The 57,671-nt window shown below is 35.6% G+C and carries 45 protein-coding genes, 4 pseudogenes and 1 riboswitch (1 of these 50 running past the window's edge); of the genes and pseudogenes, 22 read left to right on the top strand and 27 right to left on the bottom strand.

Annotation, left to right across the window (positions count from 1 at the left end; all coding sequences use genetic code 11):
* On the top strand, nucleotides 1-246 hold the end of the coding sequence (locus tag CN326_RS19220) for a CapA family protein (protein WP_098310575.1). It extends 888 nt beyond the left edge of the window; 246 of the gene's 1,134 nt are visible here — the last part of the coding sequence; its start codon lies off the left edge, out of view; the stop codon is at nucleotides 244-246.
* 111 nt (nucleotides 247-357) lie between these two features.
* Complete coding sequence (msrA, locus tag CN326_RS19215; protein ID WP_098310574.1) at nucleotides 358-894, top strand: peptide-methionine (S)-S-oxide reductase MsrA; 537 nt, start codon at nucleotides 358-360, stop codon at nucleotides 892-894.
* A gap of 76 nt (nucleotides 895-970) precedes the next feature.
* On the opposite strand, the gene speB is transcribed toward msrA, so the two are convergent.
* From speB to CN326_RS19195, 3 genes are all read right to left on the bottom strand, one after another.
* Nucleotides 971-1,915 (bottom strand): agmatinase, encoded by a 945-nt coding sequence (gene speB / locus CN326_RS19210; RefSeq protein ID WP_098310573.1) that lies wholly within the window; start codon nucleotides 1,913-1,915, stop codon nucleotides 971-973.
* A 342-nt stretch (nucleotides 1,916-2,257) separates the two neighbouring features.
* Entirely contained in the window at nucleotides 2,258-2,896 is a 639-nt protein-coding gene (locus tag CN326_RS19200) for a FusB/FusC family EF-G-binding protein (RefSeq protein ID WP_098310572.1), read from the bottom strand.
* A 140-nt stretch (nucleotides 2,897-3,036) separates the two neighbouring features.
* Nucleotides 3,037-3,303 carry a CD3324 family protein gene (locus CN326_RS19195; protein WP_098310571.1) on the bottom strand — a complete coding sequence of 89 codons (267 nt, stop codon included), beginning with the start codon at nucleotides 3,301-3,303 and terminating at the stop codon, nucleotides 3,037-3,039.
* 496 nt (nucleotides 3,304-3,799) lie between these two features.
* Here CN326_RS19195 and CN326_RS19190 point away from each other — a divergent pair, with 496 nt between their 5' ends.
* Both CN326_RS19190 and CN326_RS19185 read left to right on the top strand, forming a co-directional pair.
* Complete coding sequence (locus CN326_RS19190) at nucleotides 3,800-5,434, top strand: putative polysaccharide biosynthesis protein (RefSeq protein WP_098310570.1); 1,635 nt, start codon at nucleotides 3,800-3,802, stop codon at nucleotides 5,432-5,434.
* Nucleotides 5,435-5,871: 437 nt separating this feature from the next.
* Nucleotides 5,872-6,720: pseudogene (locus CN326_RS19185) on the top strand (pentapeptide repeat-containing protein).
* Between the two features lie 73 nt (nucleotides 6,721-6,793).
* On the opposite strand, the gene cysK reads toward CN326_RS19185, so the two are convergent.
* Nucleotides 6,794-7,711: a cysteine synthase A gene (cysK, locus tag CN326_RS19180; RefSeq protein ID WP_098310569.1), complete on the bottom strand. Its 918-nt coding sequence runs from the start codon at nucleotides 7,709-7,711 to the stop codon at nucleotides 6,794-6,796.
* Nucleotides 7,712-7,737: 26 nt separating this feature from the next.
* Entirely contained in the window at nucleotides 7,738-8,946 is a 1,209-nt protein-coding gene (locus CN326_RS19175; RefSeq protein WP_098310568.1) for an MFS transporter, read from the bottom strand.
* Nucleotides 8,947-9,213: 267 nt separating this feature from the next.
* Here CN326_RS19175 and CN326_RS19170 point away from each other — a divergent pair, with 267 nt between their 5' ends.
* Complete coding sequence (locus tag CN326_RS19170) at nucleotides 9,214-9,774, top strand: GNAT family N-acetyltransferase (RefSeq protein WP_098310567.1); 561 nt, start codon at nucleotides 9,214-9,216, stop codon at nucleotides 9,772-9,774.
* Nucleotides 9,775-9,829: 55 nt separating this feature from the next.
* Here CN326_RS19170 and hflX read toward each other — a convergent pair whose 3' ends face one another.
* Both hflX and CN326_RS19160 read right to left on the bottom strand, forming a co-directional pair.
* Nucleotides 9,830-11,092, bottom strand: coding sequence for a GTPase HflX (gene hflX / locus CN326_RS19165; RefSeq protein WP_098310566.1), 1,263 nt, complete (start codon nucleotides 11,090-11,092; stop codon nucleotides 9,830-9,832).
* A gap of 560 nt (nucleotides 11,093-11,652) precedes the next feature.
* Nucleotides 11,653-12,456, bottom strand: coding sequence for a polyphosphate kinase 2 family protein (locus CN326_RS19160; protein WP_098310565.1), 804 nt, complete (start codon nucleotides 12,454-12,456; stop codon nucleotides 11,653-11,655).
* A gap of 510 nt (nucleotides 12,457-12,966) precedes the next feature.
* Between CN326_RS19160 and CN326_RS19155 the strand changes: the two genes are divergently transcribed.
* The gene (locus tag CN326_RS19155; protein WP_098310564.1) at nucleotides 12,967-14,790 is read left to right on the top strand and encodes an APC family permease; all 1,824 of its coding nucleotides are present in this window, start codon (nucleotides 12,967-12,969) and stop codon (nucleotides 14,788-14,790) included.
* Between the two features lie 1,006 nt (nucleotides 14,791-15,796).
* Here the strand turns inward: CN326_RS19155 and CN326_RS19145 are convergent.
* Nucleotides 15,797-16,229 (bottom strand): annotated as a pseudogene (locus CN326_RS19145) (STAS/SEC14 domain-containing protein).
* 531 nt (nucleotides 16,230-16,760) lie between these two features.
* On the opposite strand from CN326_RS19145, the gene CN326_RS19140 reads away from it, so the two are divergent.
* Nucleotides 16,761-17,234 (top strand): hypothetical protein, encoded by a 474-nt coding sequence (locus CN326_RS19140; protein WP_098310561.1) that lies wholly within the window; start codon nucleotides 16,761-16,763, stop codon nucleotides 17,232-17,234.
* A 495-nt stretch (nucleotides 17,235-17,729) separates the two neighbouring features.
* On the opposite strand, the gene CN326_RS19135 is transcribed toward CN326_RS19140, so the two are convergent.
* Genes CN326_RS19135 through CN326_RS19125 form a run of 3 tightly spaced genes read right to left on the bottom strand, consistent with a single transcriptional unit; the run spans nucleotide 17,730 to nucleotide 20,327 of the window.
* Nucleotides 17,730-18,530 (bottom strand): ABC transporter permease, encoded by an 801-nt coding sequence (locus CN326_RS19135; RefSeq protein WP_098310560.1) that lies wholly within the window; start codon nucleotides 18,528-18,530, stop codon nucleotides 17,730-17,732.
* A gap of 5 nt (nucleotides 18,531-18,535) precedes the next feature.
* A complete protein-coding gene (locus tag CN326_RS19130; RefSeq protein WP_255258168.1) occupies nucleotides 18,536-19,306 on the bottom strand; it encodes an ABC transporter permease in 771 nt (256 codons plus the stop codon).
* The gene (locus CN326_RS19125; RefSeq protein ID WP_098310558.1) at nucleotides 19,299-20,327 is read right to left on the bottom strand and encodes an ABC transporter ATP-binding protein; all 1,029 of its coding nucleotides are present in this window, start codon (nucleotides 20,325-20,327) and stop codon (nucleotides 19,299-19,301) included. The genes CN326_RS19130 and CN326_RS19125 overlap by 8 nt, the downstream gene beginning before the upstream one ends.
* Before the next feature lie 529 nt (nucleotides 20,328-20,856).
* Here CN326_RS19125 and CN326_RS19120 point away from each other — a divergent pair.
* From CN326_RS19120 to CN326_RS19095, 6 genes are all read left to right on the top strand, one after another.
* Nucleotides 20,857-21,678: a hypothetical protein gene (locus tag CN326_RS19120; protein WP_098310557.1), complete on the top strand. Its 822-nt coding sequence runs from the start codon at nucleotides 20,857-20,859 to the stop codon at nucleotides 21,676-21,678.
* 503 nt (nucleotides 21,679-22,181) lie between these two features.
* Nucleotides 22,182-22,700 (top strand): hypothetical protein, encoded by a 519-nt coding sequence (locus tag CN326_RS25240; protein ID WP_255258167.1) that lies wholly within the window; start codon nucleotides 22,182-22,184, stop codon nucleotides 22,698-22,700.
* A 156-nt stretch (nucleotides 22,701-22,856) separates the two neighbouring features.
* A complete protein-coding gene (locus CN326_RS19110; RefSeq protein ID WP_098310556.1) occupies nucleotides 22,857-23,144 on the top strand; it encodes a hypothetical protein in 288 nt (95 codons plus the stop codon).
* Between the two features lie 92 nt (nucleotides 23,145-23,236).
* Nucleotides 23,237-24,223 carry an LLM class flavin-dependent oxidoreductase gene (locus CN326_RS19105; RefSeq protein WP_098310555.1) on the top strand — a complete coding sequence of 329 codons (987 nt, stop codon included), beginning with the start codon at nucleotides 23,237-23,239 and terminating at the stop codon, nucleotides 24,221-24,223.
* Nucleotides 24,224-24,652: 429 nt separating this feature from the next.
* Nucleotides 24,653-25,516 carry a leucine-rich repeat domain-containing protein gene (locus tag CN326_RS19100; protein ID WP_098310554.1) on the top strand — a complete coding sequence of 288 codons (864 nt, stop codon included), beginning with the start codon at nucleotides 24,653-24,655 and terminating at the stop codon, nucleotides 25,514-25,516.
* Between the two features lie 218 nt (nucleotides 25,517-25,734).
* Nucleotides 25,735-26,187 (top strand): AraC family transcriptional regulator, encoded by a 453-nt coding sequence (locus CN326_RS19095; RefSeq protein WP_098310553.1) that lies wholly within the window; start codon nucleotides 25,735-25,737, stop codon nucleotides 26,185-26,187.
* A 314-nt stretch (nucleotides 26,188-26,501) separates the two neighbouring features.
* On the opposite strand, the gene CN326_RS19090 is transcribed toward CN326_RS19095, so the two are convergent.
* The 5 genes from CN326_RS19090 to CN326_RS19070 all read right to left on the bottom strand — a co-directional run bounded on the left by CN326_RS19090 (nucleotide 26,502) and on the right by CN326_RS19070 (nucleotide 32,208).
* A complete protein-coding gene (locus CN326_RS19090; RefSeq protein ID WP_141525083.1) occupies nucleotides 26,502-27,029 on the bottom strand; it encodes a permease in 528 nt (175 codons plus the stop codon).
* Nucleotides 27,026-27,508, bottom strand: coding sequence for a hypothetical protein (locus CN326_RS19085; protein ID WP_098310551.1), 483 nt, complete (start codon nucleotides 27,506-27,508; stop codon nucleotides 27,026-27,028). Before CN326_RS19085 ends, CN326_RS19090 begins: the two co-directional genes overlap by 4 nt.
* Complete coding sequence (locus CN326_RS19080) at nucleotides 27,501-27,842, bottom strand: PadR family transcriptional regulator (protein WP_098310550.1); 342 nt, start codon at nucleotides 27,840-27,842, stop codon at nucleotides 27,501-27,503. Before CN326_RS19080 ends, CN326_RS19085 begins: the two co-directional genes overlap by 8 nt.
* Nucleotides 27,843-28,234: 392 nt before the next feature.
* Nucleotides 28,235-28,558, bottom strand: coding sequence for a hypothetical protein (locus CN326_RS19075; RefSeq protein ID WP_098310549.1), 324 nt, complete (start codon nucleotides 28,556-28,558; stop codon nucleotides 28,235-28,237).
* A gap of 308 nt (nucleotides 28,559-28,866) precedes the next feature.
* Nucleotides 28,867-32,208, bottom strand: coding sequence for a carbohydrate-binding protein (locus CN326_RS19070; protein ID WP_176524694.1), 3,342 nt, complete (start codon nucleotides 32,206-32,208; stop codon nucleotides 28,867-28,869).
* A gap of 681 nt (nucleotides 32,209-32,889) precedes the next feature.
* Here CN326_RS19070 and CN326_RS19065 point away from each other — a divergent pair.
* Both CN326_RS19065 and CN326_RS19060 read left to right on the top strand, forming a co-directional pair.
* The gene (locus tag CN326_RS19065) at nucleotides 32,890-33,984 is read left to right on the top strand and encodes a Rap family tetratricopeptide repeat protein (protein ID WP_098310547.1); all 1,095 of its coding nucleotides are present in this window, start codon (nucleotides 32,890-32,892) and stop codon (nucleotides 33,982-33,984) included.
* A complete protein-coding gene (locus CN326_RS19060; RefSeq protein WP_098310546.1) occupies nucleotides 33,984-34,238 on the top strand; it encodes a Phr family secreted Rap phosphatase inhibitor in 255 nt (84 codons plus the stop codon). The genes CN326_RS19065 and CN326_RS19060 overlap by 1 nt, the downstream gene beginning before the upstream one ends.
* A 335-nt stretch (nucleotides 34,239-34,573) precedes the next feature.
* Here the strand turns inward: CN326_RS19060 and CN326_RS25615 are convergent.
* Both CN326_RS25615 and CN326_RS19055 read right to left on the bottom strand, forming a co-directional pair.
* A pseudogene (locus CN326_RS25615) lies at nucleotides 34,574-35,788 on the bottom strand (GH25 family lysozyme); the annotation flags it as partial.
* Between the two features lie 132 nt (nucleotides 35,789-35,920).
* Nucleotides 35,921-37,378: pseudogene (locus CN326_RS19055) on the bottom strand (GW domain-containing glycosaminoglycan-binding protein); the annotation flags it as partial.
* A gap of 1,130 nt (nucleotides 37,379-38,508) precedes the next feature.
* On the opposite strand from CN326_RS19055, the gene CN326_RS19050 reads away from it, so the two are divergent.
* The 5 genes from CN326_RS19050 to CN326_RS19030 all read left to right on the top strand — a co-directional run bounded on the left by CN326_RS19050 (nucleotide 38,509) and on the right by CN326_RS19030 (nucleotide 43,172).
* The gene (locus CN326_RS19050; RefSeq protein WP_098310544.1) at nucleotides 38,509-39,087 is read left to right on the top strand and encodes a DUF2087 domain-containing protein; all 579 of its coding nucleotides are present in this window, start codon (nucleotides 38,509-38,511) and stop codon (nucleotides 39,085-39,087) included.
* Between the two features lie 85 nt (nucleotides 39,088-39,172).
* Nucleotides 39,173-39,658: an MFS transporter gene (locus CN326_RS19045; protein ID WP_255258166.1), complete on the top strand. Its 486-nt coding sequence runs from the start codon at nucleotides 39,173-39,175 to the stop codon at nucleotides 39,656-39,658.
* A gap of 77 nt (nucleotides 39,659-39,735) precedes the next feature.
* A complete protein-coding gene (locus CN326_RS19040; RefSeq protein ID WP_098310543.1) occupies nucleotides 39,736-40,095 on the top strand; it encodes an ArsR/SmtB family transcription factor in 360 nt (119 codons plus the stop codon).
* Nucleotides 40,085-42,526 (top strand): heavy metal translocating P-type ATPase, encoded by a 2,442-nt coding sequence (locus CN326_RS19035; RefSeq protein ID WP_098310542.1) that lies wholly within the window; start codon nucleotides 40,085-40,087, stop codon nucleotides 42,524-42,526. Before CN326_RS19040 ends, CN326_RS19035 begins: the two co-directional genes overlap by 11 nt.
* Before the next feature lie 61 nt (nucleotides 42,527-42,587).
* Nucleotides 42,588-43,172, top strand: a complete 585-nt coding sequence (locus CN326_RS19030) for an SCO family protein (protein ID WP_098310541.1) — start codon at nucleotides 42,588-42,590, stop codon at nucleotides 43,170-43,172.
* Nucleotides 43,173-43,382: 210 nt separating this feature from the next.
* Here CN326_RS19030 and CN326_RS19025 read toward each other — a convergent pair whose 3' ends face one another.
* The 3 genes from CN326_RS19025 to CN326_RS19015 all read right to left on the bottom strand — a co-directional run bounded on the left by CN326_RS19025 (nucleotide 43,383) and on the right by CN326_RS19015 (nucleotide 47,508).
* Nucleotides 43,383-45,611, bottom strand: a complete 2,229-nt coding sequence (locus tag CN326_RS19025) for a transglycosylase domain-containing protein (RefSeq protein ID WP_098310540.1) — start codon at nucleotides 45,609-45,611, stop codon at nucleotides 43,383-43,385.
* Nucleotides 45,612-45,705: 94 nt separating this feature from the next.
* A complete protein-coding gene (locus CN326_RS19020; protein ID WP_098310539.1) occupies nucleotides 45,706-45,930 on the bottom strand; it encodes a hypothetical protein in 225 nt (74 codons plus the stop codon).
* Nucleotides 45,931-46,518: 588 nt separating this feature from the next.
* Nucleotides 46,519-47,508 carry a ketoacyl-ACP synthase III gene (locus CN326_RS19015; RefSeq protein WP_098310538.1) on the bottom strand — a complete coding sequence of 330 codons (990 nt, stop codon included), beginning with the start codon at nucleotides 47,506-47,508 and terminating at the stop codon, nucleotides 46,519-46,521.
* 146 nt (nucleotides 47,509-47,654) lie between these two features.
* On the opposite strand from CN326_RS19015, the gene fabZ reads away from it, so the two are divergent.
* On the top strand, nucleotides 47,655-48,086 hold the full coding sequence (gene fabZ / locus CN326_RS19010; RefSeq protein WP_098310537.1) for a 3-hydroxyacyl-ACP dehydratase FabZ: 432 nt from the start codon (nucleotides 47,655-47,657) through the stop codon (nucleotides 48,084-48,086).
* 231 nt (nucleotides 48,087-48,317) lie between these two features.
* Here the strand turns inward: fabZ and CN326_RS19005 are convergent, their stop codons facing one another.
* The 6 genes from CN326_RS19005 to CN326_RS18980 all read right to left on the bottom strand — a co-directional run bounded on the left by CN326_RS19005 (nucleotide 48,318) and on the right by CN326_RS18980 (nucleotide 55,235).
* Nucleotides 48,318-49,712, bottom strand: a complete 1,395-nt coding sequence (locus CN326_RS19005) for a PepSY-associated TM helix domain-containing protein (RefSeq protein ID WP_098310536.1) — start codon at nucleotides 49,710-49,712, stop codon at nucleotides 48,318-48,320.
* Between the two features lie 469 nt (nucleotides 49,713-50,181).
* On the bottom strand, nucleotides 50,182-50,472 hold the full coding sequence (locus tag CN326_RS19000; protein WP_098310535.1) for a GYD domain-containing protein: 291 nt from the start codon (nucleotides 50,470-50,472) through the stop codon (nucleotides 50,182-50,184).
* Between the two features lie 207 nt (nucleotides 50,473-50,679).
* Nucleotides 50,680-51,942, bottom strand: a complete 1,263-nt coding sequence (locus CN326_RS18995; RefSeq protein WP_098310534.1) for an MFS transporter — start codon at nucleotides 51,940-51,942, stop codon at nucleotides 50,680-50,682.
* A 134-nt stretch (nucleotides 51,943-52,076) separates the two neighbouring features.
* Nucleotides 52,077-53,705 carry a YndJ family protein gene (locus tag CN326_RS18990; RefSeq protein WP_098310533.1) on the bottom strand — a complete coding sequence of 543 codons (1,629 nt, stop codon included), beginning with the start codon at nucleotides 53,703-53,705 and terminating at the stop codon, nucleotides 52,077-52,079.
* Entirely contained in the window at nucleotides 53,693-54,322 is a 630-nt protein-coding gene (locus tag CN326_RS18985; RefSeq protein WP_098310532.1) for a DUF4166 domain-containing protein, read from the bottom strand. The genes CN326_RS18990 and CN326_RS18985 overlap by 13 nt, the downstream gene beginning before the upstream one ends.
* Nucleotides 54,323-54,326: 4 nt before the next feature.
* On the bottom strand, nucleotides 54,327-55,235 hold the full coding sequence (locus CN326_RS18980; RefSeq protein ID WP_098310531.1) for a DoxX-like family protein: 909 nt from the start codon (nucleotides 55,233-55,235) through the stop codon (nucleotides 54,327-54,329).
* Between the two features lie 213 nt (nucleotides 55,236-55,448).
* Nucleotides 55,449-55,636, top strand: a riboswitch (Lysine riboswitch).
* 232 nt (nucleotides 55,637-55,868) lie between these two features.
* Here CN326_RS18980 and CN326_RS18975 point away from each other — a divergent pair.
* Nucleotides 55,869-57,098 carry an aspartate kinase gene (locus tag CN326_RS18975; protein ID WP_098310583.1) on the top strand — a complete coding sequence of 410 codons (1,230 nt, stop codon included), beginning with the start codon at nucleotides 55,869-55,871 and terminating at the stop codon, nucleotides 57,096-57,098.
* Nucleotides 57,099-57,671: the final 573 nt, after the last annotated feature.

Raw genomic sequence — 57,671 nt, 5'->3', positions numbered from 1 at the left:
TACTCACTTGGAAACTTCCTCTTCCCTGATTATGTAACAGGACATAGTGCAGAAACTGGTGTATTAACACTTAAGTTTAAAGGAAAAGACGTACAAATGTCATTTAATCCTTATATGATTCGTAATAACCAAATTACACCGCTTCAAGATACAGAAAAACAAAACATGCTGCAATACTTACAGTCTATTTCCAATGATGTACAAATTGATAAAAATGGAAACATTATTAATAAACGGACACAATAGATTTATACAAATCAATTAATTTTTCATTTTTCTTCCAGACTTTTCTCTTGCTATGATAAACAACATATACGATACTATATAAAACATATCAATTTAGGGGGATTACACACGATGGAAGAAAAACAATATGAACTTGCAACTTTTGCTGGTGGTTGCTTCTGGTGTATGGTAAAGCCATTCGACGAACTGCCTGGTATACATAAAGTCATTTCAGGTTATTCAGGAGGGCATGTTGAAAATCCAACATATGAGAATGTAAAATCTGGAGAATCCGGACATTTAGAAGTTGTTCAAATTACATTTGATCCTACTATATTTCCTTATCAAAAGTTACTGGATTTATATTGGCCGCAAATCGATCCAACAGATGACGGCGGACAATTTTTCGACCGTGGTCCATCTTATCGTACAGCAATTTTTTATCACAACGAAACACAAAAAGAGCTTGCTGAAAAATCAAAACAAGCATTAGCAGAAAGCGGTATGTTTAAAGACCCAATCGTAACAGAAATTCGCCCAGTTGCTCCATTTTACGAAGCAGAAGAATATCATCAACATTTTTATAAAAAGAATCCAGAGAAATATGCACAAGAACGGAAAGAGTCTGGTCGTGAAGACTTTATCAAGGAAAATTGGCAGAAAAAATAATAAATGGACGTGTTTTTAAGACCGATGAAACAACTTTTCATCGGTCTTTTTATATTTCAATATAAAAATTGTTCTCTTACTTATTCACTTCATTTTTCAACTGCAAAGCAATTAAGCTAGCAAAATCATGCACAAGTGTCGCTGCTAAAAGAGAAGTAATTTGAGCTTGATCATATGGCGGCAATACTTCTACTAAGTCGAAACCGATATAATTAAATCCACTTAACGAACGCACCATGTTTAGTGTCTCGCGACTGTTAAATCCCCCCACTTCTAACGTACCTGTACCAGGTGCACAAGATGGATCTACAAAATCAATATCAAACGTTAAGAAACATGGTGTATCGCCAATCGTTGCTCGCATTTGCTCAAGAACGCTTTTAAAACCACGATCACATAATTCAGCTGTTGTAATGACGTTATACCCTAAATCATTACTAGCTTCTATATCACCAGGATGATTTAATGTTCCACGGATACCAATTTGGAATACTTTTTCAGGTTGTAGTAACCCTTCTTCATGTGCGCGAATAAATGGAGAACCGTGCCAATATTTCTCTTCATAATATGTATCCCATGTGTCTGTGTGGGAGTCGAAGTGAATCATTGCGACAGGTCCATGAACTTTCGCTGCTGCACGAAGGCTTGCTAATGTAACTGAATGATCCCCTCCAAGACCTATCGGAATAATTCCTTGTTGCATTAATCCCAAAACAGTTTCTTCAATTACATCATAGCTACGATGAATATTGTGCGGGATCACAGACACATCACCAATATCAATTGCATTTGTATCATCAAACGGATAAACATGGTGAATCGGATGATATGGGAACAAAGTCATAGATGCTTGACGAATTGCTTGCGGAGCAAAACGCGCACCAACGCGAAAAGAAGCAGCCGTATCAAACGGCATCCCTAGAATTGCAATCTTTGCTTGCTCATTACTTGACGGTAATCTCATAAATGAACCTGTCGTACAAAACTCTGGTTTTACATCTGGCGTTAGTGGATATTTCATACGTCATTTCCCCTTCATCAACATAATTTTCACATTCAAAAAACTTTCTTGAATCTTTTTTATTAAAATGCAAAAATCATGCCATGCAAAAAATGAGCCTTTCCCAACTGTTCATCTTTTTTCATCTATGCAAAATTGAATAATCCATGCCTTACAGCATAAAGTGAAACTTTAATCAGTGGGTATTAGTTGAACCAATCGGGCTTTTACGGACAGTTTATCTCCCACCTTACTTCTTTGCTTTCGCCGAATTTTGAGGTGGGAGTATTACTGTCCGCGAATAGCGGGATAAAAAGGATGATAAAAGATCACCCTTTTCTGTACTTATTTTTTTACTAAAAGTTATTTTCTCAATCTCTCAATAAAATCATATAACTTATCCAGTGAAGTCATATTCTGATTACACGCTATACTATCTTGGCAAATATAGTTTCCTTTTTTAACAAAAGTACCTGGTACATCCCCTTTTATTTCAACTAGAAACATACCTACTTCTTCATGACCATGACACAATGCACAAATGCCCTTTTTGTTTATACTTTGGAATGTGCCTTGTAAACCAACAAACTTATTTTTATTCTTTGCTATAATAAACTTTCTACTTGTGCCTTTATCAATCCAACCTAGATAAGACATCTCTTTCATATTTATTCCTTCCATTTCAGGAAGCTTCAATTTTTTAGCTTTAGGAAATAATTTTTTTAACGTTTGCGGCGTAACTTCCTGAAACGGAATGACATACGGATTTAACTTGAATAAAAACGCTTCTGCGTCTTCTCTATTTTCAACCGTCAAAATCGTATCTATTAATTCTTTTTGTTCATCAGTAAGATTTTCAAAAACATCTAATACCTTTTCTATCGCAAGAGACTTTAGAGCAGCAATAACACCTCTATCGTTTGCTGTTGCATGTCCATTTACTAGAATATGAGCTTGTGATTTTATAAAATTGTATTGATCGCTTCTAATAAAAGCTTCCATTCTTATCACTCCATACCAAATTGTTGATCTCTTCTCATTGTATACAATATATTTATTTTATAAAATGTCGAAAACAATTACTAAACAAAATATACACAAAAAGCACTGATTATTTCTTATCGAATAATCAGTGCTTTGCATTATGATTTTGAATACACGATTTTTTTTATCGTTTCTGTAGAAAGAAAGTATTCCTCTGCTAATTGATAAATCGAAGTTCCATTTTTAAAAGCATGTTTAATATCTCTATTCCGCGCGTCAAGTTGCTTTCTTCCTCCAGATTGTGTACCCCATTTATAATGTGTATTTTCCTGTTTTGGAATATAAATTGTTTCTCCTTGCACATACTTTTGAATTTCTATAATTAAATTTTCCGGTAAAACGGCCGCTGCTTTTACGTATTTCATTTTTGCTCGCCCCTTATTTTTTATGGTTCATCTAAATAAGGTGCAAAGCCAACTATAGGAAAAATAATACAATTCCATTTAGGCGATTGTATGTTAGATTATTTGTCTACCTCATGCAAAGTATCGCCTTTTCCATACTTGGCTTTGCATGAGACGCTGCAGTATCTGGCAATTTCATTGTAATCGCCATATCAACACCTCCCAATATCTCTTTGGAATCAACCTTATTATATGATAAATTTTCCCTAATTGCATCTTCATGCCTTTTTAAAAATTGTATTATTAAGAAGTGTTAAAGCTACACTTGAAAAGGCTGACCCCCAAAAAATCCATCCTAATTTTCACAAAATTGAAACTTCCTACTAAAATCCCGCAAACAAACGCACTTTGTAAAAATACTGTAATAATAAATTTAGTATTTTACTTTATAAAATACCAAGACAAGTTTATAGTAGAAAAAGATGATTCTTAAGCAACATGAGTAGGAGGAAGTATTTTGTCTACTTCAAAAGTATTAAAAGGCACTGCCTTACTAAGCGGAGCCACAATAATTTCACGTATTTTAGGTTTTATTTATTTCTTCCCATTTCAAGCGTTAGTTGGGAGTGATGGAGTTGCTTTATATTCTTATGCATACTCCTGGTATGGGATTTTATTAAGCTTTTCAACAGCAGGTATCCCTATCGCCGTTTCAAAATTTGTTGCCAAATATAATGCTTTAGGAGATTACGGCACAAGTAAAAGATTATATAATTCAAGCTTAAAAGTAATGATGTTTATGGGATTCCTTGGTTTCTTAATTTTATTTTTCGGGGCACCTTATGTATCCGAATTAATAGTTCGCTCTAAAACACCAGATCCTGGATTCGTTGCGGATGTAACACTAACAATGCGTGCACTAAGTTTTGCACTTATTATCGTGCCAGCGATGAGTGTTACACGCGGTTATTTCCAAGGTTTTCAACATATGAAACCAAGTGCGGTTTCACAAGTTGTGGAACAAATTGCTCGCGTTATCTTTATTTTAGTTGGAAGCTTTATTGTTTCTAAAATATTAGGCGGATCGGTTGCATCTTCTGTAGCAGTCGCAACATTTGGCGCTGTTATCGGAGCAATTGCCAGTGTTTCCATGCTCGTTATGTATTGGAAGAAGTACAATGGACTACGTCCACCAGAAGGTGAACGAAAAGTGCGCTCTTCTTCGGTTCCCTTAACAAAGATGTATATGGAACTGCTTCGCTATGCGATTCCAATTGTTTTTGTCGGCATTGCCATTCCACTTTATACGTTAGTGGATCAATATACGGTTGCCGATGCATTACAAGCAGTGGGCACACCACTTGATAAAGCAAATGCTGTTTTTGCTTACATTACGAACTATGCTCAAAAACTTATTATGATACCAGCATCACTAGCAACAGGATTTTCTCTCACAATCATCCCGGCAATTACACAGTCATTTACGGGTGGTAAATTAGATCAGTTGCAAAATCAGATTGAAAAGATCTTCACAATATTATTATTTTTCACAATCCCAGCATCATTTGGGCTTGCTAGCATCGCTTACGATGCATTTCGTATGGTATATTTCGATCACAATACAGCATTAGAAGGGTCACAATATTTAATCTCATTTGCACCATCTGCTGTAATGAGCGCGATTTTCACCGTATCAGCAGCTATCTTACAAGGTATTGATTATCAGCGTAAAACGATGATTGCTTTTACTGCAGGTATCATTATAAAAGTTCTTGTCAATACACCGCTTCTATATGCGCTAGGTGGACATGGTGCTGTATTAGGAACGATACTTGGTTACCTCGTTTCTGATGTAATCATGCTATATTGCATTGTAAAATATACGAAGTTTAACATCGCAAAGACTGGTAAAACCGTATTACTTATTACAATTTACTCTGCAGCAATGTCTGCTGTAGTAATTGGGGCAAAAACGTTATTAAAATGGTTAATTCCCGGACAAACATATATGGAGTCTTTATTAATTGTAGTCGTATGCGGTGCCCTTGGTGCACTTGTTTACTTCGCTTTTGTATTTACAAGCGGGCTTGCTTCTGACATTCTTGGTGATCGTATCAATCGTTTGCCATTGTTGAAAAAATTAAAACGATAAGCATGGAAAAGGTGTAACTTACATTTCAAGTTACACCTTTTTTATTAAAGTAAAGTAAAGTAATTACCATTTTAGAAGATGATATAATATGTATGATATTTATTTAAAATCAAGTTGAAAAGTTTATAAAAAAATGAACCAAAACATATTATCTTACTAAAAAGGAAATTTGAATTTTTCATATTGCACTAACATTGTAAGTTAGGTTAGTTGTAACAAACACTTACCTAAAAGGCATCTATTCTAGCCTCCTCTAATTATAACCAGTAATTAACTGTGAAATGATTTAGTAATAACATTAGTGAATGAGAAAACTCTTTTAAACATAAATGAAGTGACAACCAAACTATTAATCTTATATATTAAATTATACAAGTAACATCGCAATAAAGGAGGTCCACATATTGTTTGAGAACCATGATGATTTAAAACGCGATATGAATCGTAACAACTTGCGCGCTGACTGTGAAAACTGTTTCGGCTTGTGCTGTGTTGCACTTCCCTTCGCAGCTTCGGCAGATTTTGCAATTGATAAAGATGGTGGCAAACCCTGCCCTAATCTGCAATCGGACTTTCGCTGCAGTATTCATAAAGACCTCAGACAGCAAGGGTTTAAAGGATGTACCGTTTTTGAATGCTTCGGCGCAGGACAAAAGGTTTCCCAAGTCACTTTCGAAGGAGTAGACTGGCTTGAAGGTCCAGAAAGGGCGTAGAAAATGTACAATGTGTTTCCAATTATGCAACAACTCCATGAAATGCTCTGGTATTTAACCGAAGCTTTAACGTTGAAAGCAACTCGTCCGATTCACAGTGAGCTTAACCACATGCTTGATGAGACAGAACGACTTTCTCAACTTAGTCCCGATTCACTCTTGGAATTAGACGTTCCATTACACCGAGCAAATGTAAATGCTCTGCTTTTAAAGACAAGCGAACTAGTATGGACGGAGGCACGTCGTCAACATAAGAATTCAAAAAAAGGCAAGAGAATAAACCATCGAGGAGCAAATCTTATGGGTGCAAAACTTAAAGGAGCAGATCTCAGAGGAGCAAATTTGAGAGGAGCATACCTTATTGCTGCCGACCTCCGAGGCGCAGATTTGAGAGCGGCCGATCTTATCGGTGCTGATTTACGAGACGCCGACCTTAGCGGAGCAGATTTCACAGAGAGTATCTTTCTTACCCAAGTTCAGATTAACTCAGCGAAAGGTGATGCACGCACAAAATTACCCCACTTGCTTTCTCGTCCAACACACTGGTCTGCTTTGAGCAAAAAAACAAATTAAAAGAATCCAAGATGCTACATATGTAACAAATAGAAAAAGAGGATGTATATCTCATATACATCCTCCATAGCAATTATTCAAATAACCCCATGCTCAAATACCGTTCCCCTGTATCCGGTGCAATACATAACACTTTTTTCCCAACACCTAGTCTTTTCGCTAGCGTAATCGCAGCAAACACAGAAGCTCCTGATGATGGTCCTACTAAAATCCCCTCTTCTTTCGCAAGCTTCCTCATTGTCCCAATTGCATCTTCATCAGCAATTTGAATGATTTCATTATAAATCTCTGTATTCAAGTTTTTTGGGATAAACCCTGGACTTGTTCCCACTAATTTATGCGGACCCGGAGCACCACCTGATAAAACGGGAGATCCTTTCGGTTCCACGACTGCAATATATAAACCAGGAAGTTTTTCTCGTAATGTTTCTCCTGTCCCTGTAATAGTTCCACCTGTTCCAGCGGTTGCGACAAATGCATCTAATTCACCGTTCATTTGTTCATAAATTTCAACAGCTGTTGTAGTGCGATGAATTTCAGGATTTGCTTTATTCTCAAACTGCTGTGGAATAAAGCTACCTGGAATTTGCTGCTGCAATTCCAGTGCTTTTGCAATTGCCCCCGGCATCCGTTCAGCAGCTGGTGTCAGTACTACTTCAGCTCCGTATGCCTTCAGCAAGTTAATACGCTCTTTGGACATGTTATCAGGCATAATAAGAATTGCTTTATACCCTTTCGCAGCTGCATTCATCGCCAATCCTATTCCAGTATTACCACTTGTCGGTTCAATAATTGTGTCACCAGGTCGTATGAATCCATTTTCTTCTGCCATATGAATTAAATTATAAGCTGCGCGATCCTTTACGCTACGTGACGGGTTAAACATCTCTAACTTTACATATATATCAGCCGCATCTTCCGGAACAATGCGAGATAAACGCACAACAGGTGTATTTCCAATTAATTCTGTAACGTTATGATATATTTTCATATTCAGGGCTCCTATTCCATCCATTTCTACATCATTTTACGATCATTTGGCAGTAACCATGATGATAAACCAATTAACGGCAACATACTACATAGCAGCATAATGAAGTTAAGACTATATATATCTGCCAATTTCCCAAGTACAACCGCTCCTAGTGCTCCAAGTCCAAATGCGAGTCCGACAATTAAGCCAGATACCATACCGACTTTTCCAGGAACAAGCTCCTGTGCATACACAACGATAACACTAAAACTACTAGAACTAATAAATCCAATACAGAGAAATAACGGGACAACCCAAATAAGCGAAACGTGCGGCAATAGCAGTGCTAGAGGTGCTGAACCGAGCATGGAAAAGACAATAATATTTCGCTTTCCAAACCGATCTGCTAACGGTCCTCCAAAAAACGTTCCAAGCACGCCGGCAATCATGAAAGCAAACACATAAAACTGTGCATTTTTAATAGATAGTCCATAATGTTCAATTAAATAAAATTGATAAAAGTTCCCAATCCCTGCTCCGTACCATGAACGAACAAACGTCAAAAATACAAGTAAAACAATCACAAACTTAACCCGGCTGCTTATGACTAGACTTTCCGCTTCTAGTGCAGCTCGTTTCTTCCTTCTTACAGCCCCGCTTTCTAACTCCCCTTTATACCATGTAGAAACAAAGTATAATAAGACAATTCCGACCACCGCAAAGCCTGTAAACCAAATAGTACCGATTTGACCAAGCGGAACAAATACGAGTGCCGTAAAAATTGGCGCAAGCGAATTCCCGGTATTTCCTCCTACTTGATAAATTGATTGCGCTAAACCTCTCTTTGCTCCTGCTGCCATATAAGCAACACGTGCTCCTTCTGGATGAAAGACAGCGGATCCAAGTCCAATAAATAGAACAGATAAAATAACAATAAAAAAGTTCGGTGCAAACGCAAGTCCAATCATCCCAAGCATGCTTGAGAACATTCCAAGTGGCAGTAAATACGGGGAAGGCTTCTTATCTGAATACATCCCAAACATCGGCTGCATAATGGATGATGTCATATTCAAAGCAAAGGCAATCCACCCCACCTGCATATAAGATAAATTCATCGACTTTTCCAAAATTGGAAATAGCGCTGGCACAACTGCCTGCATCGAGTCATTAAGAAAATGCCCGAAGCTAATCGCAAATAAAATACGGTAAATCGTTGGTGTAGTCATCGCATTCGGCTTTTGTGCTACCTGCATGTTACACGCTCCTCTCCTCCTGTGCTGAAAATAGCCTGTGTATATATTTCATACACCCGCTTATTTTTCTGACTTTTTAAACATTTACTATTCTATACCTCTTTTTTACCTTTTTCCACTTCTCTGCTTACTGTCGTATGAAAAACACGTAAAGACTGAAATCTAGTAACTACCCTTTTTTATTAGTTTTTAAAATTCAGAAAACCATTTACCATATACATCCATTCAAGTATCATAATATAAAAGAACAAGTAAGGAGCATTTAACATGAATCCATTATTATTAAATTTCCCTGCTGAATTTTATACTGAAAGGCTTCTCATACGAATGCCAAGACCTGGAGACGGAAAAGAAGTATATAAAGCAATCAATGAGTCTATGGAAGTGTTAAAACCTTGGATGCCTTTTGCTCAAAAAGAACAAACGGAACAAGAAGTAGAAGCAAACATTAGAGATTCTCACGTAAAATTCTTGGCACGCGAAGATTTACGTTTACTCGTTTTTCTTAAAGAGACAGGTGAATTTATTGCTTCTTCAGGATTACACCGTATTAACTGGGATATTCCAAAATTTGAAATTGGTTATTGGATTCATTCTTGTTTTAGCGGGCAAGGATACATGACAGAAGCCGTTACAGGAATTATAGATTTTGCCTTTAATGAATTACAAGCAAATCGAGTGGAAATCCGCTGTGACTCAAGAAATGTAAAAAGCCGTGCCATACCCGAAAAATTAGGTTTCAAATTGGAGGGGATTTTAGAGAATAACAGCGTATCAGTAGATGGTGCTGAATTAAGAGATACGTGTGTATATGCAAAGAAAAGATAACGAAAAGAAGAGTTGCTATACAGCAACTCTTTTCTTCATCTTTCAAAGGAACTCTTTAGTGTATTACATACTTTTTATATTTTTCAAAATCACTCGTTTTACATTCCACGGTAATTTTCGTACCTTCATTTTCATAGTCTGTCGATAAAACATGAGCATGTTCGTTAAAATAAGAAATTAACTGTCCTTGATCATAAGGAATTAACATTTCACATTGTATAAAATCTTGATAAATTTGTGTACGAATCATTTGTACAAGCTCATCCATACCTACTTTTTGTTTAGCAGACAAATACACACGATTATCTTGTACCTTTGGAATTTCAATATCCATAACATCTGCTTTATTATAAGCATAAATCGTTGGAATATTTTCAACACCGATTTGTTTTAACGTTTGATTTGTAATGTCAATGAGATGCTCATAATTTGGATTTGCATAATCAACAACATGAATAAGTAAATCTGCCTCCGCTACTTCTTCTAACGTCGAACGGAACGCTTTCACAAGATGATGCGGCAATTTACTAACGAACCCAACTGTATCTGTTAATAAAAATGATTTGTTATCTGGTAATTGAATATTTCGCACAGCTGTTTCGAGCGTCGCAAATAACATATCTTTCTCAAATACTTGTTTCTCTGCAGATCCGTTAAACATTTCAAGCATCGCATTCATCGTTGTTGATTTACCTGCGTTCGTATATCCTACTAACGACACAACAGGTATTTCATTTTTCTTACGCTGTTTACGCTGCGTTTGACGATGCAAAGTAAGTGCTTCTAGTTCTTTATTTAGCGCTGCAATTTGCTCTTCAATCTTACGGCGATCAAGTTCTAGTTTCTTTTCCCCGACACCTTTGTTTCTCGTACCAACACCGCCGCTTTGTCTTCCAAGCGATTCGCGAAGACCAATTAAACGCGGCATCATATATTGCAAATGCGCGACTTCAACCTGTAATTGTGCTTCTTTTGTCTTTGCACGTTGCGCAAAAATATCTAAAATTAAAATTGTACGGTCAATCACTTTGCAATCTATATCCGCTTCCAAATTTCGGATTTGTGAAGGAGATAACTCATCGTTGAAAATTACCAAATTTGCATCTGCTTCTTTCACAAACGCTGACACTTCTTCAATTTTACCCGTTCCAATATAATGAGATGGGTTCACACGATGTAAATTTTGTGTAACTTGCCCTATCACTTCCACATCGCACGCTTCCGCTAAATTCGCTAACTCCTCCATTGAATATTCGAAATCACTTTGACTATTTAAATTCACTCCGACTAATATTGCTTTTTGTACTAATTCTTCCATATATTTATTCCTCCATTTCGATTACGCGCAAAATAAAAAACACAAGCTACTGCCTGTGTTTTTCATAAACGGATGAGAGCACGACAAATAAACATAAAAAGCATCGCTGCCAGCTTGTTCAATGGTCGTCAAATCCAGCATGATACACCAATTCTAAGAAATGTTTGTATACATGCATCGTATCATTCTGTTTTTAAAGGCAAAACAAAAAGAGGGTGTATTCGTCCCTCCCTCTTTTCACATATAAGTTTAATAGGGTTCCTTTAAAGAGACAGACCAATCCCGTTCACTCTGTACACAGACAGAGCCTTTGAGCGCTATTCAATTATCGGCACAAAGTATTGAGACGTAATCTGATTAAGATCAAAGGAGACCCCTCCGTTCATTAAAAGTTACATAAATTTTAGCACAGTTATATAACTGACACAAGAATAAACTCCATTTATTAGCATAAAGAAAATCGTTATTTTTCTATCTTATTCATCATTTTTTGCGCATACGTCTTTTCCTATAACAAACGAAAGAAAACGCCTTGGTTTCAACAAGCACTTCGCCCACACTTATATCTTATGCTCTTCTTCAATGTCCTCTTGCTTTTCTTCTTTCATTTCATGATAGTATGATGGCAGTTCTATGCCATGTTCTGAGAAATAGTCCTCAATTAATGAAATTATCACTTTCAATGTTTTTACACGCGCATACAATTTATCATTTCCAGGTATAATATTCCACCTTGCATTCGGTTTATCTGTTTTTTCGAACATATCTTCCATTGCCTCGACATATTCATCCCACTTTTCACGATTGCGCCAATCTTCATCTGTAATTTTCCATTTCTTAAGAGGATTTTGCTCTCGCTCTTTAAATCGCGCTAACTGTTCATCTTTGCTAATGTGATAGAAAAATTTCGCTACTATGTAATGATCATCTGTTAATAGTTTTTCAAAATCATTGATTTCATCGTATGCTCTAGTCCACTCTTCTTTTGTAGCAAAACCCTCTACACGTTCAACCAATACACGACCGTACCAAGAGCGATCGAAAATAGTGATTTGGCCATATTGCGGGATTTTCCGCCAAAATCGTTGCAGATAATGATAACGTTTTTCATGAGGAGCAGGTGCACCAATTGGATTTACTTGCAAGCCGCGCGGATCAAGGTGCTCGGTAATTCGTTTAATTGCTCCTCCCTTGCCGGCAGCATCCCATCCTTCCATGGCCAAAATAACGGCTATTTTTTCTTCTCGTAAAATCTGCTGCAACGCTAGTAAACGCATTTGATATTTTTCAAGCTTCTTATTATATTTTTGTTTCGATTCAATTTTTTTGGTTAAATCTACTTTTGCAAGATGATCTTTTTTCATAATTTAAGCCCCCTTTTTAAATAACCAACATTATTTTAACATAATTTTCAGTATTTTGTGTATACATATCTCATTAAAGAATACCAACACGTATCACATGCTATATATACTTTAAGTAATATATCTTTGATACTTTGTTTATAGCTTTTACAAAGTAATCAAAAAAACTTCATTGGAATTATCTGTGTTAAGAGAATTTTGTTTCTTAAAAATACAATACAAACATTAACTTGCATTACCGAATAAATGATAGAAAAAGAGTTTTTTTGAACTTTATTTTTAATTACTAAACAATCATTCATCAGCTTCCCAATACAAAGAAAAATGACTTAACCCCTTCCCTTCTCTCTTGTCTATATCCATTCTTTTTATGTAGTAAAAAAGTGATTCTGTCACTGTTTTGTCAATTTATTATTAAAGGATAAAGAATTCATAATAAAAATATCTATTCACTCGCTATCAATTGTGATATTCTGTTCATTGGAAAATTTATATATTGGTGGTGCATCCATGTTTTCATCGTTCAAAAGGTTTTTAATTGGTAGACCCCTTAAATCAAACGCCTTAGGCGAACAAAAATTAAATAAGCTAAAGGCATTGGCTATTCTTTCATCTGATGCTCTTTCTTCTGTTGCGTATGGAACGGAACAGATTTTAATTGTTCTTGCAGCACTTGGATCGATTGCCTTTTGGTACTCTATTCCAATTGCAATCGGGGTTCTTATTTTATTAACCGCACTTATTTTATCGTACAGACAGATTATTTTTGCCTATCCGCATGGAGGAGGAGCTTACGTTGTTTCTAAGACAAATTTAGGTATAAATGCCGGACTCGTTGCTGGCGGATCCTTATTGGTAGATTATATCCTTACCGTAGCTGTAAGTGTATCAGCGGGAACAGATGCGATTACATCTGCGTTTCCGGCTTTACATCAGTATACCGTTCCAATCGCGGTCATACTTGTTATTTTCATTACAATCCTGAATCTTAGAGGAGTAACAGAATCCGCTTCTATTCTAGCTTATCCTGTCTATCTCTTCGTATTAGCACTCATTTTATTAATTACTGTTGGAGTGTTTAAAATCGTAACTGGACAAGCGCCAGCAACCCTACATACACCTATTGGTACTGCTGTACCGGGAGTTACATTATTCTTTTTATTAAAAGCATTCTCATCTGGATGTTCTGCATTAACAGGTGTAGAGGCTATTTCAAATGCTATTCCTAATTTTAAAGAACCCGCTGCTAAAAATGCGGCCAAAACATTAGTTATGATGGGAACAATTCTAGCAGTCTTATTTACCGGAATCACTATTTTGGCATTTTGGTACGGTATTGCTCCGAAGCCTACTGAAACTGTTGTATCTCAAATTGCATCAGATGTATTCGGAAGAAATTATGTTTACTACTTTATACAAGGAACAACAGCACTTATTTTAGTATTAGCTGCTAATACAGGATTCTCAGCATTCCCATTATTAGCTTTCAACCTAGCATCAGATAAATACATGCCTCGCATGTTTTTAATGCGCGGTGATCGCTTAGGATATTCAAATGGAATTTTGACACTAGGAATCGCTTCTATTATTTTAATAATTGCGTTTCAAGGAAAAACAGAGCAACTAATCCCGCTATATGCAGTTGGTGTATTCCTTCCTTTCACCTTGTCGCAAACAGGAATGATTGTAAAATGGTTACGCGAAAAGCCAAAAGGATGGTTACCTAAATTACTAACAAATCTAGTAGGGGCGCTTATTTCACTATCTGTATTACTGATTTTCTTTATCACAAAGTTTACACAAGTATGGTCTGTCGTTATATTCCTGCCAATTATTGTGTACACCTGTCATCGTATTTATAAACATTACGATTCCGTTGGAGAACAACTACGTATCGATCCAAATGCAGTTTCTCACAAATTTGAAGGAAACATTGTCATCGTACCCGTTGCAGGAATCACAAAAGTAGTCGAACAATCGATTAATTATGCCGAGGCTATTGGTGATACTGTCATCGCCGTATATGTAGCCTTCGACAAAGAAAGTGAAATAAAAATGCAACAAAAATGGAAAGAATGGAAACCAGGTGTTCGCCTTATTACAGTGGTTTCTTCTTACAGAAGCTTAATGAGACCTCTTACAAAATTAGTAGCTATGATTCAAGATAAAGCACAGGAAAATCATCAGTCAGTTACTGTGCTCATTCCGCAATTTATAACCAAAAAAAGTTGGCATAACATCTTACACAACCAATCAAGTGTTTTATTAAGGGTATACCTTTTATATAAAAAGAATGTTATCGTTTCAACTGTTCCGTTTCGATTTAAGAAATAGCTAGTAAAATATTAAATTTTTCTATCCTTGTAGAAGAATAAGAACCCTAACTATAAATAAGTTAGGGTTCTTGTTTTTATTAGTTAGTTTTTAATACTTCTTCCCACTGTACCTATTTTGCATGCGGAGAAATTTTTGAACATGCATCTCTTATCTCTTAGTTTTCACATCACATTGTTAATATGATTACGGACAAGCCTTTTTGCTATTGGCTCTGTTAAAGAATAATGTTGATAATTTAGCAAATAAAAAAGAAACGAATCTCTTAATCAAAAAAAAGAGACAAAACAGACGCCTCCTAAGAAGAAACAAATCAATCCACAAACAATTGCTGCGTTGTTGCTGACAGGCGCGCAAGTTGTGTACTGGATTATTCAAATTTGTAAACTTCTACTTTTCTAATTATCTAGAGGTATGCCCATTTTGACTCCTAAATCCCAGCGGAGTGTGGTTTTTACCAGTACGGATCTTCTGGTTTCAAAACCCTCTCCCATATTTATAATATGAGATATTTCCCCTTTTGACTCTTCCGTATATCTTTTATTTCATTCAGGGATAGCGTCCCGAAATTTCAATAAGAAAATCATTAAAAACAGCCTTGATTATATATTAAGTTTGTCTTTACAGTTCTCGCAAATAAATTTCCCCTCCAAATTTAAATAGGCTTTAATTTCTGTAAATCCTTTTCTCTTAGGATAGGGTACGATTACTAATGCTTGTTCGTCCTTTTTAATATCTTCCTTACAGTAGACGCATTTCGGAACTATCAATGCCACATTAATCCCCTCTTTCATCAACATAACGATTATATTTAAAAATCTCTTGTAGTCGATCTTGACCTTTAGTGAATTCCTTAATGGGGTACCGCCAGCATTTTGGAAAAAAACCACGCTAAGCAAAAAATACAATAAGCTGCCCATATGGACAATTCATTTACATAATTATCGTTATCGGTAGTTTCGATTTCAACAAAAAAAGGATTAGCTAAATGCTAGTCCTAAAGGTTTTATATTGGATATTCATTCAACCAAATTAATGCTTGTTCATAATTATCAAAAAAATTTACAGATTCTTTTGTATTGGACTGTTGTAAATAATTCATTATCTCTCCTTCCTCAAGGAGAAACGCAATTGCTTTACTATGATTCAAAATGTTTTCATTGAAAAACTTATCTTTCCATGCTTTTTGAACTGAAAAATGATCTGGAGTGTACCCTTTTCTATCTATCAACAATTTGTATTTCCGACCTTCGGAAATGAATTGCTGACAAACTTTCTCGAATCCTTTAAACCATTCGTTAACATCATCTGTTTTAATCTTGCCAATCAGATGGGTAACAATTAAATCTCCTGAAACTGTTGTGCTAATATTCTGTTTACTCAACTTGGAATCATCCCCTTTAGTTACAATTATGTGTAAAAAACTTTATGAAATCAATTAAAAGAAGGAATGATTAATTTTTTATGAATAATATATACATATCTACTTAACATAACGTCTCATTATCAGCAGTAACCAAATCCTAGAAAGCCATTCATACCAATAGTTTGTCAGCCTTCCGTTCCCCTTCCGCTGTATGCAAGATTTCATACATCCCTGTCACAACAGCATTTGGCAGTTCAAACCGTTCTCGTAGCCTGCATGAAATCCTGCATATCCTTAGCGTATAAAATCCACGTTTTGTTGGCGAGACCTCAAAAAGAAGCGCGAAACGCACTTCTTTTCTTTGTAATCACTACACATTACATTGCTAATATGATTACGGACAAGCCTTCTTGTTATTAAATAATTCAGCTCCTCCCTACTAAATAAAAGAAAACATTACGGATTACTCACCTTTCAAATAATCGTTGTTATCGAAAGCTGCTATCAATTCCCACATATTTTATTACTAATTCCTCAGTACATATTACCTTGTATTTAAGAAAATGATAAATACGATGAAATCTTGTACTTTGGAGGTTATAGTATGCGAAAAATAACATTTGTTCTTTTTTGTATGATGTGTTTTATATTTAATAGCAATATATTAGCGAAAGCTTCCTCATTTAATAATCTGCCTATTTCAAAGTCCTCTGAACGTTGGTATTTAAAAATTAATAAATCTGACGATGAGCCAAGGCTTTCAAAACCAAAACCAGGTGTATTTAATACATATAGTCTAGATGTGAAGAACATGGGGAAAAATGCTTATAATTTAGATGTAGATATATACAGTAACTTTAACGATTCCAAAACTTTGCGGGCAAACATGGACGCACCGGAAACTGAAAGAACAGTTCCAAATAATGAATGCCATTTTTCTAATTTTCCTGTGTCAGTAAAAGCAAAGAGTATTACCGTTATCATTACATGGGAGGAAGAGCTACCTAAGACATTCTCTGATGGTAAAACGATAAAAGCAAGAAAATATAAAGAAATATTTGTGTTCGATCAAAAGTAAATGATAAAAAGCTCTCCTTAAAACTAGAGAGCTTTTTATCATCTATTTAGGTATGAATACCATATATACAAAGTTGATATAACGCATATTATTGAAAGTAAAAAAGCGAATCATTTCTTATCCATCCAATGACAAAAAGAGGTGCAATTTGTACTGAACTCCAAAAGTTAGACTTTTTCGAAGTGATTCCTTACTCCAATTTTTCTTTTAGTTATCATCCAGTTTCGATACGATTTCAAGTATGATTTTTGAAAATCTGCTAAATCATAGTTCTATCCAATAATGCTGAACAATTTCGCCAGTATCATGGGGAATTACATCATTTTCCAAATTTGATAAAACACATCGCACTTCAAAAAAGATGATTTTATTTACTGCCATTTTTTCTGAAGAGTTTAAGAGTGGACAAACAAATAAACCCTCAAAATTTCCTGTTAGTCATCCATGCTGTGAGGCCGACACACATGACTAACAGGAATTAATAGCTCAATAAAATTAACTTCCTGTACTAGTAAATACACTTAATCCATATTTCCAAAAACGATAAGCAATGAAACATAGTATTATAGCGACGAGTGGTGTACACAAAGAAACCCATTTATACCCCTTATCGAAGAAAAAGGCAGCTGGGTAAAAGGATGTAAAACTATATGGAATAATAAATGTTAAAATAAATGCTATAACTTTATTATAGATAGTAATTGGATAACGTGAAAAATCGCTTAAACTAAATACCGCTGATACAACAGGAAGACTATCTGTCATCCAAAAGGAAAACGTAATAAAAAACAGATTTAATGCAACAAAGATAAACCCACTGGATATAATCATGACAAGAAGCATTAGTACATTTCCTATAGTCATAGAAATATTTAGATGACTAGTAGAATAAGAAAGAATAATTCCCCCTATGATGAGTTGGCCAAATCCATCTTGTTGAACACGCTCTGCTACAATTTGAAATAGCGGGTTAATCGGACGAATCAGCAGGCGGTCTAAATTTCCTGTCCGAATGTATTGCCACCCAATTGTCCATAAATTATCAAAGAAAATATGATGAATTGCCCTTCCTGCAAAGGCAATGCCATAGATTAAGAGGATTTGATAAAAATTCCATCCCTTTAAAGTTTCAATATGATCAAATACCACTTTTATAAAAAAGATTGAGGCAAATTGTTGAATAAAAACAGACGAAATTCCTATGAGAAAGTCTACTTTATACTCCATCATAACTTTTAAATGCTGTTTAAAATAGACAGTGTACAAGAATGCGTACCGTTTAAGAGTGTGCAACACGGCACTCACCCCCCAAATATTGTGATTTTCCGAATTGCGAGAGCCCATAAGAATCGGGCAAGAACTGCAATGAGCATAAACCATATAAATTGTGTCGCAATGGCCATGTAAGCCGCAGAACCTGAAATAGAGCCTGTATAAATAGAAACAGGTATATAGACCATAGACTGGAATGGTAAAAATATACTAATCTCTTGAAACCAGTGTGGATAAAGCGATAATGGGACGAGTGCACCAGAACAGAACTGAATAATGGAGTCTCGCAGAAGGCGAAGTCCCCATACGTTGATAGTCCAGAATGCTAATATACCAATAATAAGGTCTAATTGTGTCCCGATTAAAATACCTAATATTACACTGATGATAAATAATCCAAAAGACTCTAATGATTGTGGTAGTTCTATCCCTATAAACCAAATGGAAAACAGTAACATAGGAAACGTTGTCCGAATAGAATTAGAAATTTTTTGTCCTATATCCATAGCTACCAGTTTGTCTAATAAATGGTACGGCTTCATAAGTTCCAGCGCTATGTCACCTTGTTTAATCATTCTCGCTAAATTGTCCCCAACCCCTGATACATATTGTTCCAATAATAAAGCAATCACCATATAAGTTAGCATATTAGTTAGTGAAAGTGCTCCAACAGTCTGTTTATTCTCATAAACAGCAGTCCAAAAATAATATAACGTACATAATTTAACGATAATTGCAAATGTACCAGCCCAATACCATGCTGCATAAGAAGCATCTAGCTTTATCTGTACTTTAAGCATTTCCCAATATTTCCTCAAGGGATTCCTCACCTCCATGCTGATAAAGATCTTTAATAATTGTCTCCAATTTAGGATTTGAAATCGTCAAGTCTGATATTTTATTGTGCCTTGCTAGTTCTGAAAGCACAAATTCCGATGAAACATACTTTGTGTGAAAACTTAGTTCTACGTGAGAAGTATTTTCTGCTTCACTCTTCTGTATCGCTATGTAATTTTGTATTGATACAGGAATCTCAAACATTGCGTGCTCTTCTAATTCTAAAGATAGAATGCGGTTATAAGAAAAACGATCTTTAAGATCTTGTAAGTCCCCATCATAAATAATAAACCCTTTATCAATAATAATAATTCGCTCACAAAGCTCTTCTATATCCTGCATATCATGTGTAGTTAATACAACTGTTGCGTCCAATTTCTTATTCATTTCCTTAATAAAACTACGTATTTTCGCCTTTACATCAATATCTAGACCAATTGTAGGTTCATCTAAGAACACAACAGAAGGTTGATGAAGAAAAGCAGCAGCCAACTCACAACGCATTTTTTGTCCGAGTGATAACTGTCGAACAGGTAATGGCATTAAAGTCCCTAGATCCAATACATCCTCAAATAAATGCAACATTTCCTGATATTTTGTTTCTGGAATCTCATAAACATGTTTTAATAGTTCAAAAGACTCTCGCACCGGTATATCCCAAGCAAGTTGTGTGCGTTGTCCAAAAACAGCTCCAATATTTTTAGCATTTTCCTGTCTATTTTTGTATGGAATAATTCCATTTACCTTAATTTCACCAGTATCTGGAGTTAAAATTCCACACAGCATCTTAATAGTGGTCGACTTTCCAGCACCGTTGAATCCGATATATCCGACCATTTCCCCTTTTTCAACAGAAAAAGAAATTGGTTTTACCGCTTGCTTATCATAATATTTACGTTTTATTAAAGCTTTTATTGCACCTATTAAGCCTGGCTTCCTCTCTAAAATCTTATAGCTCTTAGTAACATTTTTTACTTCAATCATTTACAATTCCCCTACTTCCCCTTTTCCAAATATGAGCCGTTATACATCTGAAGTATTACAACAATTAAATAAATCCCTTCACCCTATTACACCTACCTCCTATAAAATGAGAATTGATTGTAGATTAAGCTATCATTCTTTTTAACGAAAGCGTTTGCATAAATTGGGAACTAGTATAATTTTACAGTAGCATTTTAATATTATCAACAAATTTAAGAAAGGTATTAATTATACAACGAGCTAATGATGATAAAGTTGGGTGAAACGTTTCAATTGGAAAGATTTTATATGCAACCCCTTGCAAAAACAACCCAACGAGACAAGTAATTATTCTTACATACTTATGTAGAAACAAAAATGCATATACAAATAAATGTATATTTTATAAGGTAAGGAATTTTAACTTCAAATATCGATAACACTGATTACAAATGGCTATATGTCAATTTCTTTATGATACATAAAGTTATATCCCTTTCCTCACACTAGCTTAGAGATTAGTTAAAAACAGAAAAGTGAGGTTTATGATATGAAGACTTTATGTAAAAACATTATTGCTAGCGGAATAGCATTCACTTTGTTCACTGGAGGCGATTTTTTATTGCCCTCTACTCCCTCATATATAAAAACTGTATCCGCTGCTGCTAGTACAAATAATCCAGTTGAACAAGAAGCACGTCAAGCCGTGAGCAATTTCTTCTCTGCTCAGAAATCAGGAAATGTCGAACAGATGATAAAGTATTCTACATATATACCTGATATAACAAATCTCAAAGAATTATATACACAGTTCAATAAGCAGCATCCTTTGCTTAACGCTTCAATTACTGATGCAAAAGTGATTAATCATTCACTTGTTATTATTTCTACTGAGATACATTTGAAAGATAGGGTTGTGATTAGCACAACTCCTGTTTACAAAGAAAATAACCATTGGAAAATCATAAGAGGAATTCCACCTCAAGGTTATACAGAGACCAATTCCCTACATAAAGCAGCCACGGTAGAAAACGAGGCTCAAAAAGTTATTCAAAATTGTATTAAGGCTATAGAATCGGGAAAAATAGATGATTTATTGACACATCTGTATATTGCTTCTCCTTATAGTAATGAACAAGTAAAGCAACACTTCATACGTTTAAGTAAGGATTCTACAAAAACAGAGCTTAAGCAGTTAACAGTTGTTGGAAAGAGTTTGGCTTTAGTTAAACTAGAACAAGACTTTGGTAACTATAAGATTTCAGAAACGATTCCTATGTTTAAGGAATCAAATCAATGGAAATTGGTATTCGGTCAGAGATTAACTAGTGATTCTATTCCGATAGGTACAAATGTACAGAAAATTAAATAAGTAGCATAAGAAAACGATAAATTGTTCAATTCCCAAGGGTTTTATCAATACTAAAGGAATAAGATCCCACAGCGTTATCCCAATACTAAGGTAAATTTATATATCCATAATATACAAAGTAATGTCAGGGAATTATAACCTTTGATACCACCCTGAAGGGGATATATTGAAATGAAAATAATGCTCATTATCTTACTCTCATTAAGGATTTTAAACTCTTCTTCAATGCTTATTTTTGCTAACGAGAATCAGAAAGAAAATCTCATGAAAATTGTTAAGGAGTTTAAACCGTCAAATTCGCTACTTGTAAGCCCTGAAAATCCTTTTTCTACAAGCCAATTCAACTCTACGACTTCAACCAGGATGGGCAGAAAGAAATAATCGTTACTTTTCAAATTAAAGCAAAAGAACAACCCTCTCCCTCTCAGTTTGGAGTAATAGTTTTAAAGAGAGCGCATAATAATTGGCAAAAAATTCGGGAGACAAAAACTCAAGGCGTTGGTTTGGAGTTTTCAGGTTTAGCTGATATTACTGGTGATGGTATAAAAGAATATTTATTTGGTGTTACGATTGGTGCAGCAGCAGGAAATAAACTTGAAGTTTTCCAATGGAATGATAACTCATTCAAAAAGATTGCAGATGTTCCTTATCATAAGATGGATATTTTGTACGGAAATCAAAAGATAGGCTTAGCAGTTCGGCAGTGGTACCTTGCTGATAGCTACCTTGTAGATGTATTAAAATGGAACGGTAAAAAATTGACTTTTGATGCTGAATTATATTCCCAATACTACCCTGCCATTGAAAAATTCTATAACGATAAAATTTCAGAACTGGATGCCTGGTTTTATTGGTATTGTCTTGCGGATGCTCAAATAAAAGCAAATTTATTGGAAGAAGCCTCTAAATCCATTCAAAAAGGGTATTCATTAGCAAAGCAATTATCGATGCCAGATGTAGTTCAAAATTTTAACGAATTAACTGGCAGACTTGAAGAAAAGAAAAAACACTTTTCCAACTAAAAACAGTAAATGTCCTGTTTAACTAGGACATTTACTGTTTTTTCTTTTAAAGCTCTAATAAAATAACATAATTGACAATATGCCCAACACTGTTATAATGGTACATCGGTACAAAAATAACAAAATGGTGATTTTGAGCAAAAAGGATGTGGAATTATGAAACAACATAACGAACAAGCAAGTGGAAAAGATCAAAAAATTAAAGTTGAACGTGTACAAACTGGCATGAGAATGGAAAAAAGAATGGTAAAAGTTTTAAAAGCAATGGCAGAGTATCACGATATTTCACTAGGTGTTCTTCTTGAAAGAATTGTTCTTCATGCTTTTGAAAACAAACCCATGTTTAGCCAAGAGAGCCTTGAAAAGGTTAAAGCTATAAAAGAAGTTTACGACATGGATTATGGTTTAGAAATGAGTCGTCAGTGGAATGATTCGGAAAACTAGAATGATTATTTTTAAGTACAGTATCATCTTAAGTTTTTGTAATCTATCCGTGAAGTAAAGAAGTTAAATACAATTATCAGGAGCGCTATGAAATGAAATTTAGTACATTAACGATATTTGACCATTACCCAAATCAATCATCCCGAACACCCCAACAATTCTTCAACGAGGTATTGGAACAATCTGTTCGGGCTGAAGAAATGAATTTTGATGGTGTATGGTTTACAGAGCATCATTTCTCAGATTTTGGCATCAACCCCTCTCCAGCAGTTATGCTCGCTGCGGTATCTCAAAGAACGAATAGAATCCGTCTTGGCGTGGGTGTTTCGGTACTTCCATTACATAATCCTTTACGAATTGCTGAAGATTATGCGGTTGTTGATCTTTTATCAAACGGAAGATTAGATTTGGGATTAGGTAGTGGATATAATCAGAAAGAATTTGATGGTTATAATATTTCATTAGAGGATAAAGCTCAGCGATTTAACGAGTCTCTAGAAGTGTTACAGAAAGCATGGTCAGGTAAGCCTTTTTCTCATCAAGGGGACTTTTTTCAATATAAAGAAATCAAGCTTAGTGTCCAGCCAATTCAAGCTCCGTTTCCCCCTCACTGGATTGCAACCTCTAGTGAAAATGGTGCTACTCATGTCGCCAGTATGGGAAGCAATTTCATGGGGCTTGGATTTAGCAAATCACGAGATGAATTAGCAAAGCTTATTGATACATACAAAAATGTGTATCAAAAATCAGGACATGGTAATCCAGATCAATTAGAAATCCCCGTTGCCTTCCATGTTCATGTTGGTGAAACATCTGCAGAAGCTGAATCAAACGCAAAAGGTCCTTATCAATTATTTATGAATACCCCGCATGGGAAAAATATCTCATATGAGGTTCTTAAAGAGAGTTTTAATCCAGTAATCGGGAGTCCTGATGAAGTTATTAAACAAATTCAGTCTTACCGTGAAATAGGTGTTACAAACTTTATGGCAGTAATGAATTTTGGTGGATTAGAACATCCTAAAGTGCTTTCATCCTTAGACTTATTTGGTAAGTATGTAATTCCTGCTTGTAAGTGAAAACTTGATAAAGCACGTCGCACTTCAAAAGAAATGGTTTTATTTACTACCATTTTTTCTGAAGAGTTTAAGAATGGACAAAAAATAAACTCTTAAAATTTCCCGTTAGTCATCCATGCTTCCAGGTGTGACATGAATGACTAACGGGAATCAATAGTTAAATAAATGAAAAAGCCAATCCTTCCTTTTCGTACAGGAAATTGGCTTTTTCTATATAAAAAATCGCTTAGCGTACAAAATTCGCGTTTTGTCGACTGTACCCTTTCAATAGTTTTAGCCCTCTTTTTTATATTAAATCCCCTTTTCTTTGCAATCACTACACATCACATTACAGATTTCTTATTAAGAATGTATTAAAGAAAATCTGTTGAAATTCAACTTCTTTGATAAAATGTATTTAAATGAATCACATACAAAGGTTGGTTAAAAATGAAGAAAAATAATTTTTTAGTGATCGATGGTACTGTTCAAATTCACGGGAGCAGAATCAATGAATACGTTGATTTCATTAATACACATAACTTCAAAAGCGTTTATATTAACAGCCTTAGATATGAACCGACACACATTAATTTTCTCAAGGACTGTCCTCAAATAGAGAAATTATCCATTGGAAGCTCATATATTACGGATTTTTCAGGACTATACAGATTAAAAAACTTAAAATCTTTATCACTAGATGAACTAGCAGTACCTATTAATTTAGCGGAACTGGAGAGTTTTACAAATTTAGAAACCCTCTATATCCAATGGAACAAAAATATTACAGGATTCGAATGCTGTCCTAATCTAAGAGAGCTTTTAATTTGGAAATACAAACCAAAACAAAAAAATCTTGAAGAGCTGGCCTCACTAACGAACCTTGAAAAATTAACGATAACGCAAGGAAATATTGATTCACTAAAAGGATGCGGTGCATTTCCTAAACTAACTAAGTTAGAAATCAATTATTTAAGGAATATAGAGTATATTGATGAAATTGAAAAAAATTCATCAACCTTGAAGTGGCTTGAGTTTGGCAATTGCAGCAAGATAAAAAATCACAGCTATGTTTCTTGTTTAAAAGAGTTAGAAACTCTTATCTTCGCTAGTTGCGGAGACATACAAAATTTGCAATTTGTTAAAGAACTTCTAAAATTAAAGCACTTGAGTTTCGTTGACTCAAATATTGTAGATGGAAATATAGAACCTTGTAACGGTATTCATTTTGTGGGTTTCAATGACAAAAGACACTATAGTCATAAGTTTGAAGAACTAAATCCAGAATTCGCCAATAATCTTCCCTCTTTATAAATTAACACAAGAAAAATCCCTACTTTTAATGAAAAAGTAGGGATTTTTAAATTTTAATGGACTTAGAGATTTGAGTAATTAATAGGTCCTTTTTAAGAAAAACTCTCGTTTATTGAGTACGAAAATTCTCAATTTTTAAAAAAATAATTGATTATATTTTTATATCATAATAGCATTTGAAATGTAGTAACCATTAATAGAGAAAGGAAACAGATACTATGAATATTAAAGTCGAAACTCTTCCAAAATATCGCATTGCATATGTACGACAAGTTGGTCCATATGGTCCTGCTAACATTCAAGCAATGGAAAAGTTAAAGAAATGGGCTGAGGAGAAAAATCTTGTTAAATCGGCAATAATACTTGGAATTCCACAAGATAACCCTGAAACAACACTTCCTGAAAACTGTAGATATGATGCTTGTATTGTGATTTCAAAGGATTATCAAATTGATAATTCAATTTGCGAAAGTGAACTTTCTGGTGGAAAGTATGTTATTTTCAAAGTCAAACATACAGCGGAAGATATTCAAAAAGCATGGGCTGAAATTTTTCCAGCTTTACACAATAGTGGATATCAAATTGACAACAAACCGATTTTAGAAAGATACACGAGTGATATGATTAACAACGATTATTGCGAAATATGTGTACCTGTAAAATCGTTATAGTTTGATTAGTACATTTTCACTTATTTGAGACTTTATTGTAGCTTTGAAACAAAGTCGTACCTTTTTTAAGAAAGTTATACCGTTTGCAAAAAAGATGTATCGTTTTATCCCATTGACCAATACATTCATACAGGTTTATTTTTTATAAAATCTAAACTTAAAACTACTGAAAAAGAATCCATTTTGATTAATCTTTTTTCAAAGTGGATTCTTTTTACTTATCTTAAAATGCTGAGTTTGATCAAACGTTATTTAAAATCTACAGCTACAACAGAATCTGAGATTGAGGAGCTTCAAGACTTATTAATCTAAATCTAAACTTCTTTAGTTATATCATACTTTAACAGTTGTCGTTGGTCATAAAACTTCTCATAAATAATACCCATTACATAGAAAAATAATAGACCAAAACAAATGTGGATGAGTGTAAATTTAACTCCAAATGAAGCAAATTCATACACCATCACCGGTAATTTTGCAGTTGTCCAAACTCCTAGAAAAAATACAATGTATCGTATGCTCGCTCCTTTTTTTAATAAAAGTGCTGCGATTGGAAAGGCTACGTAGAGGGGACCTGCTGCAATTCCTCCTAATAATAGGGAGAACAAGATGCCATAGATACCAGATTTTTTCCCCATATATTTAATTAATGTTTCTTTCTTCACCCACTGGTCAAGCAACCCTACGAATATTAAGACAGGAGGGAGTAAGAATAGCATATCTAAAATACTTTTTCCTGTTAATTGAAATGCGTTCCATCCCAATGATTGGTTTATAAAAGTCAATATAATGAGCCCCAATAGTAAAATGAAAAAGAAACGATATCTTTTTAATTCATTCATACCATCACCACCCAAATAATATACGAGAATATGAGAGACATTAACAATGCAGATGCATTACGCGAATAAGCAAAACTTCGCCCAAATATCTTTTGTTCCATCGGTAAAGTTGTGATTCCTACTGACATTAATGTAGACATTAATGCCGCAACTTGGGGGAGGCCCGCACCATTTTGGATTAATGTATGTCCAAGAGGAAACACAACAAAGCTTGGAATGAGTGCAACAGAGCCAATGATTGCTGAATAAACAATACCGATGAATCCAGATTTTTCCCCAATGATGGAAGAAATGAAGGAAGGCGTTAATATAGATAGTGATAGTCCAATGAAAAGCATAATTGATAGCATGGAAGGTATAAGATTACGAAACATTTTCCATGACTTTAATAGAGCATCTTTTGTTTTATTTCGATCCTTTATAAAAGAAATACTGATAAGAATAATAGCTATAGTGTAAAGGATAGCGCCATTAATCATGATCAGACTCCTTCCATTCTTTATATTTGTTTAAGAAAAATGATAAATTCTTAATTTTTTCTTCAATATCTATTTGAAAATCTTCTAATTGTTCTTTTCCAGCTGTAGTAATTTTGTACATTTTTATCGGTTTATCTTGATCAGATGTATCTAAATAAGACTCAACAGCACCTTCTTTCTCTAATTTTTTTAGTGTGCGATATATGATGGCACTATCAATTGGATTGACGGGAAGCTCTTCTTCACATTTCTGTAGAAGTTTGCCTCCATAGCTATCTCCTTCTGTTAAAAACAGCAAAAGAAATGCACCTGTATGTCTTCCTGTATGTTTCATGAAATATATAACCTCCTAATTTAAATGTAAAAAATTTTTTTTGTTAACATAACATCAAAAATATTACTGTTAATAACATTATACTGTCATTAACAGTATAATGTTACTAACAGTATAGATTAAATATAATGTCACGTCAATTCTAAAATATACAACATGTTTTTTATCGTTGTGATAACACGAATTCGATTGCAAATCTTACCGAAAAATTGACAAAGTCAACAAAAATCGCGATTAAACATATGACCAAAACCATTGTTTCATACGTAAAAACAAAAACCTAAGCGGGCTAACCAAAAGGTAGGCGCATGAAGAAATGATCTATTCATAGAAACATAAGATAAAAGGCAAATTTAAAAAGGTGCCATCACTATGGCACCTTTCTATCTTTCTTATATAATCTGTAATGGACCTGTAAGTGTAGAAAAATTCGTATCGGAATGTTGTTCTAGAAGATCATATGCTTCACGCAACAATGTATCTTTCTTGCTGTATAGACTTGGACATATAGACATATTTCTTTTATCACAACAAGGGCACCACAACCCCTCAAATGATACATTGCTGGCTTTGATCATATGTTCATTCGGATTTATTTCAGAGAAAAGAAGTACAGTTCCTCCCTTTTCTATATCTAAATAGAGAATCACCCTATTTTTTTCAAATCGGATTTCACCGTTTTGATCCTTATTGAATGTAACATTCTTAATCTTCACTATTACTCACTCCTAGGCATTTATAAAGTATATGATATACTTTACATTTTTAATTGCATTTTAATTATATCATCAATCTATTACGTTATAAAAAATAAACTTCCTATACTGTAATATGAACTAAAGAGGGTCTCTATCTTATATCCCTCTGCTAAATTGATCCTCAATAATAAGAATTAAGCTACACAGCAGTTTATTTTATCATCTACCCCCAATAAGCAAAACAGACGACCATAGAATTGGTCGTCTGTTTTGTTTATAACTCAAGCCATCCTGGAATCTGTTTCCTCTATCTTTTCATAAATGCACTATTGTTGTGACAACACATATTGAGCGTCTCGCAACAAATAACTTGCAGCTTCACTTGAAATGTGTTTCCCGCTTTGCGCCTTCACTTCATTCACAAAGCTGTTCAAATCGTTGTTTGCCAATTTGACCTGCAGGCTGTTGGCAATTCCGGCATTGTCGATCCATTTCGTATCGGCAAAGCGTGTCACCAACGCCTTTAAGGAATCAATGCTTGCCACTGTCTGAAAGTGAACGGTTTTGCTCCCCTGATTACCGGCTAGGTCACTGGAGGATATAACAAGGGTATGCTGACCAAGCGGCAAGGTATACAGCGAAATCTCCGTTCCGATTTTGTAAGCATGCGTATCGAGCGTCACCGTCGTCTTGCTGTTGTCGACACCCGAAAAGTTGTCGGTCAATGTAAACTGAGGCGTCAAATCCTCGGAATTTTCATAAATGCTTCCATCCCCCGGTACAGATACCGCGATTACTGGCGCCGTCTTATCGATGCCAATAGCAAGATGTTTTACTTCCTCCACATTGCCAGCGTTATCAATGGCACGATACTCGACGCTGTGCATACCTTCAGCAGTCAGCGCCAATTCGGTCTTGTTTGTCCAATCGCCGCCGTCTACTCTTGTCTCGATGCGATTTACACCCGTTCCAGTTGGATCATCCTCTGCAGTGAACTTCACATTCACATCCTTTGCATTCCAAGCGCCTTCACCGGTAATCCCATCTGTCGTTACCGTTGTAACAGGCGGTTGAACATCGGCGCTTCGACCATAAACTTCAAATTCATAAATATTTGCAGTTCCCGTTTCATTAGCATTTTGCGGCGTAGTAATATAAAGCCTTACATACCTTACGTTGGTTTTTGGTATATACCTGTCCGTTACATTTGAAACGTTTCCTGTAACAGAATCCAGGTCAGTCCACGTAGTCCCATCCAGACTTCCTTGAAGCTTATAATTTTTAGTATTTAGAGATAAAGTATCGCCGCCTTCTCCTGCATGCTTTACTACCCATCTGGATATGTCATAATTTTGTCCAAGATCAACCATTAACCATTTGTCCCCAGTAGTATTTGAAGACCACTTACTGCCACTTGAAGCTGATCCATCTACTGCCTTAGACGCTTCGAACCCTACCAAACTTCCGTTGGATGTAACCGTCTTGTTCAGAGCCAGATTTACTGGAGCAGGATCGTAGCCTAAAGTGGTAACTTTTAATGGAATGCTAGACTCTGAAACATTTCCTGCTTCATCCTTAGCCTTTACAGTAAATTGATATGTCGTATTTGGAGTCAATCCTGTTACTTTATAGTTCGTACGCCCTGTTGTTGACCCAATCAGAGTATCTCCATTATAAATATCGTAACCTGTAACCCCTACATTACCCTTAAAATTATCAGTAGCTACATCCCATGACAGATTTACCATCTTGTCTGTTACTACTTTCGTTGTGACATTAGTTGGTGCGATAGGCGCTTGCTTATCCGCCGCAAGTGCATCGGCTGTATAATTATTGATGGTCCAATTAGTTATCGTACTCTTTTTGTTGAAGTCTCTTCCATTTATCACAACCCTGTCGGCATAAACATCTATAATCAAGCCTTGACCTGAATCCTTAACAGCTCCATCTCTTACCATTGAAAAGTACTGTTTGTTATAAAAAGTACTCGGTAACGTGAGAGGATAATGAATATGTCCCGTTATAAAAACGCTTTGAGGATATTTCCCAATAATGTCCTCTAATTTTTGATCCTGTACCTCATCACTTTGATAAGGATCCCAAGGATATTCCTGATATACAGTATTATCTAGTGGCTGATGAAGGAATAAAAAGATCGGTTTATCTTTGCTTGCACCCTCTGCCAACTTATCATTTAACCACTGAAGTTGGGTATCTGAAAGATATGCACTGTCCTTATCATCAGTCTCTGTTGCCAAATAGATGAAGTGGTATCCATTTATCCACTTATCATAATAAGTATCTGGCATACCTGTATGTGTCAAAAATCTGCTTTTAGCAGTATCATATCCTCCCGACAACCACCTTACATCATGGTTCCCTAAAACATAATTGCAATTAAGTTGAGGATATTTATTCATTGTGTTCATAAGTAAATTATATTGTGCATCTGTTCCGTAGTCGGTAAGATCTCCAGCAACGCTAACATGTTGCACATTATTACTAACTGCGTCCTGCAATGCATTGTTAAGTGAGACATCAGCGAAATCACCTGGTACATTTGCATGTGTATCAGAAATGGACATAAAGCTGAATTTATAGCTAGTATCCTTCTCAGGTGTTGTTGAAGCAAGAACAGTCACATTGATGCTTGTTGACAATGCTACATTATTCGGATTTGCAACCTCTGCTGGCAGATCTACTGTTCCCGTTACCGTGAAATTCTGCTCGGTCTTTACAGCCGGATCGTAACCTGAAGCAGCTATATTCCATGTTACAGGTGCGTCGACATTTCCGCCATCGGTTACAAGTGCTACTTTACTTGGCAATCCAAGGGCTACCACTGTAGGCGCTGTTCCGTTTACCACATCTTTAACGGCTGCAGGTGCTGTGATGCTTGTTAGATTCTTTGGCTTTATTTCTACGGTATAAGTTGCTGTCTTACCGCGTGCTTTGACGGTCAGTTTCTGGCTGGCCGCTGCAGTTGAACTGTTGAACCCGCTTACATCGGAAGGTCTAACTTCCTCCACCCTTGTCGAACCATCTATGTATGTGCCGGTGACTACCATGCCCGTGAGATCAAGGCTCTCTCCGATACGGTAAACAGTCTTTGCTGGTGGTTTTGTAATGTCAATGCTGTTCAACGTCTTTGAAAACTGAAACCAGTTAAGATTGGCTACATATGTTTTTCCCGCCGCTACCTTCAATACAAGGTATACATCATGAGTTCCGGTAACATTGGCAATATCGGTAGATTGAGTCTGGTAGACATTCCAGTTGTCTGGTGCTGTAGTAGCGACAGTAAGCGTTCCCGCTAAAGGACCTGTTGGACTGTCAAGCCTGATCTCAATATTACCGCCTGCATTTGATCCCTTTACTGAAAGTCTTGCACTAAATTTCGTAGCACCATTAGTACCGCTACCAAAATCAATATTTTTATATACTAAATACTGATTGTCATTCGTACCTCCCACACTTTGTCCACCATCTGGACAAGATTCAACTTTAAGGTTGGAACCCGACTTGGAACTAAAGTTTTCTGCTTCTGTCAGACTATATGCATCGCTTGCGGCATGCACCGGCGTATAGCCAACAATACTGCTGAGTAGGAATGCAACTATCATGATAAGTGAAAAGAATGACTTGTTAAACTTCCTTAAGGTAACCATAAACATCTCCTTTAATTTTTTATTCCTATCGATGGCACTTCTATCGTATCAACGGATTGTAAAATTCAAATCCGCGAACTGTAAACGTTTCGTAAAATATGGATTGCTTCCTTTTATCTGCATTTGGGACTCTTTTCATCACTTCTGTCATGTCGGCTGGTTTTCGGTAAAGTGTTACACACTGACCGACCTGCTTCCTGTCAGTTTGAAGAAAATCAATAAAGATATAATGGTTGTAACAGTAAGTATGCTTGATTTCGCTGCCGATGTTCCTTAAACCAGCTTAGAATCTAATCATGATAGAGATCTAACTGTTTCAGGTTGTAAAAAAGAAAAATGTTTTTCCGCTTTTGTTTTAATGTCGTATGGATTAAAATTTGATGAAACCACGTTTTAAACGAAGCAATCTCTTCATTTTCTAATAATAAAAAAAACAGACCAAAATATTGCTATGTGGTCTGTCATTCAACTTTTTAATTATTACTTTTTTCTTCCAAATGAGAATCCGTTAGGTGCAATTCACACCTCTTTTCTTTGCAAATCCTACACATTACAGGTTTTAAAATAATCAGAATATAAAGAATATTCTGATTATTTTTTATCAATTTTCCTAGAAATTAACTCTCCCCTCTAACAGTTAGAAACATGGTAATATTTAGTTAAAAAGGAGGCGTATCTACTATGAGTACAGAAGTCATAACAAAAGAACAACTTACACGTTTACTCAATAATTGGTATCAATCGATATTGAAACAACAATTTGTTGAATCGAAACAATTAAAAGAAGATATTGATTATAAAATCAACAATGTAGAACAAGATCATGAATTATTATTATATTATTCTTTGCTAAATTTTAGATACAAAGTTTTAACAGACTGGATAGAGATTAAAGAAGACAGTTTTGATCAGGTAGAGTCTTTTCAAATTCCAAGTGAAGGATTTCTGGCATATTATTATCATTTTTTCAAAGCGTTTCATTTTACACTCATTACAAAATATAAAGAAGCAAAAGAACAATACGAAAAGGCTGAAAAACTTTTAAAATATGTTCAGAATCCATTTGAACAAGCTGAGTTTAATTATCGATTAGGTTATTTCTATTATCAATCGTATCAACCAATACTAGGAATTGATTACATAAAAAAAGCAAAAGAAGAATTTGCAAAACATGAAGATTATCAAATTAATGTAGCTCTATGTGAAAATATGTTTGCTTTATGTTGTATCGACTTAAAGCAATTTGAACAAGCAGAAGAAAGCTTCAATACTGCTTTAGATGTTTTCAAAAAATTAAATAGTGAAAAAGCTGTTTTAATGGTTCGAAGTAACTTAGGATGGCTATACGGAAGTCAAAATCTTTCAGAATTAGCAATTCGTCATATTTCTGAAGTTGTTGAAAAATCACCTAGACATTATAAAGCTATTTTTACTATGGCTGAGGAAAATTACAAATTAGGTAGAATTGAGCTTGCAAATGAATTCATTAAATCTGGATTAAATCTCTGCAATGAACTAAAAAACAAAGAATTCCAACATCGTTTTATAATTTTACAAGAATTAAATAGACATTCTCACACTACAGAATTAGAAAAGGCAGTTTTGGAAGGGATTTCGTATTTTGAAAGCGAAGGTTTATGGGAGTGTGTAAAAGAATATACTGAAAAATTAGCATTGAAATTCTATGAAGAAGAAAATAATTCAAAAGCAAGTCAGTATTTTTATACGAGTATCATGGCGAGCAAAAAATACCGTGAAAAAGGAGCATTAAAATAATGAAAAAAATTGGTTTATTAATAACGGGACTAGCAATTACGAGTGCTTTAACTATTAGCTTAAATACTTTTACCGAATCCAATAGCCAAGCTTTGAATCGTGGAGATGGTGGCGGTGCACCTGCATTTTCTCTGGAGGATTATGGTGATATAATTAAACAAGATGGACATGCTGATTTACCTGCGCCAGAATTTAATAGAGGCGACGGCGGTGGTATAATCATTTCTGAATCAGAACATGGGGTTGAATGGTAATCAAAAAAGATTTCCTTTCTATTTGATGACAAATAATGAATTCCACACTATTAATACAAAGGATACATTAAACAGGATGATATTCAAAATTTACTAAAAAAGAATTTTGATATCATCCTATTTTCATTCATATTAATTTTTAATTGAATCATAAGCATTCATTCTATCTAGCCATTATTAAAAGTAACAAATTCTTGATTTGTAATCCCTTAAAATAATACAATTTCTTATCTTTTTAATGAAAGAAAGCAGACCCTTTTCTAAAAAGGTCTGCTTTTTTCATTAAGTTTCGTATTTTCTTCTCCCTGAATATACAGGTAAGAAATCCGTTATTGCTTAAGTCCATCTAAAGAAGTTGTAACAGACATATCAACCGTTCCTACTCCATTTACATTCCCACTGTCTGTATATTGCCAAGAATTCCAGCCTTTCCAATCACTTAATGTAGTTGGAAGGGTAGAGCCATACTTTGCAACCCAAATAGGTACATCGCCGAGTCCAGTTATATTAAAACCATTTACATACCAGCGGCCCGTATAGATCATAACGCGTTTTCCTGTTGTCTGCTGTACGTAATTAATAAAGGTACGTGCCCAGTTTGACACATAAGATCCTGTTATCGTATTTGTCGGACTAGATGGTGATTCAAGATCAAGAACAGGCATTAAATCGGTATGATATTGATTCAATACATCAACAAAATGTTTCGCTTCCACTATCGGGTCATTTTGTTCTGGATGAGCGAAGTGATATGCTCCAACTAAAAGGCCTGCTGCAGATGCATTTTGCACGTATTGTGCATAGGTTGGATCTGTATATGAAGTACCTTCGGTTGCTTTCATATAAGAGGCACTAATACCAGACTGCTTCACTTGATTCCAGTCTATACTTCCTTCCCAGTGTGAAACGTCAATAAATGTATAGGCAGGTTTCAGTGTTGTCGTTACTTTACTAAAGCCAGTACCTTGCATATACTCCACTTCAATCCAGTGAACATCACTTAATCCATTTGTTGCATTTTGGTTATCATGAATATCAATTTTTAACGCTTGTTCATTGTAAGTATTATACCCCCATGTATCTGCAACTTTTTGCCCATCTACATATACACGAACTCCATCATCTGCTCCCGTGTATAAAAGATACTGACCAGCTTTCAAGTGCTTAGCTGTGACATAGCGTGCTGAGAAATGAGTTCCTGGTACACCTTTAACTGGGGAGCCTTCAAGACCATTATCATCTTGTAAGCCGCCATTTGCTGCTTGTGAAAGAGTCTTAGCACCAACAGGATATCCAGAAAGTGTTTCATTCGGATAGTAATATGCAAGCCAGCTACCAAATGGTACTACATCTGAAAATACAGCTGCTTGTCCACCATCTTGATAATATTGCGTATGAATGCTATGGGAGCCTGCTGCTACATTTGATAATATAGCACGATTCGTTTCACCAGCAGCTAACGTCCAGCGATCGATGACTGGATTATTATCAACCGAAACCTTTATGCCATCATCTGCAAACGACTGAACAAAGTAATCTCCTCCAGACAATTGCTTATTTTGAACAAAATCAGCTTGGAACTGTTGAGAAGGAAAACCAGCAGGAGCTCCTGATCCCCAGTTATAATGAACTTCTCCATTTGGATCCAACTGAGTATATGCAGTTTGCGAAGATAATACATTCGCATCAACCCAACCTAAAATGCGATCGCCTTGCTTAATTTTGTTCCAAGTAGAAGAACCTTTTGTAGCACTTTGTATCACTTGCACCATTTGATATTTATAATTATTTGTAAATTCTACGAATTTCGAACCATATTCCCCATATGGTAAAGTCCATATGCCATCACCGTTCGTAGATGGTTTTATAACTGCTGTTCGATTCTCATCTTTTATATTCGTTAAATCCGTAAGTGCCTTCCCGGCATCAAGCCATCCTAACAGCTTACCGTCTTTTGCTACTTGATCCCAAGTAACATTTCCTATTGTTGCAGTCTTCACAACTTGAAGCGTTTGATATGTATAATCATTGGTACTTTGTACATATTGTGCACCAGCAATGCCATACGGTACGGTCCATATGCCGTTACCATTCGTACTTCCAATTGTAACAGAAAAGTTTGCCGGCTTTGCTATCCCTGCATTGTCTAACGCATAACTGCTAATCCAGCCAATAACTTGACCATCTATACTAAACTTATACCATTGCACACCTTGGTATGTAGCGCTCTCCAGTAACTGCAGATCTCGAAAAGCATATCGATCGGTCGATCCTAAATAATTTGCACCTGGAAGGCCATATGGCATGCTCCATATACCATTGACATTTGTCGCACCCATCACAGCCGTTTGATTTATGGTTTGCAAATTCGTCAAACCACTTAACGCACGACTATCGAGCCAGCCAATGACTTGATTATTTACGCTAAATTGATACCATACAACATTTCCTATCGTTAATTTCTGAATGAGCTTTATGTCTTTTCCTACATAATTATTAGTGGAACCGATATAACTTGCGCCATTTAGACCATATGGAATAGACCAAACTCCATTCCCTGTTGTAAGGACGACCAGCTGATTCTGATTGACATTCGTTGCAGCATTTAGAACTTTACTATCAAGCCAACCTCCATCTTTCCCATTTATCTGTACATGATACCAAAGCACATTCCCAATCTGTGCACTACCAATAACATGAACCATCATACCACTATATTTGGTAACGTCTCCAAGGTAACTAGCCCCTTGCAAGCCATATGGTACTGTCCATATACCGTTACCTTTCATGTTATCCTTAATCAAGCCATCGAAATTTACCGCTTGTTCATTTGTGACGGTACTAGCTGCCAAAGTGGAGCTTGTAGTGTCCGCATTTGCAACAGGTACTGTCTGAAAACCGCAAACCGTAATAGCGGTACATACAGATAGCCAAATCTTTCTCACTTCTGCACACCCTCTCCTTAAATTGTAGTAATCTTGTAGCTGGAAGAGGTCTATTTTTATGTAATCTTTTAATATACGTTCTAATAAATCAGATCCCCAACATTTATGTCCCTCTCTACTACCTTTACATATTACTATTTTTATAGAAATTTTAATATAGTATTTTCGACAAGTATTTCGAAATATTTTTAACATACAAACTCTTCAATAACCTTTATACAGAAGTGTTTATTCACGTTTTATACAAACAAACGATACATTCTAATACATGTCATTTTACTATTTTGGTATAATTTTCAAAGTAGGTTATTTTCCTATCTATATATCATGTACTCGTACTATCTTTAGCGAATATTACTGGGATTTGTCCCACTATTTATGAGTCGTAAGTCCCCTACTTCAAGGTTTAAGAGAAATTGGCCAAGGCTAATGCGAGGGTGTAAATGCCCGTAAAGCAAAAACCGAAGTGCGCTAATTCAAAGGTATGGTGACGAACAAATAATCTATTCATAGAAACATAAAATAAGAGGCACATTTAAAGATGACAAAAAACATTATATCCGTTATACCTTCTGGCATGTCTCCATTAAGCTGACATTTCCAACTGGATGCTTTACTTCTTCTAGAAGCGAAGCAAGAAGGTAAATTACAAAGAATAAAAGATAAAACCATAAAGCTTTTAGGAGATGACTACTAAATATCTCTTGAATCATTAATAAATCTGCTAATGGAGAAATTGATTGTATAGTATGTTTCAATATCTTTATATTCGATAATAAAATAAATTATAATGTTTTATACTTTAGCTTAAATAGATTCAGGATGAGTATTATATATCAAGTATTACAACGACTCTCTTCTTCCCTTATATAAGATTCGGACCAACTAATCATTTTATGGGGGTAGTTTTTTAAAATTCATTCAATGAAATCGGAAAAACTTCGAAATATATGATTTTGCGAAGATATCTATACAATAAAAAACTTAATTTCTGCAGGAATTAGTGTCACTTTATCACCAGAGATTACAATTTACGAAAACCTTTAAAAGAATACCGTAAAAATACAAATGAGAACTCCCCCTCCAAAAAACAATTTTATAATTTCTTCTACAATACACTCCTTGTGTATCTCTTTTCTTCCCTCTTCTCACCGCCCAAGATCCAGTAAATCCTGTTACAGCAATATTTTTTGCACTTACGTTAAGTATCGTGGAAAAATACACCTACCTACCGTTATAAACACCTTCATCATTTAATTACTTGAATGATAAAATCAATTAGATTACAATCTAATTAGATAAACATTAAATTAGGAGGGTTCTGATTGCAATTAAACAAAATTGTTGAGTTTCATAAAGCGTTAGGTGACCTTACACGGGTTCGTATTATTGCCTTGCTCCAACAAGGTCCTTTGAGCGGACAAGAGATTGCTGGGAAGTTAGGGCTTAAGCCACCAACAATTACACACCATATTACGAAGCTGCGAGATGTTGGACTTATAAAAGAACGCCGTGATAAAAATACGATCTATTTTTCTCTTAATACAAAAATATTGGAGATGAGTGCTAAGGCTATTTTTACTGTAGGAACAGGAGGTGATTCAAACATGGAAATGTCGGTTACTGAAAAGGAACGTTCAGCTATTATCAATAATTTCTTCACAAAAGATGGAAAGCTGAAAAACTATCCTGCACAACGAAAGAAAAAGCTTGTCGTACTTTCGCATATGATCAAAGGATTAGAATTTGGAAAAGTTTATCAAGAGAAAGAAATTAATGAATATTTAAGGCAGTTTCATGAGGATTATGCAACATTAAGACGTGAGCTTATTATGTGCCAATATATGTACCGAGAAAATAATCAATATGAGTTAAACCCCGCTGAGCTATGGTGGTTGAAGTAAAGGGTGTCACCCGACGCCCTTATTTTTTCACCCAACTAATTAGATGAACATAAAATTAGATAAGTATAAAATAAGGGGGATAGATATGAATATTTCATTTATAAATGAAGAAAAACAATATCGGAAGTTATTTCTAGCTGGAATTGTTAATGGTATTGGAGATCGCTTTAGTTCTGTAGCTGTGTTAGCGATGCTACTGCATTTAACAGGTTCAGGCTTGGCCGTGGGAATGACTTTAGCAATCCGGTTGATACCTTCTTTGTTTTTTGGGCCAATCGGGGGCATTTTGGCTGATCGATTTTCGAGAAAAACAATATTAGTTGGAACAGATCTTATAAGGATCTTGTTTGCCTTATCCTTCATATTCGTTCAGAGTAAAGAGGATATCTGGATTGTTTATGTTAGTTCATTTATTTTAGCTGCTGGTGAAGCTATATATGGACCAGCAAGAAAATCAGCAATACCTCGACTCGTTATTGAACTACCCCCACCTACCGCTTCGCGCTTGAGGTGGGGGTCTTACTGCCCGTTAATGCGGGATATTTTTATCAGACTTTTAAAAATATTTTGACACACATATTAGCCAATGCTAATATGAATGAAGAATAAACATATTAGTAATGACTAATACGAGTGGAGTGAATACAATTGTGCAATACAAATGATTTAGATATAAAAGCCAAATTTATTCGTGGCTTTGCTGATAAAACAAGACTTCAGATTCTTCAGTGTATGATGGATGGTGAAAAAACGGTATCTGAAATTGTAGAAATTATCAAAGGGAATCAGTCCAATATATCCCAACACCTGAACTGTTTAAAAGGATGTGGCATTATCCTTGGAAGACAAGAAGGAAAGTACGTCTACTATTCTTTACGAAATGCACAAATCGAACAGTTACTCACAATGTTTAATGTTGTATTTCATGAAGTACAGAACGAGGTAGCATCATGTGATAAAAACGATGCTTGTTTATCTCAAAAGGGAGAGAATTGTCATGATAGATAAGAAAGAGAAAGAGAAACAGACCTGTCAAACTTCTTCATGCAGTGACTCTCCATCGATTCCTGCTAAAATAGAAGTAGTAAAGGAAACATCATCGTGTTGTTCTTCTAAAAAAGAGATTCCAATTGTTCCTAAAAAAACTTCATGCTGCAGTAGTAACACTGATACTACAAAAACAGAAAATGACTCTTCTAATTCTTGTTGTGAGTCTAAATCGAAAAACGTATCTTCATGCTGCTCTTCTACCTCCACCACACCAAAAGAAGAAGTAACATCAAAAACCTCTTCTTGTTGTAGTAATAGTTCATGTGAAGACAATTCACTTCGTGACACTCCGAAAGTAACAGGAGATGGTGTAGAAACGTACCTGGTCGGAGGCATGGATTGCGGCGCTTGTGCCTTAACAATCGAAAAGCATCTACAAAACGTGGCAGGTGTGAAAGAAGTTCGCGTAAACTTCGCTACTGGAAAGATGCATATTCGTCATGACCGAAACGCAGAGGCCATTATAAAAGAAGTGTCAAATGCAGGATTTGAAGCATCCTTAGCAGGAAAGCGTAGAGGAGCAACGCCATCTTCAAAATCTAAAGATACAACTTTGATTCTCTCAGGATTATTTTTAGCTTTTGGCTTTTTTGGTGTATTTGCAAATACACCTCCCCTGCTGATTACAATTTTCTACGCAGCCAGTATCCTAATTGGAGGATATAAACCTGCAAAAAGTGCTTTTTACGCCTTAAGAAGTAAATCACTGGATATGAATGTTCTCATGACATCTGCTGCATTTGGTGCTGCGCTAATTGGACAGTGGTTAGAAGGAGCAACGGTTGTTTGGTTATTTGCATTAGGGGCAACATTACAAAACAAATCTATTGAACATACGCGTGAATCAATTCGTGGGCTTATTGATTTAGCACCTTCAGAAGCATGGGTGAAAGTTGGAACAGAACTTACAAAAAAATTTGTAGACGATATTACAATAGGTACAACAATTGTCGTAAAACCAGGTGAGAAAATCCCATTGGATGGCACAGTTATTGAAGGTACTTCTACCGTGAACCAATCACCCATTACAGGTGAGTCTATTCCAATCGATAAACAAACTGGCGATTCTGTCTATGCAGGAACAATTAACGAAGAAGGTTCCCTATATATCGTGGTAACCAAACTCGTCGAGGATACCACTCTTTCACGGATTATACACCTTGTTGAGGAAGCGCAAGAAAAGAAAGCACCGACCGAAGCGTTTGTCGATCGTTTTGCAAAAATCTATACACCAATTGTCTTTCTATTGGCACTTGTCGTAATGGTAATCCCTCCCCTCCTTAGTATGGGAGCATGGATGGAGTGGATTTATAAGGGATTAGAACTCCTCGTTATCGCATGTCCTTGTGCTTTGGTCATCTCTACCCCTGTCGCAATTGTATCTGCTATTGGAAATGCTGCGAAAAACGGTGTACTCATCAAAGGCGGGACAGCTTTAGAAGTAGCAGGCTCGTTAAATGCTATCGCATTTGATAAAACAGGAACATTGACCGAAGGAAAACCAAAGGTAATGCACGCGAGAAGTCTAGATTGTTCTGAAAATGAGTTACTGTCTATTGCGACAACAATCGAAGAATACTCCAACCATCCAATCGCAAGAGCAATCACAACATATGCAAAAGAACATCAAATTCCCGCTCAAGAAGGAACAGACTTCCGTACAATTATAGGAAAAGGTGCACAAGTAAACATCAACGGGAAAACCTACTATGCTGGAAACGCTACCCTATTCTATGATTTAGGTGTCTCACTTCAAGTGTGGAACGAACCAATTCAAGAAATGCAACAAATTGGTCAAACGGTGATACTTGTTGGAACAAACCGCTCTATTCTAGGGATGATTTCCGTAGCAGATTCCATTCGTTCGAACACTTATCAAACCATTAAGGAGCTAAAACGAACAGGCATTCAAGAAACTGTTATGTTAACAGGAGACAATAATGGTACAGCTAAGCATATTGCACAGAAAGCGGAAGTGGATCGTTATTTCGCTAATTTACTACCAGAAGATAAAGTTCATTCAGTGAAACAACTTCAATCCGAAGGTAAAACGGTAGCAATGATTGGAGATGGTATTAATGATGCCCCTGCCCTTGCCACAGCAAATCTTGGTATTGCTATGGGCGGTGCAGGAACCGATACTGCAATGGAAACAGCAGATATTGTATTGATGGCAGACAATCTTGAAAAACTTCCTTATACAATGAAGTTAAGCCGTAAAGCATTGCACATTATTAAACAAAACATCTGGTTCTCATTAATTATTAAATTTATCGCTCTTGCCTTTATCTTTCCAGGCTGGCTCACACTTTGGATTGCTGTACTTAGTGATACAGGTGCTGCACTCCTTGTCATTTTAAATAGTATGCGTTTACTACGAAACAAGTAATTTGTTAAGAGGCTATCATATAGCCTCTTTATACATAATGAAGAAATGAAAGGGGATACATATGAAAAAAGTTCGTAACATCACATTACTGATGATTGTCAGCATAATCGTATTTTTAAGTGCATGTGGAGACAAACAACTAGAAAACTCATTGAATTGGAAAGTAGAGAAGTTTTCGTATACCGATCAAAACGGAAAACCTTTTGGTCTTTCGGACTTAAAAGGAAAAGTATGGATAGCAGACTTTATTTTCACAAGTTGTGAAACGGTTTGCCCACCTATGACAGCCAATATGACAAAACTTAAAAACATGTTGAAAGAAGAAGGAATCAAAGATGTAGAATTTGTTTCATTCAGTGTAGACCCTACTGTGGACAAGCCAGAAAAAATGAAAGAGTTTATGGTACGCTATGATACCGATATGTCTAATTGGCACTTTCTAACAAACTATACACAAGAAGAAATCACTACGTTTGCCAAGAATAGCTTTCAAGCATTTGTAGATAAACCAGCAAGTACAACACAAGTCATTCACGGAACAAAACTCTATCTTGTAGATAAAAACGGAACTGTTGTAAAGAGCTACTCAGCTCTTACCGATACACCGTATGAAGAGATTATTCAAGATATTAAAACGATTCGTTAATCGATAATGAAAAATAACTGAAGGAACGGAATATTATATATAGCATATCAAAAAAGGAATCATAACATTGATTCCTTTTTTGATAGTTCTATTGACATTGATGTGTACGATATACTATAAAGTTATATCCCCATTTGATGTAGTATTTATTATTACAAGTTTAGAAATCTATACACTTCATGACTAAGCTATCCTTTTTCTGTATTTGCCTTAGTCATGCTTATGTTTATCTTTTTTATCTTTTTTATCTTTTTTATCTTTTTTATCTTTATCTTTATCTTTACCTTTGCCTTTTTTCTCTTTATCTCCACCATGACCTGAGTTTTCATTATCACCCTGTTCCGGATTTTGAGCTTCCGGTGAAACAACTGCGGATGGCGCCACGGATGGTGCCGCTACTGGTGGCGCCGCTGCTGGTGGAACAGCGTCAGGACTAACCCCATTAATGTACAGCTCATTATTCTTTTGATATACGCTGCTCGGCTGCTGAAATCTGGATGTGTCTGTTCCTAATGCTTGAATCATTGCTTTAAAAATAAGGTGTGAGATTTTTGTTGTATCTCCAAGCATATAATTCCCTGGGCCATTCTTCGCATAGCCAGTCCAAACAGCCATCGTGTATTGTGGTGTATAACCGGCAAACCAACTATCATTTGTTGCTTTAGATGGATAGCCGAACTGACTGAGTGTCTTGTCGTCAAAGTTTGTTGTTCCCGTTTTTCCTGCAATATCAAGACCCGGTACATTAGCTGCTGTACCTGTTCCGTTAGAGGCATTCACTACACCACGAAGCATATCGGTAATCATATAAGCCGTATAGTCATGCATAACGCGTTTGCCTTTCGGCTTAAAACTTATTTCTTTACCGTCTGAGAAAACAACTTTTGTAACGAAATGCGGTTTTGTATACACACCATCGTTTGCAAATGCACCATATGCTCCTGCCATTTCAAGAGGAGACACAAGGTTACTTCCAATTGCGTAAGACTCATAAACCTGATTACCAGAAAACGTAATTCCAAGTGATTGTGCAAACTCTTTTGCTTTATTCAAACCAACTTTCTGTAATGTCTTCAAAGCTGGAATATTCCGTGACTCTACTAAAGCGTTCCGCATAGACATAGGACCTTTATAATCCGTATAAGCGTTTCGAATGGGTTTTCCATTTGAGTAATGATACTGTTCGTCCACAAGTTGGTGGTACGTTGACCATTTTAAATTTTCAATCGCCGGACCATAATCAAAGATTGGTTTAAACGTCGAACCTGGTTGACGGTTTATATCAATAGCGAAATTATTTCCTCGAAATGTTGCTTTATATTCATTGCGGCCACTTCCAATGGCACGCACTTCACCCGTTTTCGAATCCATAAACGTAAAAGCTGCCTGGAAACGGTCGTTCGGATAACTCACAATATCTTGCGTATTCATGATTTTATCGGCATACTGCTGTGCTTTCGGGTCGAGTGTCGTATAAATTTGAAGACCATCCGTACCGATATTGACGTCTTTCACCTTGTCTTCAACTTCTTTTGTTGCAGCATCCAAAAACGCTTCATACGGCATACCTTCTTGATTGGTTTTCGGAACAATACCTTTCGTTACCGGAACCTTCATTGCATCCTGCATTTGTTGCTCTGTGATATATCCTTGTCTATGCATAGATTTTAAGACAAGGTTACGGCGCTTTGTCGCTGCTTCTTCGTTTTCCGGTTTAGACGGATCGTAGTTATTCGGACTTTGCGGTAGTCCTGCCAACATAGCAGCCTGCGGAAGGGTCAATTTTTTCAAATCATTCGCTTCAATACCGTAGTAATTTTTGGCTGCGGCAGCAACGCCGTAAGAGCGGTTTCCAAGATTAATTTTGTTCAAGTACATTGTTAAAATATCATGCTTGGAATATTTTTGCTCCAACTTATACGCCAAGTACCATTCCTGTACTTTTCGTTTTAACGTTTTTTCAGGAGACAAAAATGAGTTTTTAATAACTTGCTGTGTAATGGTACTTCCGCCCTGAGATCCGAAGTCCCCAGTCAAGTTTTCGAAAATTGCTTTACTCGTTCGTTTTATGTCTATACCATGGTGTTCATAAAAATGAGAATCTTCTGTAGCAATGAATGCCTGTTCCAACACTTTTGGAACTTGATCATACGTGATTTTTGTTCGTTTTTCCTTTCCATATTCATAGATAAATTTTCCGTCTTTATCATAAAACTTCGTCGATAGTGGGTCCACCAATTTTGAAGCCTCTATTTCGGGAGCATCCTTAATCATATAAAAGAAAATAACGACTCCTGCTCCTACTAAACTGATGCCAATCAGCAAACAGACAAGTAAGATCTTTTTCAAAAATGATCCTTTTTTAGAGGTCTTTCCACTTCCTTGTTGTTTTTTCTTTGTTTGTTTTCGTTCCTCACGAGAACGATACGTTTCTGACATTATTCTTCTCTCCTACGCTTCGTTTACTTATGAAAGTTGCAGACCATATTAAGTAAGCCCTTTTGTTAGCTTACTATCTACTAAATTATGAGTATTATATTTGGCCTAACACTTTCTCATCTATAACGCGTACATAACGTACTAAATAAGAATTTATTATATAAGCCCCTTCGTCACTTTTCGCAACAAAAAACTTGTCGTGTTCTATCTTTTCTAAAACTTCTTGTATAACCTCTTCCTTTTTAACATCTAATCCTTTTATTATTTTTTCTCTTTTAATATCATTATCCAAAGTATAGCAAACAGTAAATTCCTTCAAGTTGAATCTCCCTTTCTAATACGGTTTCCAGTATTTTTAGTAGAAATGAATTTCTATTTATACAGACCCGTATATGCGTAAAATTTATATACTACATACGCACGTAGTTGTCGCTCAATTTTGTTTTTCATAGACTTCACAAATAAAATAAGCTTCCACCTATAATTATTTCGCAAGGAACCTTATTTTTAAGGGGGTCAAAAAAGTTTTTTCAAAAAAACTTTTTTAAGATGAAACTTCCATCAGTGGTTTTTTTCTCCCACACTGATGGTTAGTTGAACCAATCGGACTTTTACGGCCAGTTATCCCCCACCTATCTCCTTTGCTTCTCTCTGAATCTTGAGACGGGAGTCTTACTGCCCGTTAATGCGGGATAAACATGTACTTCATTTCATTCGTTCCCCGATAAAGCAGACACATAAAGGAACACCACCCGCTCTAACAGATGGTGTTCCTTTATGCAACAGTTTACAGCTCATGCAATCTTCAAGTCTACCTCAACCAAACCTCTTCTTAGTAACCCGTACGAATAATAAGGATTTTTAATGCAATAAAATACGTTTATATTACTACTGGATACATCATCTCCTATTCCTTTGCTAAATGCCACTTAATAATATGCCCAGCATGCGTAAGACCTCCCCCAAATCCATACAGTAAAAGAGTGTCTCCATTTTTCAGCTTTCCTTCGTTCATACCGATGTCCAATGCTAATGGAATGGAGACAGAAGAAGTATTTCCCATGTATTCTACACTAGTTAAAGTTTTGTCCAGTGGGAAACCTGATCTTTCACATATAGATTCAATCATTCGTAAATTAGCACTATGTGGAACAAACCAATCCACTTCATCCAGTTGTAACTCTGCTTGATATAATAATTCTTTAATCCCAATTGGTAGCGTCCGTGCCGCCCACTTATATACTTCTCTTCCGTTTTGAACCATCTTTCCATGTGTTCTCAATGGATTTCCAAACATGGTGGTAGATAAATTCGTACGATATACATGCATGCCCCCTTCCCCATTTGTCCCAATATGGGTAGCTATAAAACTAGACAATTCTTCATCCTTCTCTACTAAGACAGCCGCAGCTGCATCTCCAAATAAGATACATGTAGTTCGATCGGTATAATCTGTTACTTTAGATAAGGTTTCTGTCGTTATAACTAAAATCTTGCGATGAAGACCAGATGTAATCAAACCATTCGCCAGATGTAATCCATATGTAAAACCAGCACAAGTTGCATTGAGATCAACAGCGCCTGTATGTTGAATATTAAAATACTCTTGTATTTGGCAAGCTATACTTGGAAAAGCGTAGTCAGGCGTAGTTGTTGAAACCAGAATACAATCCACGTCAACAAGATTTTTATGATAACGTTCCACTAAATTTTCAATGGCTTTAAAAGCTAATGTAGAGGCATATTCGTTATCACCAGCAATTCTTCTTTCCTTCATTCCAGTTCTTTGTATAATCCATGCATCATTTGTATCTACTATTTTTTCTAAATCATCATTGGTTAGCTTTTTTTCGGGTACATAGGTACCAATAGCTGTAATTCTTGCTTTTGATTGCATACATTTATCCCCCTTTACTATTTTTATACTTAGTTTTATAATTAGATAATAATACTAGGTACTAATTATTGTCAATATTCAAACATGTAATTTTAGGAAATTAACATAACTAAAATATCTAGCTACGGTATAAAGGAGAGACATTCATGTTCAATACTCAACAAATTAAAGAAATTATTCCACATCGTTTCCCCCTTTTATTAATTGATCGCATTATTGAAATAGAAGAAGGAAAACGCGCAGTTGGAATCAAAAATGTTACGACTAATGAAGGATTTTTTGCTGGTCACTTTCCTGACTATTCAGTTATGCCCGGTGTCCTGATTGTGGAAGCTTTAGCACAAGTAAGTGCAGTTATTATACTTATGAAAGAAGAGAACCATGGAAAGCTCGGTCTTTTTGCCGGTATTGACAATTGTCGCTTCAAAAAACAAGTTCGTCCCGGTGATCAGCTACGTTTAGAGGTGGAGATGACGCGTGTTCGTGGTTCAATTGCAAAAGCTCATGCTATTGCTACAGTAGATGGAGAAATCGCTTGTGAGGCAGAAGTTACATTTGCTCTTTACGATAATAAATAAGAAAACCCTCTTGCAAACGCAAGTGGGCTTTCTTATTTTACTTAAAATGATTCACTATTTTCTGTACTCTACTTGTTGATATGACAAGGCGGCGTAGATGTAACTTTTGTTTCATTCGTTTTATTATTATCTATATACAAATATATACTCATTATCAATAAAACACTTACTACTGCACATGAAAAGATTTTCTTCTTCATATTATTCTCCTTACTCTATACATAATCTATATTAGCCAAACCATTTTTTCAAAGCTGGAACCCTTTTTATTACTAGCCAATCAAGCACCAAAGCCACAAACAATGAAATGCCCACTAAAGGGAACAAAATCCCTAGTATCAGAATAAGAATTACTACACCTTTCATTAATTTGAAGTTCTTCGGCAAAGAAGGCGCGCCTAACGTACCAGACGGCTTACGTTTCCACCACATCATACAACCTGTTACAGCAATTCCGAGTAATACAAGACAGATTACAAGATCCAATAACTGATTTGTTAACCCAAAGTAACGCCCTTCATGCAGCGCAATCCCGATAGAAATCGCTTTAGCCAATATTCCATAATCCACAAAACGTAAATCCGCCAATATCTTGCCGCTGTACTGATCGATGTGCAGCGTTGATTCCCCTTCCGGTTTGTTAGGCTTAACGGATACTGTATACACACCTTTTTCTCCCTTAGGGAATGTGATTGAATATCCATCCTCTAAATGATTTTTTTCTGCTATTTTCATAATGTCTGCCACCGCAAGAGGGGCCGCCTTATTTCCCTTAGACTCCGGAACTGGTAATTTTTCTGCTGCCCAAGGTACATCCGCCACCGCTTTAGATGGAACAATCGACTGCGGCAAATTACCATCCCATAGTCCTGTCGGGTATCCCGTTTCTGTAGTCGTTGCGATTTTATTAATATAATCTCCCCATAATCCGGACCAAGGAAGTCCCGTCATTATAAATATAGAAATGAACAGCGAGAACCAGAAAGCCGGAACAGAGTGTAAATCTCGCAACATCGTCCGTTTTCCTTTAGAGAATCTTGGAATTAATGTACCAAAAATTGATTTTTTATTGCGCGGCCACCATAAATATAAGCCAGTAATCAACAAAATCATCGCCCAGCAAGCAGCCATCTCTACAATACGATCTCCCGTCGTTCCAATCATAAGCTCGCCATGCATCCGTTCCACTTCGCTCATGAATTTCTCTTCATTCTTTAATCCTCCTAAAATCTTACCATCATGCGGATTTACGAATACCGTCATCGGGACTCCTTTATCTACAATTCCTACTTCTGCTGAACGATCTGATGCAAAGGATGGCTTGTACTTTGTAACAGAAGCATCCGGATACGCTTTTTTGACTACTTCTATTTGTTCTTCAGCAGTCAATTTTTCTTTTTCCGCCTGTACATAGTAATAATCTTTGTATATGATGTTTTCAATTTGTGGTTTAAATAAATAGATGATACCTGTAATTGTCAATAAGATTACAAAAGGTGCAAAGATGATACCGGCATAAAAATGCCAACGCCATACAGCTCGATACAAAGATTGCGCTTTTGAAACTTCCAACTGAGTTGCATACTTTTCTGCAGAATGATTTACCGTTTGTCGTTTTGCAAACATATTCTGTTTTCCCCCTAAATGATACTTGCTCTTCCCTTTTCGTATAAACATGTAAGATTATAATTCCGATTTTTAATATATCGAACATATGTGAACATTTTGTGAGAATTTTTCAAACTTATTTGTAATTCTTTCTTGAAATTTTGATTAGAGCGGGTTACAGGTACTCATCCCCCACCTATCTCCTTTGTTTTCCCTCACTCTTGAGATAAGGCACTTACTCCCAGTTAATTCTGGATAAATTTACATACTGTTCAAAGTAAAAAATAAGACACCTCTCACTATGCAGAGAGGTGTCTCTATAATAAATCCATACATGTTACTTACTTAGTTAATCTTTTAAAATTTCTTCATAAGGAACATTGGCTTCACTCAGCATAAAAAACTCGTAATCCTAACAATTCAAGAAGCCAATATAGAAAATGCAAGCCAACTTAATCGTCCTTAAAAAAATGCCATATCTTATAAGTTAGATTTCTGTTACTAGTTGCTGAAATTCGCCCATATCCAATAGTGGGAAAATCTTTGTTTCCACCATTCCTGGTAATTTTCCTGCTAAATCAATTTTCTTTACTGCTAATATGTCAGGTGCTTCAAAAGTGATAACCATATCGTATTCACCTACAATGGCATAAGCAGTTAAAATACGTCCACCGAATCGTTCATAGTTCTTATGTAAATTGGAAAAACGTTCACTAATATTTTTTATATTTACATTTCCTTCACGATTAAACTTTGCTAGAAGTATATATTTTTGCATAAGAACCTCCTCTTATTTAATTAAGAATAAAAACAGATAATACTATATTCATTACTCGATAAAAATATTAAATTATCATTCTTCACAGATGAATTCTTTCTTCTTTACATACTTCCCATTAACGGTACTACATGATGATGCATTTCTTCTTTGTTAATCATTTTTATCAGAAAGGGCATAGCTTACTCTTTTTATAGATAAGTGGAATCAATCAAATTGACGAATACTCGGAACAGATAAAGCAGACAGGACCACTACAATAGCCGCAATCGCTAAAATGATGATAGTCAAAATACCACCAATTATATTAGCCAACCATCCAACTATCAAATACCCTATCGGTAATAGTGCAAAGGATCCAAGCATATCGAGACTAACAACTCTACCAAACGCTTCTTCCGGCACAAGTTCTTGCAAACTCGTTTCCCAAATTAAACCGAAAATCATAATGCCAAACCCCTCAATAGCCATTAATCCAATTAATGCTGGTGCCCATGAGACAAAAGGCATTATTAAAAGCGCCAATCCACTAATTAAAACACCACCATAAGCCAATAAACCACGTTTATGCCACTTCTGTTTCCCTCCAAAAATAAGAGCAGCAACAACAGCACCACCGCCAGAAAATGCCATTCCGAGGCCGTAAACTAAAGGTTCAAAGTGATGATGAATATTAAATAACCAAGGAATTAATACGACTACGATACCCGCGTGACAAATATTAATAAACGAAAATGCTAAAATTGTAACCCATAACCACGGATGGCTTTTTAATACTACAATTCCTTCCGTGAAATCTTTTTTAAGGTTCACTTTATTATCTGCCCTGTCTAGCACTTTTTTTGCTGTCAAATCCCTCAAAAATAGTAAACACATAAAAGAAAGCAAATAAGTCAATGCATCTAAACCAAAACCGATACCCGCTGATGCGATGGAGACAATGAGGCCCCCAAGTGCCGGACCAATTAAACGTACGCCTTGGCTGCTCATCTGGGTTAACGCGTTAGCCGCATTCCGAATTTCTGGCACAAACACTCTTGCTCGAACTGCTGAATAGGCTGGTTGAAATAACCCTTCCATAAGACCATACATCGCTACTAATACATATAAAATATGGATCGTTAAAGTATCAGTAAACATGAGTATTGCTAACGTTGTCATTAATATCCCTCGAACAATATCAGTAAATAACATCAATTTAACACGATTAAGACGATCTACAATTAATCCCGAAAATGGTAAAATAAGTACATTCGGAAGCATATACATCGCCATTGTCATCCCCATAACGACTGTCGAGCCTGTTAATGTATATACAACCACCGGAAGAATAACCATTGTAATGGAACTTCCAAGAACTGAAAAGAGCTGCCCGATCCATAAAAAAGTAAAATGACGTGATTTTGTAATAGGTAATAATAAATTACTTATATAATTTGAATTTTTTTGTTCTTGTATCTCTCCTTGCATATGTCCCCTCCTTACCTAAAATAAAACAATACTGCATTCCATTATAACATTTAAATGTAATCATTTTCTAAAAATTCAAATTTCATTAATTTTTGTATTTTATATCGTATTATTTAGCAATAAAAAAACGATTGCTATTTTCGAGCAATCGTTTTTTCTATTTCATAATCAATCTCTAGAAACTTCACACCAAACATCCACATTTGATGATGTGCTGTTAACGTGATTTTATCCTTCTCTCTTATCACAAACGTTTCAGCTAACGGTAAGCGAATCGTAAAAAAGCGGCTATGTAAATAAATCCCCTCATCCCCTTTTGTACTGCTCCGTAACCGACTCGTAATGATAAGATTTTTCTTATCATTACGCAGTTTTAACATTCCAGTCATATTCGCATATGGTAATGGCAGCGCAATATTCATGTATGTTTCTCCAGTATGTTCATGCTGAGAGTAGAGCGCTACAAAGATTGTTTCATTCTGTTCGTTTTTCCGAATCCATGCTCTGACATCATTTCTACCGTCTTTTTCATCTTTTATAGAAACAATCTCTCCATGCATAACCTCTAACCGATTTCCCATTCCTAAATGAATTTGCTGCACACGTCGACTTATTTTTTCATAAAGAAAGGCAAATGTTTGAAACCAACGTGACCAATAAATAGTTGCTTTTAATTCATAGTTTTTCGTGTTCTCATAAAAATCAATAATGAGCGGTGATACACTTTTTGGATTAAACTGTTTACTATGAAAATCTATCATTTTATTTATAAGACCTGTATATTCGTTCTTCTCTATTAGCTTATTTTCCAATAAAACATTCTCTCCAATTTTCATCTTTCCTTTAATACGACTCATTGTTTTTCCATAATGAATGTATTTCGGATCATTCTTTTCGATCATCCACCCCATACAAGCAGGTAATGCCACGCCAATTCCGTTTACAACCCCATGAATCCAAACCATTTGTACAATCGAAATAGTCATCATTCCTCTGAAATTCCCGTATGAGTATAAAAGAGAGAAAAGAATAGTCACCATAAGTGTACTAGACGAAATGATAAGAAGAACTTTCGCACTTATAGATGTAAATTTTGTTTTCCATACAAAAATGCCGTAAACATAGAGCGAAATAAGATAGAGTAGCACCGCAAAAAACTCGAATATTCTCGAATAGGTAATGCCAATGGCAACTGTCATCGGAGAGATGATGATAATAAACATAACAATCGTATATAATTTACTTTTCTTTTGTTGCTTTCTCCCTAGCAAACCCGCAGATAAAGGAAGTAGAAAAGCAGAGTAATGAAAATGAGCTGCTGTGAGTAAGACGATATCTGAACTAAACTGCATAATTGGTATGTTTGCTACAGAAACAAAGAACCAAAAGCCGCCTAAAAATAAATACATAAATCCACTATCAATCGCTGTTTCTTCTAGCGGTTTCCATCCTCTTTCTAATAATCTACATACACCAAATAATGCTACAATACCCGTATATATGAACCAAATTATCGCAAATAGAAAATGGTTTGTTACAAAAGCAAGCATCGCACTTATCGCTGCAATTGGATAAATAAATACTGCAAGTTTGTAACAGAATAATTCATCTCCATCTCTTTTTCTCTTATCTACAATAGAAAACGCCATCGGGATAAATAGAAGAATTGACAATAATATAATCGATTCAACAGGATGTAACTTTGGCCACTCTAAAATGAGAAAAATGACATAACAGAGGAGACCGATTATTATATTTCGCATATATTTACATCCCTTTCTCTAAACGCCCCCTTATAAGAGAAAAGCGGCCCTAATATCGGATTTTGCACTTGTACATAAATCCGATAACAATCTAATTCATCATCATAACTTTCTATAATCTTTGCCTCTCCATATAAAAACCTTGGCAATGGAATTTTCATTCCACATAAGTAGACCCATTGTTTTTTTGATGAAATATAAATCGCTCCTTTTGCATCAACATGAAACGCAAGCGTCGATACGAGCAAATGTGGTTCACCGAAATAATCGACAATTTCATCTTGTTTATCATTCAAATACATAACAGCATTAAAATAACGCTTTTTTTCACCAAATAGAAACATCCGATTCCATCTTACAAATACCTCTCCTCTACTATCTTTCTCTGCAGTATTCTGAATGATAAACGGTACTTCTTCCCCTCTTTCTGAAAAGAACATCCGGAATCTTGCTGCTACTTTTAAAAACATTCTTACAGCAACTGAGCCTTCTGTAATTTCATCCATCCTTCCTTCTCCTACAAAACTATATTTTTCTGTAATTGCATAACGTTTCTGTAATTTTGGATGTAACTGATGATAGGATTCTCCTAATAATGTTTCGTAAATGGAAGACAAATTCTCACCCCTTTCTGCTTCTTTTACAATGTTTTGCTTGCGGTAAATTATTACTATTTACATAACCGATTATTGAGAATCCAATTAGCATGATGTTTAAAGTAATTGGATTAAAAGGTTGTATAAAACTATCAATATTTGTGAATCCTGCTGCAGCTGTCAATGCCAATAGTATAATAATATGAATGAAAAACAATTTCTTCTTTTGGAAAGGTATCAACCATGCGATTCCAAACACGATTTCCAAGAAGCCAATCATTTTAATAATCCATGCAACATTATCAGTTGCACCAATAAGACTAGAAAGCATTCGTACCTCTTCCGGGTGAGTATATAAAACTTTCGGAATAAAGCCTTGATAAATCCACACAAAAGAAAGTAAAAAGCAAACAAGATAATACGTAACAGCTCTTTTTAATAATAAACGTGGATGAAATCCTTTTTCTAACCACAATTTTAAAGCATCAAAACTCCATGCAGTTGCCCAACCTAATAACGGACGAAATATGTATGAATCTATAAACCTTCCTATATTTCCAAACCTTGTTTCATAATCATACTGCGTTTCAAAGCGAATCTTGTTCCCATTCGGTGTATACTTCCAATAGCCTCTTCCTACCGTAATCAACGAAAGCTTACTGCCTGTCCAAAATTTCAGTGAAGAGATTCGTCCCCCATCTTCTTTTTGTAGTTCTCCTATTGATTCTCCTTCTCCAGCAATTTCAAGTCCAAAACCAATTTTTGTTTTATATAAAAAACGCTGCGGTTCGCCTTCCTTTCTCTCTAAATACGATATTTCTGTAAACCGCGCATCCCATTCTGTATGTATCTTTGGATCTTGTGTATATTTCCAAAGTTCATTCATTGTTGTTTTTATTTCAGTTTGCACATAAATAGGTTTTTGTTTTTTCATTCACAATGCTCCATCCATATAATATAATTAATATATTTTCAAAATATTGTTATAAATTCTTCTTTTAAATATATTTTATATTATTTTCATTTCAAATTATAATAGATTTAATTTTCCGAATTTTTATAACCCACTTGATTTCTCTCACCATTTTGATTACTATGGAACAAATGTTACCAACAACTTCATACAACCAATCACTCTCGCCGAACGACGTGAGATAGAGGTTGCAACTTTTATGAGTATTCTAAAGGAGACACAGAGATTGTCAGTGAGTTTAGAAGAAAGGAAAAGTTGCCGAAATTTATATGTTTCTCTGAACATGTAAATTGGGGCTGTTTTCGAATAGAAACAGAACTGTCATATATACAGCGGTGTATATATGAAGAGCTATCTACAAAAAAGAGAGATCATGTTTCTTTATGATCGTCTTCTTTTTTGGCGGTTTTTTTATTAGCTCCGTTTTCTGTTTCCTTTTTCCTGTAACAGCACCATCCTCACCTATTTGAGATGGTGTTTTTTATTTGCTTCGGTAACTCGCAGGAATGAAAGGGATCTATATTTCCCATCTTATGTTTAACAACATTTTTCCTAATTTATTAACCAATATTAAATTGAAAGTGGGCTCTCATGATGGAAATTATTGTTCAAAAATTTGGTGGTACATCTGTTGGAAGTATCGAACGTATTCAACATGTTGCGGATTTAGTCATTGAAGAATATGAAAGAGGACATGGAATTGTAGCGGTCGTTTCCGCGATGGGACATAGTACAGATGAATTAGTATCTTTAGCTGCTGGTATTACTGATCAGCCTAGTAAACGAGAAATGGACATGCTGCTTACAACAGGTGAACAAATTTCAATTTCTTTATTAACAATGGCTCTGCAAGCGAAAGGTTATACTGCAATTTCACTAACAGGCTGGCAAGCAGGTATTACAACCGAATCCGTTCACGGCAGCGCAAGAATTACCGATATTGATACAGAGCGTATTCAATCTCATTTACAAGAAGGGACGATTGTCGTTGTAGCCGGTTTCCAAGGATTAAGCAACGAACAAGAAATTACAACGCTCGGCCGCGGCGGTTCTGATACAACTGCAGTCGCATTAGCTGCAGCATTACAAGCAAAAAAATGTGATATTTATACGGATGTAACAGGTGTTTACACAACTGATCCACGCGTTGTAAAAGACGCTTACAAATTAGATGAAATTTCCTATGATGAAATGCTAGAACTCGCAAACCTAGGTGCTGGTGTGCTTCATCCAAGAGCAGTAGAATTCGCGAAAAATCATAACGTTATATTAGAAGTTCGCTCAAGTATGGAACGAGAAAACGGAACAATCGTAAGGGGAGAATGTAACATGGAACAACAATCAATCGTAAAAGGCATTGCATTTGAAGACAATATTACACGCGTAACAATTAAAGGTTTACAACCAGATGGTCTTTCCACAATCTTCTCTACATTAGCAAGCGCTCATATTAATGTAGATATTATTATTCAAAGTATTACAAATGAAGGAACTGTACATTTATCCTTCTCTATTTATTCAAATGACTTAAAGGAAACACTAGCGGTATTAGAAGAAAATCGCGAAACTATGCACTATGAATCTGTAGAATATGAAAACCATTTAGCGAAAGTATCAATTGTTGGATCGGGCATGGTATCTAATCCAGGTGTAGCTGCTAAAATGTTCTCAACGTTACAAGAAGAAAATATTCATATTAAAATGGTAAGTACATCTGAAATTAAAGTCTCTGTCGTTATTGATCGTCTTAACTTAGTAAAAAGTGTGGAAGCACTTCATGAATCATTTATGGCAAAAATTGAGCCTCTCGTATCAGTAAATTAAATGAAACAAGGGATGGAGAGGTTATCAAGACCTACATCAAAAATATCCCTAAAATAAAGGAGAACACATATTAGTCATGTGTTCTCCTTTTTTCTTTTTCTCAAACTCAAGCCTCCTTTAGTAAAGAAAGACTGGATGTATTAAAGGTTTTTAGCTGTATTTGTTGCGATGTTTACTTTATTACTTAAAAAAACGTTTTTTTCATCAATTGTGAAGTAATAAAGTGAAACTTCCATTAGTGGCGAGTTTTTTCATCTCCCACTGATGGCTAGTTGAACCAATCGGGCTTTTACGGGTAGTTATTCCCTACCTATCTTCCTCTCTTCTCTCTGCATCTTGATGTGGGGGTCTTACTGCCCGTTAATGCGGGATAAAAAAGGATCAGCCTTGATTTTTAGATAAGGTAAGAAAGCTTGTGTAAGTTAATAGATGGCAATAGATAAGTTTCCACTAATGGATTGATGCATAGGTTAACTTTACCCATTGTCATTTATATCTTGATATAAATTATTAGACATCCAGGTTATAGCATAATTGGTATACCCATTACTTAGAAGCCACCCATGCCCATTC

Origin of the sequence: Bacillus sp. AFS018417 (assembly GCF_002560985.1) — a bacterium.
Classification (GTDB): domain Bacteria; phylum Bacillota; class Bacilli; order Bacillales; family Bacillaceae_G; genus Bacillus_A; species Bacillus_A rhizoplanae.
Note: the sequence above shows the minus strand (reverse complement) of the source record. Positions and strands in the feature narration are given on the sequence as shown.

Coding starts and splice junctions, on each gene's coding strand:
- CN326_RS19100 (WP_098310554.1), top strand. CDS start 24,653: ATGAAGAAAAATAATTTTTTAGTGATCGATGGTACTGTTCAAATTCAC.
- CN326_RS19080 (WP_098310550.1), bottom strand. CDS start 27,842: ATGAAACATACAGGAAGACATACAGGTGCATTTCTTTTGCTGTTTTTA.
- CN326_RS19155 (WP_098310564.1), top strand. CDS start 12,967: ATGTTTTCATCGTTCAAAAGGTTTTTAATTGGTAGACCCCTTAAATCA.
- CN326_RS19060 (WP_098310546.1), top strand. CDS start 33,984: ATGAAAAAAATTGGTTTATTAATAACGGGACTAGCAATTACGAGTGCT.
- CN326_RS19195 (WP_098310571.1), bottom strand. CDS start 3,303: ATGAAATACGTAAAAGCAGCGGCCGTTTTACCGGAAAATTTAATTATA.
- CN326_RS19120 (WP_098310557.1), top strand. CDS start 20,857: ATGAAGACTTTATGTAAAAACATTATTGCTAGCGGAATAGCATTCACT.
- CN326_RS19110 (WP_098310556.1), top strand. CDS start 22,857: ATGAAACAACATAACGAACAAGCAAGTGGAAAAGATCAAAAAATTAAA.
- CN326_RS19200 (WP_098310572.1), bottom strand. CDS start 2,896: ATGGAAGCTTTTATTAGAAGCGATCAATACAATTTTATAAAATCACAA.
- CN326_RS19125 (WP_098310558.1), bottom strand. CDS start 20,327: ATGATTGAAGTAAAAAATGTTACTAAGAGCTATAAGATTTTAGAGAGG.
- CN326_RS19025 (WP_098310540.1), bottom strand. CDS start 45,611: ATGTCAGAAACGTATCGTTCTCGTGAGGAACGAAAACAAACAAAGAAA.
- CN326_RS19095 (WP_098310553.1), top strand. CDS start 25,735: ATGAATATTAAAGTCGAAACTCTTCCAAAATATCGCATTGCATATGTA.
- CN326_RS19175 (WP_098310568.1), bottom strand. CDS start 8,946: ATGCAGGTAGCACAAAAGCCGAATGCGATGACTACACCAACGATTTAC.
- CN326_RS18995 (WP_098310534.1), bottom strand. CDS start 51,942: ATGCAAGGAGAGATACAAGAACAAAAAAATTCAAATTATATAAGTAAT.
- fabZ (WP_098310537.1), top strand. CDS start 47,655: ATGTTCAATACTCAACAAATTAAAGAAATTATTCCACATCGTTTCCCC.
- CN326_RS19045 (WP_255258166.1), top strand. CDS start 39,173: ATGAATATTTCATTTATAAATGAAGAAAAACAATATCGGAAGTTATTT.
- CN326_RS18980 (WP_098310531.1), bottom strand. CDS start 55,235: ATGAAAAAACAAAAACCTATTTATGTGCAAACTGAAATAAAAACAACA.
- CN326_RS19030 (WP_098310541.1), top strand. CDS start 42,588: ATGAAAAAAGTTCGTAACATCACATTACTGATGATTGTCAGCATAATC.
- CN326_RS19035 (WP_098310542.1), top strand. CDS start 40,085: ATGATAGATAAGAAAGAGAAAGAGAAACAGACCTGTCAAACTTCTTCA.
- hflX (WP_098310566.1), bottom strand. CDS start 11,092: ATGGAAGAATTAGTACAAAAAGCAATATTAGTCGGAGTGAATTTAAAT.
- CN326_RS19140 (WP_098310561.1), top strand. CDS start 16,761: ATGCGAAAAATAACATTTGTTCTTTTTTGTATGATGTGTTTTATATTT.
- CN326_RS19070 (WP_176524694.1), bottom strand. CDS start 32,208: ATGGTTACCTTAAGGAAGTTTAACAAGTCATTCTTTTCACTTATCATG.
- CN326_RS19065 (WP_098310547.1), top strand. CDS start 32,890: ATGAGTACAGAAGTCATAACAAAAGAACAACTTACACGTTTACTCAAT.
- CN326_RS19130 (WP_255258168.1), bottom strand. CDS start 19,306: ATGCTTAAAGTACAGATAAAGCTAGATGCTTCTTATGCAGCATGGTAT.
- CN326_RS19170 (WP_098310567.1), top strand. CDS start 9,214: ATGAATCCATTATTATTAAATTTCCCTGCTGAATTTTATACTGAAAGG.
- speB (WP_098310573.1), bottom strand. CDS start 1,915: ATGAAATATCCACTAACGCCAGATGTAAAACCAGAGTTTTGTACGACA.
- CN326_RS18990 (WP_098310533.1), bottom strand. CDS start 53,705: ATGCGAAATATAATAATCGGTCTCCTCTGTTATGTCATTTTTCTCATT.
- CN326_RS19005 (WP_098310536.1), bottom strand. CDS start 49,712: ATGTTTGCAAAACGACAAACGGTAAATCATTCTGCAGAAAAGTATGCA.
- CN326_RS19015 (WP_098310538.1), bottom strand. CDS start 47,508: ATGCAATCAAAAGCAAGAATTACAGCTATTGGTACCTATGTACCCGAA.
- msrA (WP_098310574.1), top strand. CDS start 358: ATGGAAGAAAAACAATATGAACTTGCAACTTTTGCTGGTGGTTGCTTC.
- CN326_RS19160 (WP_098310565.1), bottom strand. CDS start 12,456: ATGAAAAAAGATCATCTTGCAAAAGTAGATTTAACCAAAAAAATTGAA.
- CN326_RS18975 (WP_098310583.1), top strand. CDS start 55,869: ATGGAAATTATTGTTCAAAAATTTGGTGGTACATCTGTTGGAAGTATC.
- CN326_RS19085 (WP_098310551.1), bottom strand. CDS start 27,508: ATGATTAATGGCGCTATCCTTTACACTATAGCTATTATTCTTATCAGT.
- cysK (WP_098310569.1), bottom strand. CDS start 7,711: ATGAAAATATATCATAACGTTACAGAATTAATTGGAAATACACCTGTT.
- CN326_RS19000 (WP_098310535.1), bottom strand. CDS start 50,472: ATGCAAAAATATATACTTCTAGCAAAGTTTAATCGTGAAGGAAATGTA.
- CN326_RS19105 (WP_098310555.1), top strand. CDS start 23,237: ATGAAATTTAGTACATTAACGATATTTGACCATTACCCAAATCAATCA.
- CN326_RS19090 (WP_141525083.1), bottom strand. CDS start 27,029: ATGAATGAATTAAAAAGATATCGTTTCTTTTTCATTTTACTATTGGGG.